Below are 50196 nucleotides of genomic sequence, written 5' to 3'. Positions count from 1 at the left end.
CGGGGGGTGGGGGGGGGGGGGGGGGGGGGGGGGGGGGGGGGGGGGGGGGGGGGGGGGGGGTTGGGGGGGGGGGGGGGGGGGGCGGCGGGGGGGGGGGGGCGGGGGGGGGGCGGGGCCCCCCCCCTCCTCTGCGTCAGCGAGCCCCTAGTTGGGGGTGGTGTCGATGACTTCGATGCGCTCTGCCGGCGTCTTGCCGCGCAGAGCCTTGCGCAGCGCGGAGGCGACGTCCGCCGGCTGGACGGCACGCTTCCCGCTCGCGCCCTCGATCTGCACGCCGTCGAAGGTGCTGCCGTACGCCTCCTCGAGCGCCTTGAGGTTGTACGTCTCCACGAGCTTGCCGTCGACTGCCTTGAAGCCGAGGATCTTGGGCAGTGACACGGGGCCGAAGTCGATCTTGTGTGCCGCGTCGGTCTGGACCGTGGCGAGGGCGGACATCGCCGGCTCGGCGAACTCCTTCATCATCCGGTCGACCTCGGCGTCGGAGACCGTCGGCTGCCGGGTGGTCGTCGGCAGCTGCACCGGCGTGGACGTGCCGGTCTCGACCTGGGTGCGGTAGGCCTCCTCGACGGCGTCGGTGGCCTGGTCGACGGCGATGCCCTTGCCGACCTTGCCGTAGACGGCGACGGCCTTGCCGGACTCGAACTTGATCGTGCCGTCGGTCGCGGTGCCGGCGCCGCCCGCCGCGTCCTCCAGGGACGCCTTCAGCTTCTCCTCGTCGACCGGCATGACCGGTTCGACGACCCGCTCCTGGCCGAAGAGCGAGCCGATCACGGAGACCGGGTTGTAGTCGCTCTTCGCGGCGGCGCCGACCGTGGAGTCGACGTCGAACTGGAGCCCCGACTGATCCGGCCTGAGCGAGACGGTGTCGCCGTCGACGGACAGCTTCAGCGGGTTGTCGATGCGGTCGCCGAGGGCCTCGTCGAGCTTCTTGACGGCGTCGTCGCGGGTGCCGCCGCCGATGTCGACGCCGAGCACGGTGGTGCCCTTGGGCACGTCGGAGTGGTTCATCAGCAGACCGGCACCGTAGGCGACTCCGGCGACGAAGAACACGCCGCCGCCGAGCAGGACCAGCTTGTTGCGGCCCTTCTTTTTCTTGGGCGCGGCGGCGGGCACGTTCTGCTGCACCGGCTCGGGCAGCTTCGGCGGCGTGTGCGGCAGCAGCCCGTCGGTGGGCGCGCCGGGTGCGAAGGGTGTGCCGCGGTCGGCGGACGGGACGACGGGGATGCCGCTGGTGACGGTGTGCCCGGAGACGTTGTCGGGAACGCCGAAGGAGCTGCCGGGGGGCGGTTCGGGGACCTGCTTCTGCGGAGTGAGGATCGCGGTGTCGTCGCTCATACCGCCGCCGGGGCCGCGGCCGGTGTGCGGGGCGGCGCCTGGACCGCCGGAGGTGCCAGGTGCGCCCAGACCGCCGGGTGCGCCGGGACCGCCGGGACCGGTGCCCGGCCTGCCGGGTGCGCCGGGGCCGCGCGTGGGTGGCGGGACGAGCGGGCCGTCGCCGGTGACCGGGCCGCCGGTCGGGCCCGCGGGGCCCTGCGGGCTGCCCTGGCCGCCGGGGCCGCCCGGTCCGCCCAGGCCGCCGTGACCGCTCAGGCCGACGGAGCCGTTCTGACCGTTGGGGCCGCTCAGGCCGTTGGGCGTGGACTGATGCCCGTATCCGCCCTGGCCGTTCTCCGTGAAGTACGGCAGGTCGTCGCGGCGGGGTTCGCCGGGGCCGCCCGGGGCGGCGGGCGAGCCGTTGCCCAGCGGGCCCGCCGAGAGCGCCTCGGTGACGTCGAAGGAGCCGGTACCGCCGCCGTGCCCCGGAGCCACGGGGCCGCCGGTGGCGCCGGGCAGCCCGGCACCGTTCGTACCGCCTCCGCCGGAGCGGGCGGCGTCACCGGGCCGGGAGCCGCCCGGCATGTTCATGGAGCCGACCACGCCACCGGGGCGGCCACTGCCCGGACGCGCCGCAGTGGGGGCGCCGGGAGCGGCGGCGCCCGCAGCGGGGGCGCCGGTGGCCGGGCCGGAACCGCTGGGCTGCCCGGCCCCGTTGGCGGAACCGCCGCCCTGACCGGCCTTGGCCGGCCCGGACTTGCGGGGCGCGAACCAGTCGCTGGTCTTCTCCTCGCCCTGCTGGGGATGCTCGGCCGGAGCCTCGACCGTGCCGGTCGTGGTGGCCGGGTTCTCCGGGGGCGCTTCGGCGACGGTGTCGTCGGCGGCCTCGGTGTCCGCGACGGGCTTGCGCACGACGACCGGCGGGATGGGCCGTGACCCGGGGATGTTGATCCGGATCCGCGTCGTCAGCGTGGTCTCGGTCTTGCGTTCCTCCGGCTGCGCGGCCGAACGGCCCGCTCCAGCACCGCTGTCGGAAGCCGTGGGGGTGCCGTAGGGCGGCGTGCCCGAAGGGTATGCGGCTCCGCCGCGCCCGTTGGGCCCGGAGGACGGACTGTCAGTTTCACGACTCAAGGCAGGTTCTCCCGGTTGGCTCCGCCGCCCGTTACGACCTCACATGCTCGGGCAGCTCGGCGGCTGCACCACCATACTGGCCACCTCCGTCGCGTATCCCGCGACCGCTGGGGAAACCCACACGGGACTCGCACGAGCGTCTGACGGCGAAGTGGTACGTCACTTGCCAAGTCGGACGGCCCGGCCACCTGGTTGCCGCCCCGGACCGAGGGTGGCGCACATCACAGCCACACCCATACCGCCGAGGAGGAAGAGGTACGAGCCGGCTCCCGCGGCGAACAGGAAGTCCCCTTCGGGACGGCTGGCGGTGAGCAGGATGACGGCGAGCAGCCAGCCCGCGGCGGACGAAACCGCTCCGCTTCTTCCTCCGGTGCCCCACGCCCCGCCCAGGAACAGCCCGGCCCCGCCCAGCAGCGCGAGCAGCAGCCCGCCGGGGAACCAGCCGGCCTGCACCAGCGAACCGGCGGCGCCGATCACCAGGCCGAGCACGAACAGTCCCAGGTGGGCGACGATCCGCCCGGCGGAGGGGCGCTGCAGCGGCTGGGCGAGCATCGAGCCCTGGTCCTTCATGACGCCTCCTCGATCCCGGCGAACAGATCCGTCTCCCGCGCCTGGGCGCGCTCACCGCGCACCAACTCGTAGTACTCCGTGGTGAAGACGGGCTGAGCGAGCTCGTTGGAGAGCGCGAAGTACGGTTCGGCGACGTCGATCTGCGTGGCGTGGGCGCGCATCGCGGCGGCCTTGGCGGCGGCGTACGCGGTGCCGTCGATCTCGGTGGTGATGCGCTCGTCGTCCACGACGCCCGGTACGTCGTCGAGGGTGGCGGCCCGGGGGAAGGGGAGGCGGGACAGGTCCTCCTGGAGGCCGGCGAAGGCCTTCTCGGCGACCGTGCGCGGTACGCGGTTCCAGTAGACCTTGGCGATCGGCAGCCCTTCGGCGGCCGCCAGCTCGGCGGCGCGCTGGGCGATGCGGTGGGCCTGGATGTGGTCGGGGTGGCCGTAGCCGCCGTCGGGGTCGTACGTGATCAGAACCTGGGGGCGTACCTCACGGATCACCTCGACGAGGTGGGCGGCGGCCTCGTCGACGTCGGCCTGCCAGAAGCAGGCGGCATCGTCGTTGGCGGCGAGGCCTATCATCCCGGAGTCCCGGTAACGGCCCACGCCGCCGAGCAGACGGAAGTCCTCGACGCCGAGCTCACGCATCGCGGCGGTGAGCTCGCGCAGGCGGTACTCGCCGAGGGCGACGCCGGTCAGATGGGCGAGCTCCGGCGGAATGACCTCACCGAGCTCACCGAGGGTGCAGGTGACCAGGGTCACATGCGCACCCTCGGCCGCGTACTTGGCCATGGTCGCGCCGTTGTTGATCGACTCGTCGTCCGGGTGCGCATGCACCAGCAGCAGACGCCGGGCGGGCAGTTCCGTCATGGGGCCAGCCTACGAGGCGACGGTCCTCCACCGGCCACCTCCCCGACCTGCTGCCACCTGTCGTCGTCGAGCACATCGCGCTGCCGCGGACGGAAACGGGCGGGTGCCAGGCGGCCGTGGGAACGGCGAGCCGGCAGTCGCGGCAGCGGCCGGGGGCGGCTGCGCGGAAGCGCGATCGCAGATCTGGAGCCGGTGCCGGACGGTCGATGGCTGTGCCGGGGCTCGGAACGGGGGTGGTGGCAGCTGCACGGTGAGGCGGTGCTCCAGCGGTCGGCGAGAGCGTCGATGGGGACGAGGCCTCGGCCGGACTCGGCATCGGGGGCGGGGAGTTGCAGTGACGGGAGGCGATCAACCCGGCTGTCGGTGGCCTCGATGCGCAGCGTGCGTCCAACGGCCGCCAGGGCCGACCGGCACGCCACGTCACCGTGCGAGGCCCTTCCGGATCCGCAGTGTGCGCCCGTGGAAGTGGGGCACTTTCCCGGAAAGCGTCACACTCTCACGGCACTACTCGACCTCGCCCTCCGATACGAGGTGGGCGCGGGTCAGCGGGCGCTGCCTTGACAGATCGGCCAGGGGCGGGCTCCGGTCGCTCACGGCGCGGAGCCCGCGCGCAGGCGCCGGTCAGAACTTGATGCTGCTGATCATCCCGGCGATGTTGGTCGTCAGCTCGCTGATCGTCGGCGCGATCGTGGACGAGGCCAGATAGAACCCGAGCAGGACGCAGACGACCGCATGGCCCGCCTTCAGTCCTGACTTTCTGATCAGCAGGAAGACGATGATCGCCAGCAGCACCACCGCCGAAATCGAGAGTGCCACGGCGGCTCACCTCCAAGAACCCGGGATCGTCGGGGAAACAGTGCGGGGGAACTTGTAAATCCATACAGCAGCCAGCAGGTTCATACCCACGCAGCGCTATTGATCATAACTATCCGTGCGTGCGCATCGATCGGCGCACGGCCGCACAAGGGGGCGCATGGCCAATATGGTCGTGGCATGACGACCGAGCCTGTCTCCTTCCCCCGACGGCACGCCCGCACCCAGCGCTTCACGCTCGGAGCGCCGCGTTCGTTCACCGTGGCTCCCGACGGTTCCCGGGTCGCGTTCCTGCGCTCGGGGTCCGGTACGGACCGGGCCAACGCGCTGTGGGTCCTCGACCTCGCGGACGGCGCGGAACGCATGGCGGCCGACCCGCGCACGCTGCTGGGCGGGGCCGCGGAAGACCTCTCGCCCGAGGAGCGGGCGCGCCGTGAACGCAGCCGTGAGGGCGGCGCCGGCATCGTCGGCTACGCCACCGACACCGCCGTGGAGTTGGCGTCTTTCGCCTTGTCAGGGCGGCTTTTCACTGCGGAGCTGCGGGCCGGCACCGCCCGTGAACTCCCCGTCCCCGGACCGGTGATCGACCCGCGCCCCGCCCCCGACGGCCGGCACGTCGCGTACGTCGTCGACGGTGCCCTGCGGGTCGTGGGTGCCGAGGGTGCGGGCGACCGGGCGCTCGCCGAGCCGGAGTCGGAGTCGGTTTCCTATGGATCGGCCGAGTTCATCGCGGCCGAGGAGATGCACCGTGACCGGGGCTTCTGGTGGGCGCCGGAGTCGGACCGGCTGCTTGTGGCGCGGGTGGACGACACGCCGGTGCAGCGGTGGTGGATCTCCGATCCGGCCCATCCGGAGCGTGACCCACAACACGTTCCCTATCCAGCGGCCGGCACCCCGAATGCTGACGTACAGCTGTTCGTGATCGGCCTCGACGGGGTGCGCACTCAGGTCGTCTGGGACCGGGCGCGCTACCCGTATCTGGCGCGAGTGCACTGGTCAGCGGCGGGTGCGCCGCTGGTTCTGGTGCAGGCCCGTGACCAGCGCAGCCAGCTGTACCTGGCGGTGGATCCGGACACGGGGACGACCCGGATGGTGCACGCCGACGAAGATCCGATTTGGCTGGATCTTTCCCCTGGAGTGCCGTGCTGGACCCCCTCCGGGCAGCTGGTGCGGATCGCCGACGAGGGCGGCGCGCGGGTGCTTGCGGTGGGTGAACGTCCGCTGACCGGGCCGCAGTTGCATGTGCGTGCAGTGCTCGACGTGTCGGACGACGACGTGCTGGTCTCGGCCTCGGCGGGCGAGGACGCGACCGCGCCGGAGATCGGCGAGGTGCATGTCTACCGCGTCAACGAACTCGGCCTGGAGCGCGTGTCGCAGGAGCCCGGCGTGCACTCGGCGGTACGCGCCGGGGAGGTGACCGTCCTCGTGTCGGCGACGCTCGACCGGCCGGGGGCCCGGGTGCAGGTGCTGCACGACGGAAAGCCGGCGGCGACCGTCCCCTCGTACGCCGAGGATCCCGGTTTGTCCCCGCGCGTGACCCTCACCGAGGGGGGCGCACGGCGGATTCCATGCGCCGTGCTTATGCCGCGGGACTACCCCGGTGACACTCCCCTGCCGGTCCTCCTGGACCCCTACGGCGGACCGCACGGCCAGCGGGTGGTCGCCGCGCACAACCCGTATCTCACCTCGCAGTGGTTCGCCGACCAGGGGTTCGCGGTCGTCGTCGCCGACGGACGGGGCACCCCGGGCCGCTCCCCCGCCTGGGAGAAGGCGGTCCGGGACGACCTGGCCGCGGTGGTCCTCCAGGACCAGGTGGACGCGCTCCAGGCCCTCGCCGCCGACTTCCCGCTCGACCTCGGCCGGGTCGCGATCCGCGGCTGGTCCTTCGGCGGCTATCTGGCCGGGCTCGCGGTGCTGCGCCGGCCGGACGTCTTCCACGCCGGGATCGTGGGCGCGCCGGTCACGGATCTGCGGCTCTACGACACCCACTACCAGGAGCGCTACCTCGGCCACCCGGACGAGCAGCCGGACGTCTACCGGCGCAACTCGCTGGTCGACGACGCCGGGCTGGTGGACGCCGTCGAGCCGGCCCGGCCGATGATGATCGTCCACGGTTTCGCCGACGACAACGTGGTCGTGGCCCACTCGCTGCGCCTGTCCACCGCCCTCCTGGCCGCCGGCCGCCCCCACGAGGTCCTGCCGCTGTCCGGCGTCACGCACATGACCCCGCAGGAGACGGTCGCGGAGAACCTGCTGCTGCTCCAGCTGGACTTCCTGAAGAGGTCGCTGGGGTTGGCGTAGGCACGGCAACGGGCCGGAGTGACATGGCGGCACTCCGGCCCGTTTACGGCACCCGCACGGCCGTACGCTCTACAGACTGACGCGTCCGTATATCGGAATCGGGTCAGTGGAGTTGCCTCCGTGTTACCGCGTCTCCTCCGGCGGCACCACCTGTTTCTCCTCCGCGAAGTGGCAGGCGGAGTCGTGGGCCGCAGGACCGCCCGCCGGCCTGAACTCCGCGGGGACCGCGAGCGCCGGCACCTCCAGCGTGCAGCGTTCCTGCGCCTTCCAGCAGCGGGTGCGGAAGCGGCAGCCGGAGGGGATGTTCGTCGGGGAGGGCACGTCGCCGAAGAGGATGATGCGCTCGCGCCGTTCACGGGCCTCCGGGTCGGGCACGGGGACCGCGGAGAGCAGCGCCTGGGTGTAGGGGTGGGTGGGATGGTCGTAGATCTCGGCGTCCCGGCCGGTCTCCACGATCCTGCCGAGGTACATGACGCCGACCCGGTCCGAGATGTGCCGGACGATCGACAGGTCGTGCGCGATGAAGATGTACGACAGCTCGAACTCGTTCTGCAGGCGCTCCATCAGGTTGATGACCTGGGCCTGGACGGACACGTCCAGCGCGGACACCGGTTCGTCGGCGACGATGATCTCCGGGCGCAGCGCCAAACCCCGTGCGAGGCCGATGCGTTGGCGCTGGCCGCCGGAGAACTGGTGCGGATAGCGGTTGATGTACTCGGGGTTGAGGCCCACGACGTCCAGCAGCTCCTGGACGCGTCTGCGCCGGTCGGCCTTGGGGGCCACCTCGGGATGGATCTCGTACGGCTCCCCGATGATGTCGCCCACCGTCATACGGGGGTTGAGGGAGGTGTACGGGTCCTGGAACACCATCTGGATGTTGCGCCGTACGGCCTTCAGGGCCTTGCCGGACAGCTGGGTGATGTCCTCGCCCCGGTACCTGATCACTCCGGCTGTCGGCTTCTCCAGGCTGACCAGCATTCTGGCGACCGTGGACTTGCCGCAGCCGGACTCACCGACGATGCCGAGGGTTTCGCCGCGGTCGAGGGTGAAGTCGACACCGTCGACGGCCTTCACCGAGCCGACCTGCTTCTTGAAGAGGACGCCCCGCGTCAGCGGGTAGTGCTTGACGAGCCCGCTGACCTCCAGAATCGGCTCAGCCATGCAGGCACTCCCTCCAGAAGTGGCAGGCACTTCCCCGGGTCCCGTCCGACGGGGTCACCTCGTACAGCGGGGGTACGTCGGTGCGGCACACGTCCCGGGCCATCGGGCAGCGCGGGTGGAACGCGCAGCCCGGCGGGATGTTCATGAGGTTGGGCGGCAGACCCTTGATGGCGTAGAGCTCCTGGCCCTTGTGGTGCAGACGCGGGATGGAGTCGAGCAGGCCCCTGGTGTAGGGGTGGGCCGGCGCCTTGTAGATGTCGTGCACCGGCGCCGACTCCACGATCCGGCCCGCGTACATCACCGCGATCCGGTCGGCGACGTCGGCGACCACGCCGAGGTCGTGGGTGATGAGGATCAGCCCCATGTTCAGTTCGCGCCGGAGCTCCGCCAGCAGGTCCATGACCTGGGCCTGGACGGTGACGTCGAGGGCGGTGGTGGGCTCGTCGGCGATGATCAGGGCCGGTTCGAGGGCGAGCGCCATCGCGATCATGATGCGCTGGCGCATACCGCCGGAGAACTGGTGCGGGTACTGCTTCACCCGCTCCTTGGCGCCCGGGATGCGGACGCGGTCCATCAGCTCCACGGCCCTGGCCCGCGCGTCCTTCTTCGACATGCCCCGGTGGACCACGAACATCTCGCCGAGCTGGTCCCCCACGGGCAGCACGGGGTTGAGTGCCGACAGCGCGTCCTGGAAGATCATCGCCATCTCGGCGCCGCGGATCTTCCGCCGCTCGTCCTCCTTGAGCTTCAGCAGGTCCCGGCCCTGGAAGAGGACCTCCCCGCCGGTGATCCGGCCCGGCGGCATGTCGAGGATGCCCATGACGGCCTGGGCGGTGACGGACTTGCCGGAACCGGACTCACCGAGCACGGCGAGGGTCTCACCGGCGTCCACGCTGCAGGTGACGCCGTTGACGGCCTTGGCGGTCCCGTCCCGGGTCCGGAACTCCACGTGCAGATCGCGCACTTCGAGCAGCATGGCGGCACCTCACCTCAGCTTCGGGTCGAGGGCGTCGCGCACCGCGTCGCCGAGCATGATGAACGCGAGCACGGTGATCGCCAGCGCTCCGGAGGGCCACAGCAGCGCGTGCGGGGCGTTGCGGATGTACGGGGAGGCGGCCGAGATGTCGATCCCCCAGGACACGCTGGGCGGCTTCAGGCCGACACCGAGGTACGACAGGGTCGCCTCCAGCGCGATGTACGTGCCGAGCGCGATGGTCGCCACGACGATCACCGGTGCCACGGCGTTGGGTGCGATGTGCCGCAGCAGCAGCCGGGAGTTGGAGGAGCCGAGGGCGCGGGCGGCCTGTACGTAGTCGTTCTGTTTGACGGTGATGACGGAGCCGCGGGCGATCCGGGAGATCTGCGGCCAGCCGAGCAGCACCATGAACCCGATGACCGGCCAGATGGAGTTGCTGGTCACGACCGACAGCAGGACGAGGCCGCCGAGCACGACGGGGATCGCGAAGAAGATGTCGGTGATCCGCGACAGGACCGAGTCCCACATCCCGCCGAAGAACCCGGCGAGCCCGCCGAGGACGCTCCCCAGGATCGCGACGCCGAGCGTGGCGCAGACGCCGACCACGACGGACGTACGGGCGCCGTAGACCGTGCGCGTGTAGACGTCGCAGCCCTGACCGTCGTAGCCGAAGGGATGGCCGGGCTGCGAGCCCTCCTGGGCCTTGGCGAGGTCGCACTTGAGGGGGTTGCCGGAGGCGATCAGGGACGGCCACAGGGAGATGACGACCAGGAAGCAGATCACCAGGCCCGAGATGATGAAGACCGGGTTGCGGCGCAGGTCGTGCCAGGCGTCGGACCAGAGGGAGCGGGGTTTGCCGGACGTGCCCGCACCGTCGGGGCGGCCGGGACGGTTCTCCAGGGTCTCCGCCTCGCTCGCGGCCAGGTCCATCGCTCCTCCCATGCCGGTGCCGGCGATCGCGCCGCCGGGTTCCTTGGTTTCAGGCATAGCGGATCCTCGGGTCGAGTACGGCGTACAGAAGGTCGACGAGGAGGTTGGCGAGCAGGAAGACGAGGACGAGGACGGTCACGAAGCCGACGACGGTCTGGGTGTTCTGCCGGAGAATCCCCTGGTAGAGCTGGTAGCCGACGCCGTGGATGTTGAAGATCCGCTCGGTGACGATCGCGCCGCCCATCAGCGCGCCGATGTCGGTGCCGATGAAGGTGACCACGGGGATCAGGGAGTTGCGCAGCAGATGCCGGGTGATCACCCGGCGTCGGGGCAGGCCCTTGGCGACGGCCGTACGGACGTAGTCGGAGCGCCGGTTCTCCGCGATGGAGGTGCGGGTCAGACGGGTGACGTAGGCGAGGGAGACGGAGGCGAGCACGAGACCGGGCACGATCAGCTCGTCGAACCGGGCCTCGGGGGACACCGACGGTTTGATCCAGCCCCACTGGACGCCGAGCAGAAGCTGGAGCAGCAGGCCGGTGACGAAGGTGGGCACGGAGATGACGACGAGGGTGATCAGCAGGACCGTGGTGTCGACGGGGTGGCCCCGGCGCAGCCCCGTGACGACGCCCAGCGTGATGCCGATGACGATCTCGAAGAGGATCGCCACGATCGTCAGCCGGATGGTGACCGGGAAGGCGGACGCCATCAGCTCGGTGACCGGCCGGCCGTTGAAGGCGGTGCCGAAGTCGCCGGTGAAGACGTTGCCCATGTAGGTCAGGTATTGCTGCCAGACCGGCTTGTCGAGGCCGAACTCCTTCCTGAGCCGGGCGGTCGTCGCCGGGTCGCACTCCCGCTCACCGCACAGCCCGGCGATGGGGTCGCCCATCACGTTGACCATCAGGAAGATCAGCAGGGTGGCCCCGACGAAGACCGGGAGCATCTGCAGCAGGCGCCGGACGACATACCGTCCCATGGCGCCCCCTCAGCTGACCTTGATCTGGTCGTAGACGGGGACGCTGAACGGGTTGAGTTTCACGTCCGAAAGGCGCTCCGAGTAGCCGGCACTGCCGTTCTGGTACCAGAGCGGGATGGCGGCCATGTTGTCCCGGACGACCTCCTGGGCCTGCTGGAAGGTCCTGATCGCCTTGGCCGGGTCGGACTCGGCGTTGGCCCGGTCGATGAGGTCGTCGAACTTCTCGTCGGACCACTTGCCGTCGTTGGAGGAGGCGTTGGTGTAGTAGAGCGGCTGGAGGAAGTTCTGGATCAGCGGGTAGTCCATCTGCCAGCCGGCGCGGAACGGCCCGGCCATCTTGCGGTCGGTGATCTGGCCGCGGAAGTCGGCGAAGGTGCCGATCGGGTTGCCGACGCAGGCGTGGTCGTTGTCCAGGGCGTTGTTGATGGAGTTGCAGACCGCGTCGACCCACTGCTTGTGGGAGCCGGTGTCCGCGTTGTACGTGATCCTGACCTGGCCTCCGGGCAGTCCGCCGCCCTCGCGGACCAGCTTCTTCGCCTCGACGGCGTCGTACTCGCACCACTGCCCGCACAGCCCGGGCTTGTATCCGCCGTCCTCGCCGAGGACCGGGGAGGTCCAGTCGGTGGCGGGGGTGCGGGTCTTCCGGAAGATGGTCTCGGTGATCTGCTTGCGGTCGATCGCCCGGGACAGGCCCTTGCGGACCTTGTCCATGCCGGGCCGGTTCCAGTTCCTGTCGTAGTAGGGGAAGGCGAGGGTCTGGAGGATGCCGGCGGGGGTGTTGAGGTAACGGTCGCCGAGGTCGCTGCGGACGTTCTTGAGCTGGGAGGCGGGGACGTCGTCGACGAGGTCGAGGTTGCCGGCCATCAGGTCGGTGTAGGCGGTGTTGTTGTCGGTGTAGACCTTGAGGTCGACGCCGCCGTTCCGGGCCTTGTCGGGGCCGGGGTAGGCGTCCCAGGCGCGCAGGGACATCTGGGAGCCCTTGACGTACGAGTCGACGCTGTACGGGCCGTTGCCGACGGGCCTGCTGAGCCAGGCGTCGTGGTCGTCGAAGAACGCCCGGGGCAGCGGGGCGAAGGCGGGGTAGCCGAGGGTGTCGGGGAAGGTGGAGAACTTCTGGCTGAGCCGGACGGTGAAGGTGCGGTCGCCGGTGACCTTCAGGCCGGACAGGGTGTCGGCGCTCTGGTCACTGCCGTCCTCGGGGTGGACCTTGTCGTAGCCCTCGATGTAGCTGAAGAAGTAGGCGTTGCGCTGGTTGTTCTCCAGGCTCGCGCCGTAGTTCCAGGCGTCGACGAAGGACCGGGCGGTGACCGGTTCGCCGTTGCTGAAGGTCCAGCCGTCCTTGATGGTGACGGTGAAGTTCCGTGAGTCGGTCGTCTTGATGCTCTCGGCGAGCATGTCCTCGGCCTTGCCGGTCTCGGGGTTGTACTTCTTCAGGCCCCGGAAGATCATGTCGAGGACCTTGCCGCCCTGCACCTCGTTGGTGTTGGCCGGCTCCAGCGGGTTCTGCGGGTCGCCCCAGGAGGAGCTCAGCACCGCACCGCTGTCGCCGGCACTGCCGCCGCCCCCGCCGCAGGCGGTCGCCACGAGGGCTGCCGCGACCGCATACACGGCCCATGTGGCGTGTGTGGCTCTACGCATGGAGTCCCTCCTCATGCAGTGCCCTACCGCCGTCGCCGGGACGCCGGCCCCATAACGGCCAATATCCGACCAAACGGTGCGCCATGCATAGGCGTGCGGCTCTTTGGGCTAGTGAGGGAGGGGGTGCGGGTGAAATACGGGGCGGCTGGGGGTGATGGGGCTGCGAGCCGTTGCGATGTGTTCGTTCTTCGCGCGTAAATCCCGGATTCGTGTACTGATCCGCCGTACAGCAGGCACACTGCCCGGATGGGTGATCGTTCCTACCGTGACGCCGCTCTCGTCGAACTGTATGAGGCCCTCAACCCATGGGGAGCGGGTGACGACTTCTACCTCGATCTGGTGATGTCCGCCGGTGCCGTGCTCGACGTCGGCTGCGGAACCGGGCGGCTGCTGCGGCAGGCGCGGGAGGCGGGGCACCGGGGGCGGCTCACCGGCCTCGATCCGGCCGCCGCGATGCTCGTACGGGCCCGACGCGCGACCCGGGAGGTCGAGTGGGTGCTCGGGGACCTGGCCTGCACCTGGTGGCACGAGGAGTTCGACCTGGTCGTGATGACCGGGCACGCCTTTCAGGAGCTGCTCGGCGACGAGGAGCTGCGGCGTTCGCTCGCCGCGGTCCGCCGGAGCCTCGCCCCGCACGGCGCGTTCGTGTTCGAGACGCGCAATCCGGCCGCCCGCGCCTGGGAGTCCTGGACCCCGGACCGGATCCACGAGGCCCGCGGCCCGGACGGGGACGTGGTGCGTCTGTGGCACGAGGCGGAGACGCCGGTCCACGGGGACCGGGTGTCGTTCACCGGGACCTTCGACGGTCCGCGCTGGGACGAGCCCCAGGTCAGCCGCAACACGTTGAGGTTCCTCGGTGTGGACGCCCTGGACCGGTTCCTGGACGAGGCCGGGCTCGCCGTACGGCAGCGGTTCGGGGACTGGGGGCGGGGGCCGTTCACCCCCGCCAGCCCCGAGATCATCAACGTCGTACGGCGGGCCTAGCGTCAAGCCAGGGGCTCAGTCCTGGTTCTCCTCCAGCGCCTTCAGCGCCGGGTCGAGGACGACGTCCTCGTCGCGGGCCTCCGTGGTCGGGTCCTCCGGGAAGTGGCAGGCCGTCAGGTGGCCGGACCGGTTGCCGGAGAGCTGGACCAGCGGCGGCTCCTCGGTGGCGCACTTGTCCTGCGCCTTCCAGCAGCGGGTGCGGAAGCGGCAGCCGGACGGCGGGTGGATCGGCGAGGGCACGTCGCCGGCGAGGCGGATCCGCTCCCGGCTCTCGCTCTCGTCGTCGATCCCGACCTCGGGCACCGCGGACAGCAGGGCGTGCGTGTACGGGTGCCGCGGCCGGTTGTAGATCGAGTCCCGGTCGCCGACCTCGACCACCTTGCCGAGGTACATGACGGCGACACGCTGCGAGAAGTGCCGCACGATGGCCAGGTCGTGGGCGATGAACACGAAGGCGATGCCCAGCTCCTGCTGCACCTTCTGCAGCAGGTTCACCACCTGCGCCTGGATCGACACGTCCAGCGCGGAGACCGGCTCGTCGGCGACGATCAGCTTCGGGTTCAGCGCGAGCGCCCGCGCCACGCCGATGCGCTGACGCTGGCCGCCGGAGAACTCGTGCGGGAAGCGGTTGTAGTGCTCGGGGTTGAGGCCGACCAGCTCCAGCAGCTCCCGGACCCGCTTCTCCCGGCCGCCCTCGGGGTTGATCCCGTTGACCTCCATCGGCGACTTGATGATCGTGCCGACGGTTTGCCGAGGGTTCAGCGAGGAGTACGGGTCCTGGAAGATCATCTGGATCTCGGACCGCACCGGCGCGAGCTGCCGACGGGATGCGTGCGTGATGTCCCGCCCGGCGTAGGTGATCTGTCCGGCCGTCGGCGCCAGCAGGCGCGTGATGAGCCGGCCGGTGGTCGACTTGCCGCAGCCGGACTCGCCGACCAGGCCGAGGCTCTCGCCGACGCCGACGGTCAGGTCGACGCCGTCCACGGCCTGGACCGCGCCGACCTTCCGTTTGATCGGGAAGCCGCCGTAGATCGGGAAGTGTTTCGTGAGCCCCTTGACCTCGAGGAGGGTTTCCGGCGGGGTCGGATCGGTGGAGCCCTGCTGTGCGGGGAGGGTGAGGTTCTCGCTCATGATCTCGGTTCTCCCTAGCGCAGCCGGGGCTGGATCTCGTCGATGAAGATGGTCTGCTTCTGCTCGGCCGTGAGGTGGCACGCGGAGTCACGGCCCTCGCCCAGCGGCGGCCGTACGTCCGTGCAGAGCGTGCCCGACACCTTGTCCTTGAAGGCGCAGCGCGGGTGGAAGGGGCAGCCCGACGGCGGGTTGAGCAGGGAGGGCGGGGAGCCCGGGATCGGCGTCAGCTCGGTGTGGATGTCGCCGTCCAGACGCGGCATGGAGCTGAGCAGGCCCCAGGTGTAGGGGTGCTTCGGGGTGCGCAGCACCTCCTTGACGCTGCCGCGCTCCACGGCCCGGCCGGCGTACATCACCAGCAGGTCGTCGGCCATGTTGGAGATGACGCCGAGGTCGTGGGTGATGAAGATGATCGCGGAGCCGAACTCCTGCTGGAGGTCCTTGAGCAGGTCCAGGATCTGCGCCTGCACGGTCACGTCGAGCGCGGTGGTCGGCTCGTCGGCGATCAGCAGATCGGGGTCGCACATCAGCGCCATGGCGATCATCGCGCGCTGGCGCATACCGCCGGAGAACTGGTGCGGGTAGTCGTCGAAGCGCACCTTGGGCTGCGGGATGCCGACCTTCTCCAGCATCTGGATCGCCCGGTCCTTGGCCTCCTTCTTGGAGGCGCCGGTGTGCTTCCGGTACGGCTCGGACAGCTGGCGGCCCACCGTGTAGTACGGGGAGAGGGCGGTCAGCGGGTCCTGGAAGATCATCGCCATCTTGTTGCCGCGGAGCTGCTCCAGCTCCTTCTCGGTGGCGGTGACGAGTTCCTTGCCGTCGAGGACGATCTCGCCGTCGACGGTGGTGGTCCGCGGGTTGTGCAGGCCGAGGATCGTCAGGTTGGTGACGGACTTGCCGGAGCCGGACTCGCCGACGATGCCCAGGGTCTTGCCGCGCTCGACATCGAAGGACAGTCCGTCGACCGCCTTGACGATGCCGTCCTCGGTGGAGAACTGCACCCGCAGGTCACGGACCGAGAGGAAGCTCTCGGGCCCGGTCGGGGCCGGGGCGTCCTCGGTCTTGGTCAGTGTGGTCACGGTGGTTCGTTCTTCCTAGGAGAGCCGGACGCGCGGGTCGATCCAGGCGTACACGATGTCGACGAGGATGTTCAGGAGCAGGATGACGAAGGCTCCGACCAGCATGACGCCCATCGTCAGCGGGAGGTCCTTGTTGACCGCGCCGTCCACCGCGAGGCGTCCGATGCCCTGGAGGGAGAAGGTCAGTTCGGTGACCACACCGCCGCCGAGCAGCGAGCTGAGGTCGATGCCGAGGACGGTGACGATCGGGATGAGCGAACCGCGCCAGGCGTAGCGGAAGAAGACGTACTGCTTCGGCATGCCCTTGGCCCGGGCGGTGCGCACGTGCTCCTCGGCGAGCTGCTCCACGAGGGAGGCGCGCGCCATACGCGTGTACTGGGCGGTGAAGATGGTGGCCATCACGACCATGGGAATCCACAGCCCGGCGAGCCAGCCGAACGGATCGTCCGTGAACGGCACGTACTTGGGGTCCTCCACCCAGCCGGTGCTGTACACGAAGATCAGCAGCACGATGGGGCCGAGGAAGTAGATCTGGAACGAGCTGAGCACCATGGACGTGCCGGTGGCGATCTTGTCGATCGCGGAGCCGCGCCGGTAGGCGGCGAGCATGCCCGCGCCGATGCCGACGGTGAGGAAGACGACCATGGCGCCGATGGTCAGCGAGATGGTCAGCGGGAAGCGGTCCATGATCGTGTCCCAGACCATGTCGCCCGAGTAGAACGACTGGCCGAGGCACGGAGCGGCACAGTGGCCGTCGGGGAAGTCACGGCCGACGACGATGCCCGACATGAAGTCCCAGAACTGCTGGGCCACTGGCAGGTTGAGGCCGAGCGCCTCACGGATGTCCTCCAGTCTCGCGGGCGAGCAGTCCCTGCCACAGGCCAGAGAGGCGTAGTCGGATGGCGCCGCGACGAAGAGGAAGAAGGTTGCGGCGCCGATGAGAAACAGGGTGACGACAGCACCGACAGTGCGCCGGATGATGAACTGAAGCATGGCGGGAAGGCTGCTCTCTGCGGAGACGGTGGGAGGTTTACGCGGAACCGCGGGGGTGCGCTCCGCCTGGTGCGCACCCCCGCGATCAGCCGTAGAGAGTTACGACTTCAGGAACAGTCGGGTGACGTCGATGTAGCTGGACTCGGTGCTGTAGCGGGCACCGCCGATGTTCGAGCCGTAGAGCTGGAGCTGCTTGGTGTACCACAGCGGAGCGGCCGGGTTGACCTCCTCCAGGATGTAGTGGTGCGCCTCGATCCAGGTCTTCGCGGCCTCGGTCGGCTCCTGGGTCAGGGCCTTCTTGATCAGCTCCTGGACCTTCGGGTCGTCGATGTGCGAGTAGTTCGGCGAACCCTCGGCGATCTGGTCACCGTCGTAGACCGGCGTGACGACCGTGGCCGGGGACGGCCAGTCCTGGCCCCAGCCGGAGATGTAGATGTCGTACGGGTTGTCGAGCTTGCCGATCTGCTCGTAGTAGCTGGCGGCGTCGATTTCCTTGGAGACGACGTCGATGCCGACCTTGGTCAGCGCGTCCTCGATGGCGACCTTGCGCTTCTGACCCGCCTCGCTGTTGGCGTAGGCGAAGACGAGCTTCTTCTCGGCGGCCGGGACGTCCGCGAGGAGCTCCTTGGCCTTCTCGATGTTGCCCTGGGGCGTCTTCAGACGGCCGTACGGGTCGTAGGACGCCTCGTAGCCCGGCAGGGTCGGGGCGAACAGGTTCGGGGCCACGTCACCGCCGTAGGCACCACCCTCGCCGGCGATCAGCGACTTGGAGTTCACCGCGTAGGTGATGGCGTCGCGGACCTTCTTGTTCTTGACCTTGTCCAGGTTGAAGTTCAGCACCTGGACGTAGGGCTGGTAGCCCTTGATCGTGCGCTTGTTGACGACGGCGTCGCCGACGACGTCCTGGATCTGGGTGGCCTCGACGCTGCCGGTGAGCTGGATGGCGTTCTTGGCGTCACCCTGGTCGGCGATCAGACGCTTGGTCTGGGTCGACTCGGTGACACCGAAGTCGAAGTTCCAGCCGTCCAGGTACTGGTGGCGCACGGCGTCGGTCTTCGGGTCCCACTGGTCGTTCTTGACGAGCTTGAGGGACTTGCCGATCTTGTACTCGGCGATCTTGTACGGGCCGGTGGCGACCGGGGCCTTGTCGTACTTCTCCTTCGTGTCGGACTCCTCCGGCACGACGGAGTAGCCCGGCATGGCCAGCGTCTGCGGCAGGTCCGGACGCGCGGTGTCGAAGTGGAAGATGACGGTCTTGTCGTCCGGGGTCTCCAGGACCGAGTCCGGCAGGTGCTTCTTGCCGTAGCCGCCGTCCGGCAGCGCCTTGCGGTAGTCCGCACCGCTCAGCCAGGTCTGCAGGTACGTCGGGCCGTCGAAGATGAACTCCGCGTACTGACGCTCGACGGTGTGACGGACGTCGGCGGAGGTGATCTCCTTGCCGTTCTGGTCCTTGATGCCGTCCTTGAGCGTGAACGTCCAGGTCTTGCCGCCGTCGGAGGACTTGCCGGAGTCGGTCGCGAGGTCGCCGACGACCGAGACGCCGCCCTTGCCGTCCTCCTCGAAGTTCGTCAGCCCGCGGAAGAGCAGGTTGGCGACCTGGCCGGCGTCGGAGACGTAGATCTGGCCCGGGTCCAGGTGGGACAGGCCCGCCTCCTGGTAGACCTGGATGGTGCCGCCGCTCTTGGCGCCGGGGACCTCCTCGGCCGGGCCGGTCGAGGCCGCGGCGTCGGCGTAGGTGACGGCCTTCGACTGGGTGGCCGCCTCCTTCTGGTCCTCCTTGGAGTCCTTGTTGGAGTTCGTGCCCGTGTTCTCCGAGCAGCCCGTGAGCGCGAGGGAGCCGGCCGCGATGGCGACGACTATGGCGCGCGCTCTGCGCGAGGTGAACGACTTCATAGCGGTGAATGCACCTACCTGTCGGTTGTTATCCATGAGTACTGCCTGACGCGGCTGGTAGGCCGTCGCGGGGGCGGCAGTCACCCCCCACCAATGGACGATTACCGCCCGGACTTGGGGTCGAAGGCATCCCGTACGGAGTCTCCGAGGAGGTTGAAGCACAGGATGAAGATCACCAGCGCCACCCCGGGGAAGAACATGAACGCCGGGTCCTGCTCGGCGTACTTGGCGCCGGCGGCGAACAGTCGTCCCCAGTCCGGGGTCGGCTCGACGAAACCGACACCGGCGAAGGAGAGGAAGGCGATGGTGAGGATGGTGCTGGGCAGCTGGTACGTGAACTGGATCAGGATCGGCGAGACGATGTTCGGCAGGATCTCCTTGCGGACGATGCGCCCCGGGGACGCGCCGGCGACCTTGGCGGCCTCGACGAACTCCCGCTCACGCAGCGACAGCACGGTGGAGCGGACGATACGCGCCATACCCATCCAGCCCAGCAGCCACAGCACGATCAGGATCGCCAACGCGCGGAAGTACGTGGGGGTCTCCTCCCGCGGGTCCACGAAGAACGCGGTCACGACGGGCATGAAGGCGATGAAGAACAGCTGCTGCGGGAACGAGAGGAAGAAGTCGGTGACCCGGCCGAGCCAGTAGTCGGTCCGCCCACCGAAGTAGCCGCCGACCATGCCGACGATGATGCCGGTCAGCATCAGCAGCGTGGTCACGCCCAGCGCCATGAACAGCGAGGTGCGCATGCCGTACACCAGCATGGCGAACAGATCACGGCCGTACTGCGGCTCCACACCGAACCAGTGGTCCGCCGAGACTCCGCCGAAGTAGCCCAGCGGCAGCCCGAAGTCGTCCAGCACGGGCTGGTCCGCGTACGTGGGGTCCTGACCGTACAGGGTGTACGGGTTGGTGCCGCTGATCGCGGTGAGCAGCGGGGCGCACAGCGCGACGACGAAGTAGAAAATCACTACGCCGGCACAGAACATCCCTGTACGGTCACGCTTGAAGCGCTGCCACATCAACTGCCCGGGGGAACGACCCTCAAGCTTCTTGGCACCCTTGGCGACTTCCGAGGTCGCCGCGAGCTCTGGGTCCAAGGCGACCGCGGACCCCGAGCCCTCGGCCTTGGTTGGACTGGTCATGTGTGTTCTTCCCCCGGGGGGTTGGAGAGTCGAGCGCAGCACAGATACCGGCAGGTTCTGTGGTTTGGGGGAACTTTCGCCAAGTGCATCAACGCGCGTCAAGGGCGGAAGACACAGGGATCTCCCTACCGCCCATTTTTTGAGCAAAAATTGCAAAGATTGACACCTGCGCGCGCTTGACAGGTGAGACGGTAAATCGGCGAATCGGGCATACCGGGAGGGATTTTTGTTTACATGTCCGAAACTTGATCGCCGAGGCACCGATATGCGAACAGCCCTCCAAGGGCATCTGAAAGCCGTCTGAACGCGACGACCCGGCCCTCCTCCTGGGGGGGAGGCCCGGGTCGTCCGACGTGCCGGTGAGGGCGCGTCAGCCGTGCTTGGCGCGGCTCGCGGCGCGGGCCCGCTCGCGGGCGTCCAGGTTCACCTTGCGGATGCGAACGGCCTCCGGGGTCACCTCGACGCACTCGTCGTCGCGGCAGAACTCCAGCGACTGCTCCAGCGACAGCTTGCGCGGCGGGACGATCGACTCGGTCACATCGGCCGTGGAGGAGCGCATGTTGGTGAGCTTCTTCTCCTTGGTGATGTTGACGTCCATGTCGTCGGAGCGGGAGTTCTCGCCGACGATCATGCCCTCGTACACCTCGGTGCCCGGCTCCACGAAGAGCACGCCGCGCTCCTGAAGATTCGTCATCGCGAAGGCGGTGACGGCACCGGAGCGGTCGGCGACGAGCGAGCCGTTGTTACGGGTCTGAAGGGCGCCGAACCACGGCTCGAAGCCCTCGTGGATCGAGTGGGCGATGCCCGTACCGCGGGTCTGGGTGAGGAACTCCGTCCGGAAACCGATCAGACCGCGGGACGGGACCACGAACTCCATACGGACCCAGCCCGAGCCGTGGTTGGACATGTTGTCCATCCGGCCCTTGCGGACACCCATGAGCTGCGTGACGGCGCCCATGTGCTCCTCGGGCACGTCGATCGTCATCCGCTCGACCGGCTCGTACGTCTTGCCGTCGACGTCCTTGGTGACGACCTGGGGCTTGCCGACGGTCAGCTCGTAGCCCTCACGGCGCATGGTCTCGACGAGGATGGCCAGCGCCAGCTCGCCGCGGCCCTGCACCTCCCAGGCGTCCGGCCGCTCGGTGTCGAGGACGCGGAGCGAGACGTTGCCGATCAGCTCGCGGTCCAGGCGGTCCTTGACCTGACGGGCCGTCACCTTGCGGTCCTTCACGGCCGCCTTGTTGTCGGCGCCCTTGCCGGTGGCGCCACGGCCGACCAGCGGGGAGGTGTTGGTGCCGATGACCATCGAGATCGCGGGCTCGTCGACCGTGATCAGCGGCAGCGCGACCGGGTTCTCGGTGTCGGCCAGGGTCTCGCCGATCATGATGTCCGGGATACCGGCGACGGCGCAGATGTCACCGGGGCCGGCCTTCTCCGCCGGGCCGCGGGTGAGCGCCTCGGTCATCAGCAGCTCGGAGATACGGACGTTGTGCACACTGCCGTCGCGCTTCATCCAGGCCACCGTCTGGCCCTTGCGCAGCTCGCCCTGCTGGACGCGCAGCAGCGCGATACGGCCGAGGAAGTTGTCGGCGTCGAGGTTGGTGACGTGGGCCTGGAGCGGGGCGCCCTCGTCGTAGGTCGGGGCCGGGATGTGCTCCAGGATCGTGGAGAAGAACGGCTCCAGGCTGTCACTGTCGGCCGGGACCGTGCCGTCCTGCGGCTTGGTCAGCGAGGCGATGCCGTCGCGGCCGCAGGCGTAGACGATCGGGAACTCGATCTGGTCCTCGTCGGCGTCCAGGTCGAGGAAGAGGTCGTAGGTCTCGTTGACGACCTCGTCGATCCGCGAGTCCGGGCGGTCCGTCTTGTTGATGCAGAGGATGACGGGCAGCCGCTGCTGGAGGGCCTTGCGCAGCACGAAGCGGGTCTGCGGCAGCGGGCCCTCGGAGGCGTCCACCAGCAGGACGACGCCGTCGACCATCGACAGACCGCGCTCGACCTCGCCGCCGAAGTCGGCGTGGCCGGGGGTGTCGATGATGTTGATGGTGATCGGGTCCCCGCCGTCCTTCGGGTGGTACTTCACCGCCGTGTTCTTGGCCAGGATCGTGATGCCCTTCTCACGCTCCAGGTCGTTCGAGTCCATCATGCGGTCGTCGACGGAGTCGAGCTGGTGCGCGGCGAAGGCACCGGCCTGCTTGAGCATCGCGTCGACGATGGTGGTCTTGCCGTGGTCGACGTGGGCGACGATGGCGACGTTGCGGATGTCGTGGCGCGTGGCCATGGTGTGGCGTACTCCCGGAGTGGTGAGGACGGCCTGCGCGTACATCTGTGTTACGCGGGCCCTGCCGGGCTTGACACGCCACGGCCTCACCCCATGGTACGGGGCCGCCGGGGTGGGGGCTGGACGGGTTGTGTCGGTGCAGGTCAGGTGGGCTTGGGGGCGGCGCCGGGGCTGGCGCCGGTGCCGGGGGTCGGGCGCGCAGCCCGGCGCTTACTGGGTGCCGCCCGCGCCCACCCTCCCCCACTCTCGGCTTCGCTCGAGCGGGGGGACCCCCATCGCCCCAGGCGGCACGAATGCCCGCGGACCGACGGGGTGGCTACGACGCCGAGGGGCCCGCTGCCCGCCCCGCGCCCTTCTTCAGGAAGCCCATGTCCTCGTAGACCGGCGTCGCGAAGCCGAAGGCGCCCGTGTTGGCGAGGTTCTTCCGCGCGGCGATCAGCTGGGGGCGCTGGTAGAGGGGGATGGAGCCGGCGGCCGCCCAGATGCGGGCGTCGGCCTTGCGGACCAGGTCGCGGGACTCCTCCTGGTCGAGGGTCGCGACGGCCTGGTCGAAGAGCTGGTCGACCTGGTCGGTGCCGACCCGGGTGTAGTTCTGCTCGACGGTGAGGGAGCCGTCGGCGGCCGGGACCGGCTTGGCGTAGATGGGGCGGGCGTCGGTGGCGGGGAAGGCGGACGCGGGCCAGGAGTACAGGGCGAGGTCGTACTCGCCGGAGGCGATGTGGTCCTTGAAGTAGCTCTCCTCGGGGACCTTCGTCGTCTCGGTGTGGATGCCGAGCCGTTCCAGCATGCGTGAGATGCGGTCGGCGACCGTGTGCAGAGCCCGGGAGCCCGGCCCGGAGGGGAGCACGAAGCGCAGGGTGAGCGGGCGGCCGTCCTTGGCGAGGGGACCGGCCGGTGCGCCCGCGGGGGCGGCGGTGCCCTTGGGGGCGTACGCGCCGGGTGCCCCGCCGCCCTGGTGGTGCTGCTTTCCGTCCTGGGCGAGCTGCCGGCGGTACTCCTCGGCCTCCTCGAGCTCGGCGTCCGTGCGGCCCTTGTTGTCTTCGCCGACGATGTACGTGCCGTCGTCCGTGGAGTTCCCCTCGGCCGGCTCTCCCTCCGGTCCCGCCGCGTTCTCCTTCTTCTGTTTCCTGACCGGGCCGCCCGGTACCCACCCGGCGTCCGCGAGCAGCGCCTGCGCCTCGTCGGTGTCCTGGCCGCCGAGCGCGCCGCTGCTGTCGGCGTAGGCGGCCTGGCCGGACAGGGCGAGGTGGGAGCCGACCGGCTCGGCGGGCAGGCCCAGCGGCTTGAGGACGGCCTTCGCCAGCTCCTTCCGGTCGAGGGCGCGGGCCACGGCCCGGCGCACCCGCTCGTCGGCGAGCGGACCGTCGGCGCCGTTGAGGGCGAGCTGGGTGTAGGCCGGTTCCAGGGACTTGCGGACCTCGAAGCCGCGCAGGGCCCGCGTGGCGTCGGCGGCGGACTGGCTGCCCCCCGCGCGGGCGCCGCCGCTCTCCTCGTCGGAGGCGCTCCCGTCGGCGGTGCTCTCGTCGGCGACGCTCTCGTCGGCGGTGCTTCCGTCGGAGCCGCTCTCGTCGGAGCCGCTCGGGTCGGCCGAAGGGCTCGGCGCCTTGGGGTCGTCGGTGTCCCGGTCGCCGCCCTGGCGGGGCGCGCCGGTGCCGCCCGGCCCGGCGGCGGCGAGGGCGATGCGCCGGGCCGCCGGGGCGTCGATCTCGGCGAGGTCGATCGTGCCGGCGGCCAGCGCGTCGGCGCGCTCCTCGCGCGGTACGGCCCGCAGCACGATCTCGGAGAGCTTGACCGGGTCGCCCCACCAGCGCGGACTGCGGACGAGGGTGACCTCGTCGTCCTTGCGGTCGACCTCCTGCACGGTGAAGGGCCCGGCGGTGACCTTGAGCTTCTTGCGGGCCCCGTCGTTGAAGGAGTCGGGCGTGCCCATGACCTCCTTGGGGTACAGCGGCGAGAACAGCGACTGCCAGTCGGCGTAGGGCCGGGCGAAGGTGACCTTGACCTCGAGGTCGTTGGCGCCGCGCTCGATCCGCTCGATGCGGTCGTACCCGGCGTTGCGGGCGGTCCAGTAGGCGGTGTCCTTGCCGGACAGGGCGCGCCACTGGGCGGCGAAGTCGGCGGCGCCGATCTCGCGGCCGTCGCTCCAGACGGCCTGCTGGTGGAGCTTGTAGAGGACGACCTGCCGGGGCTCGGTGTCAACGACCTCGGCGGATTCGAGGTAGTCGGAGTTGATCTCCGGCCGGCCGCTCGCGTTCAGCCGGTACATCGACGGCAGGACGGCCTGGGCGATACGGCTGGTAGTCGCGTCGGCGTCGGCCTGGAAGGTGTTCAGGGTCTCCGGTACGGCGTCCACGGCCCAGCGCAGGGTGCCGCCGTCGGCGACCTGGGACCGGGCGGCAGGGGCGATGTCCTGGCCGGCCAGGGGCTTGCCGGCCGGGTCCTCGGAGCTGCACCCGCCCAGGGCGGTCACCGCGAGCGCTCCCGCGGTGAGGAAGGCGACCGAGCGCATGACCGCGCCGGGCCCTCTCGTCGCGCGGCAGGCGGGAGATTGACGAGCGGGCCTGGGTCCGACGCCGTCGTGGGACATCTCTGGTTACCTCCGGGAGCCGCGGGGGTTACGATCACTTTTGGCGGTATATGGTGCTGATCAGATGTATTCAGCGGTATGCCGTCACTGAAGAGGAAAGGGTTCGGCAACACAGGGCGACACGGCGGCGACGGCCCGGAAGCTCACCCGTGTGGCGCAATGCACCACGGGATGCACCCACACGCCTCGGCCAATCGGTGCACGTCCCTTCCCAGCAGCCGGTGTGACGCGCAACACTCGCAGGCGCATGACCGTTGCCGCCCACGGCCGCACAGCCGACGGAAGTGAGGTCACGTCATGTCCGTGCACGACGAACTGATGTCAGTCCAGCGGTGTCTCGACGACATGTCCCGGTCGGTGAGCCGCCTGGAACAGCAGCTCGGCAGCGGCGGGCTCGACATACGGCGGGTCCGCACCGACTGCGAGCACCTGCGTGAGAGCGTCGCGCTGCTGCGCGAGGCGACGCACGCCTCGCCCTCGGCCCGGCGCCCCGAGCTCGTCACGATCTCCGACGCCCCCTACGACTACTCCCTGTGGACGGACTCGGACGACGAGGGTCTCGGCGCCCGCGACCGGCACGCACCCTGAGCCGCCTCAGCATCCCGAACCGACCGGAGTCATACGTTGGCCACTGGTACGGAACCCACAACCACAGATCCCCATCCGCCCGGCGGCGGCGTCCACGCCGCCCCGCGCGCCGCGATCGCCGCCCCGCACCTGCGCACCGACCGCTGGTGGCTGGCGCCGGCCGCCACGGCCGCCGGGCTGCTCGCCTTCGTCGTGTACTCGACCTGGCGGGCCTTCGCGAACGCCGACTACTACGCGGCCCCGTACGTCTCGCCCTTCTACTCCCCCTGTCTGGCGGAGAACTGCGAGCCGATGAAGGCGGGCCCCAACTGGGAGCTCTTCGGCAGTTGGTGGGGGATCTCCCCCGCGATCATCATCCTGATCTTCCCGCTCGGCTTCCGCCTGACCTGCTACTACTACCGCAAGGCCTACTACCGGGGCTTCTGGGCGTCCCCGCCGGCCTGCGCGGTGGCCGAGCCGCACAAGAAGTACACCGGCGAGACCCGCTTCCCGCTGATCCTGCAGAACATCCACCGGTACTTCTTCTACGCGGCGATCCCGGTGGCCGGCATCCTGACCTACGACACCGTGCTCGCGTTCCGCGACGAGCACTACGACTGGGGCCACATGGGCCTCGGCACCCTCGTGTTCCTGGTCAACATCGTGCTGATCTGGGCGTACACCCTCTCCTGCCACTCCTGCCGGCACATCGTGGGCGGCAAGCTCAAGCACTTCTCCAAACACCCCGTGCGCTACCGGATGTGGCAGTGGGTCGGGAAGCTGAACGCCCGCCACATGCTGCTCGCCTGGACGTCGTTGGTGAGCGTGGCGCTCGCCGACTTCTACGTCTATCTCGTCGCGTCCGGTGTCTTCGACGATCCGCGCTTCTTCTAGATGGGTGGGGCCTTCTGATGTCCGTGGTGGAGCGACAGGAGTGGGACGTCGTCGTGGTCGGCGCGGGCGGCGCCGGGCTGCGGGCCGCGATCGAGGCGCGCGAGCGGGGCGCCCGTACGGCCGTGATCTGCAAGTCGCTGTTCGGCAAGGCGCACACGGTGATGGCCGAGGGCGGTATCGCCGCCGCGATGGCCAACGCGAACCCGCACGACAACTGGCAGGTGCACTTCCGTGACACCCTGCGCGGCGGCAAGTTCCTCAACCAGTGGCGGATGGCCGAGCTGCATGCGCAGGAGGCCCCGGACCGGGTGTGGGAGCTGGAGACCTGGGGCGCCCTGTTCGACCGTACGAAGGACGGCCGGATCTCGCAGCGCAACTTCGGCGGCCACGAGTACCCGCGGCTGGCCCATGTCGGCGACCGCACGGGGCTCGAGCTGATCCGCACCCTCCAGCAGAAGATCGTCGCGCTCCAGCAGGAGGACTTCAAGGAGACCGGGGACTACGAGTCCCGGCTGAAGGTGTTCCAGGAGTGCACGGTCACCCGCGTCCTGAAGGACGGCGGGAAGGTCTCGGGCGTCTTCGCCTACGAGCGTGAGTCCGGCCGTTTCTTCGTCCTGGAGGCCCCCGCGGTCGTGATCGCCACGGGCGGCATCGGCAAGTCCTTCAAGGTCACGTCGAACTCGTGGGAGTACACCGGCGACGGCCACGCGCTGGCCCTGCTCGCCGGCGCTCCCCTGCTGAACATGGAGTTCGTGCAGTTCCACCCGACGGGGATGGTCTGGCCGCCCTCGGTGAAGGGCATCCTCGTCACCGAGTCGGTGCGCGGCGACGGCGGGGTGCTCAGGAACTCCGACGGCAACCGGTTCATGTTCGACTACATCCCGGACGTCTTCAAGGAGAAGTACGCCGAGACCGAGGACGAGGCCGACCGCTGGTACGAGGACCCGGACAACAACCGGCGTCCCCCGGAGCTGCTCCCCCGCGACGAGGTCGCCCGGGCCATCAACTCCGAGGTCAAGGAGGGCCGCGGCTCCCCGCACGGCGGTGTCTTCCTGGACGTGTCGACACGGATGCCCGCCGAGGTGATCAAACGCCGGCTGCCGTCGATGTACCACCAGTTCAAGGAGCTGGCCGACGTCGACATCACGGCCGAGGCGATGGAGGTCGGGCCCACCTGCCACTACGTGATGGGCGGTATCGCCGTCGACTCCGACACCGCGGCGGCACGCGGGGTGCCGGGGCTGTACGCGGCCGGTGAGGTGGCCGGCGGGATGCACGGCTCCAACCGGCTCGGCGGCAACTCGCTGTCCGACCTGCTGGTGTTCGGCCGCCGGGCGGGACTGCACGCCGCCGAGTACGCGACGGGGGCGGCGGATCGTCCGCGGGTGGACGACGTCCAGGTGGACGCCGCGGCCGCGGAGGCGCTGCGCCCGTTCTCGGCCGAGGCGGAGGCGGAGGAGCCGGCCGGCGGGCCGCCGGAGAACCCGTACACCCTCCACCAGGAACTCCAGCAGACGATGAACGACCTGGTCGGCATCATCCGCCGTGACGCGGAGATGAAGCAGGCCCTGGAGAAGCTGGCCGAGCTGCGGGTACGGGCCCGGCGGGCGGGCGTCGAGGGCCACCGCCAGTTCAACCCGGGCTGGCACCTCGCCCTGGACCTGCGGAACATGCTGCTGGTCAGCGAGTGCGTGGCGCGGGCCGCGCTGGAGCGCACGGAGTCGCGCGGCGGGCACACCCGCGAGGACCACCCGACGATGGACCGCAGGTGGCGCCGTATCAACCTGCTCTGCCGACTCACCGACCCCACGGGCGGGCTGGCTGCCACGGACCCCGTCCGCGGCCAGATCGCCCTCACCCGCGAGACCACCGAACCCATCCGTCCCGACCTGCTCGCCCTCTTCGACAAGGAGGAGCTGGTCAAGTACCTCGCCGAAGAGGAGCTCTACGAATGAGCAGCTACGAGGCGCGCTTCAAGGTGTGGCGCGGGGACGCCGACGGGGGCGGCCTGGAGGACTTCAAGGTCGAGGTGAACGACGGAGAGGTGGTCCTGGACATCATCCACCGCCTCCAGGCCACCCAGGCCCCCGACCTGGCCGTGCGCTGGAACTGCAAGGCGGGCAAGTGCGGTTCGTGCTCGGCGGAGATCAACGGGCGGCCCCGGCTGCTGTGCATGACCCGGATGTCGGTGTTCGACCGCGAGGAGACGATCACCGTCACTCCGCTGCGGGCCTTCCCGGTCGTACGGGATCTCGTCACCGACGTCGGCTTCAACTACACCAAGGCGCGTGAGGTCCCGGCGTTCGTGCCGCCCGCCGGGCTCGGGCCGGGCGAGTACCGCATGATGCAGGAGGACGTGGACCGGTCACAGGAGTTCCGTAAGTGCATCGAGTGCTTCCTGTGCCAGGACACCTGCCATGTGGTCCGTGACCACGAGGAGAACAAGCAGGCGTTCGCCGGGCCGCGTTTCCTGATGCGGGTCGCCGAACTGGACATGCACCCCCTGGACGCGGCGGCGGACACGGGGCTCGACCGCAAGCGCACCGCCCAGGACGAACACGGCCTCGGCTACTGCAACATCACCAAGTGCTGTACGGAGGTCTGCCCCGAGGGCATCAGGATCACGGACAATGCGCTGATCCCGCTGAAGGAACGGGCCGTGGACCGCAAGTACGCCCCGCTCGTGTGGCTCGGCGACAAGATCCGTCGCCGGTCCTAGGTGCCGCGGCAGGCGACGTTCCGCCCCTCGCGACGGGGCGAACGTCGCCTGCCGCGGCACTGGTCAGCGTGAGGCCCGCAGATACCCCGAGTGGGCCACCTGGCCGAGGAACTCCAGACGGGTGTCGGTGGTCATGTGCTTCTCGAAGGCCTCCTTGATGCCGGGCCACTTGGGGTGCCCGAAGTCGTCCAGGACGACGATGCCGCCGGGCGCGACGATCTGCTCGGCCCACTCCAGGTCCTTGGCGACGCCTTCGGCGGAGTGGTCGCCGTCGACGATGATCACGCCGTAGGAGCGGTCGGAGACCAGGGCACGCACCTCGGGGTCCTCGGAGAAACCCTGCTGTATCCGGGCCCCGGCACCCGGTGCGCCCACCAGCGCCAGATTGGTGCGCACCGCGGCCTCGCGCACCGGGGTGCCCGAGGCGTCCTTGCCCATGGTGGCGCCGGGCTGGAGCTGGGTCCCGGCGAGCGGGTCGACGATCGTGAGGCGCGGGTCGCGTCCCGCGCGCTCCATCATCCGGATCAGGGCCGCGCCGAACATCCCGTAGAGAGTGCCGATTTCCAGGATGTCGTCGTTCGGCGGGTCCAGCAGCGGTACGGCGGAGAGCTTGCCGCAGATGTTCATGGTGCCGCCGGCGATCCGGCCGACCCCGAGCGCCTCCATCGCGATGAGCAGCCGGAACGCCTGGGCGACGTTCCGCTCCGCGCCGTCCGCGTCCCCGGTCACGTCGGTCAGCTCTTTGATGGTGCGGTTGAGATGGGGGGCGGACGGCAGCCGCGACGCACCCCGGCCGGTCCCGTCGAAGAACAGCTCCAGCGGGCGCTGGCGGGCGCGCAGCCGCTTCAGCTCCTGCTGCGAGGCGTCCTGGGAGGCCTGCCCGACGGCCCGGCGGACCTGCCGTTCGATGCGCTGGTCTATGAGGTCGGCGATCGGACGCAGGGCACGCCGGGCCGCCTTGCTGGTGAGTAACGCTCGCATGGATGTCTGACCCTCACAGGAATAGGAGAAGTGGACCCTAGGCCTCCCACAGGTGGTCCACAACAAACTAGGACACCTGAAGAGGGAAAGCCCGTGTGACATCCGAACAACGAGTCGGTGACCGCATCGGACGCACTCCGGTCGCGGGCCCGCATTCCCGGTCATACGCTCCGAAACGTGACGTCATCCCGGTTCCGGGGCCGGCCGCGGCAGGCCGGACCCCCCACAGGGGCGCGCCTGGCGCAGGCGGCGCTCGGTGGTGCGATCGCGGTGATGTGGCTGTGTCTGCTGGTGCCGGCGACGGACACCGGCGCCAGGGGCGGGCCCGGGCCGGGCGCGGTCGCGCAGGAGGGGGACGGGACGTACACCGCCGACCTGGTGCTGCCGCTGATCGCGGCGGTCACGGCGGTCGCGCTCGCCGCGTACGGGTACGTACGGCGCACCCGGCGCACCCGCACCCGGACGACCCCCGGCGGCGCCCTCCCCGGCCCGCCGCCGCAGCCGACGCTCGACCGGTTCGACCGGCAGTCCCGGGCGGCGCTGGTCGAGGCGGACGACTGCGTACGCACCAGCCGGGAGGAACTCGCCTTCGCCGGGACCCGGTTCGACGTCTCGGACGCCGAACCCTTCGGGCGGGCCCTGCGGGAGGCCGAGGCCGAGCTGTCGGCCGCCTTCCGGATGCGGCAGCGCTACGACGACGGAGTGCCGGGCGAGGAGTCGGCCCGTCGGCAGGTGCTCGCCGGGATCGTCGGGCGGTGCGCGGAGGCGGGGCGACGGCTGGACACGGAGGCCGCCGGGTTCGATGTGCTGCGCGGCCTGGAGCTGGGCATCGGTGCGGCGCTGGAGGTCGCGGAGGCGCGCTTCCGGCAGCTGGCGGGGCGTACGGGGACGACGGAGGCCACCCTCGGCGACCTCGCCGAGCGGTACCCGCCCGGCGCCACCGCCTCGGTCGTCGGGTACGTCGAACAGGCCAAGGACCGCCTGGTGTTCGCCACGGTCCGTCTCAACCAGTCCCGCCAGCAGGCCGACCTGGGCAATGCCGACCTGGCCGCCGCCCACCTGCGCGCCGCCGAGGGCGCGATCACGCAGGCCGCTGTCTTCGTGGACGGCGTCGACCGGCTCGCGCAGGAGCTGACGACGGCTGCGGGCCTGGTGCCGGGGGCGCTCACGGGGGCGGAGGCGGAGCTCGCGGGCGTGCGGGAGTGGCTCAGGGGGGAGAGGGGAGCGGGCGGCGGGCCGGATGTTCCCGTGGGTGAGGTGCGCGCCCGTCTCGCGCGCGCCGACATCGTCCTGGCCACCGTACGGGAGGAGCTGACCTCCGGGTCCTACGACCCGCTCGACGCCCTGCGTCGGATCGCGGAGGCCGTCACGCCGCTCGCGGCCGGGCGGGCCGGGGTGATTCCGGCCGCCGCCCTGCTGGTCGCGCGCAGCAGCACCGGCGCCGCGGCCGACTTCGTCAGCACGCACCGGGGGGCGGTGGGCGCCACGGCCCGGACCCGGCTGGCGACAGCCGAGGCGCTGCTCGCGGACGACGACCACCTGGCGGCCGACGCCCGCGCCGGGGAGGCCCGGCACCTCGCCGAGCAGGACGTACGCGCCCACGGCACGCCGTACGCCGGTTCAGGCGCGCACGCGATCGGCGTCGGCGGGGCGGTCCTCGGCGGGATCCTCCTGGGCGGCGACCCGGACGGCGGCCCGCCCGCGAGCTTCGGGGGACCGCGCACCCGGGCACGCAGGCGGCCGAGTCCCCCGTAGGCCTGCCCCCCGTCAAGCCGCGGGCATTCGTGCCTCCCCCAGTGCCTTAAGGGCCTGGGAGGTGCCCCCAGGGCGATGGGGGTCCCCCCGCTCGAGCGAAGCCGAGAGTGGGGGAGGGTGGGCGCGGGCGGCACCCCGTAATCGCCGGGCTGCGCGACCCACCTCCCGCTCAGCCGCAACGCCGTTCCGGCGCTCAGAACAGGCTCAGCAGGGCCTCCGCCGGATCCGCCACGCCGTTCTCGCCGTCCGGCAGCGGGAGTTCGAACCACACCGTCTTGCCGCGATGTGTGCGGCGGGAGCCCCACGCGGCCGAGAGCAGGCCGACGAGCTGGAGGCCGCGGCCGCCCTCGTCGGTGTCGCGGGCGCGGCGGCGACGGGGCTGGACGAGGCCGGAGTCCCAGACCTCGCAGACCAGGGTGCGGTCCAGCAGGAGTCTCAGCCGGATCTCGCCCTCGCCGTACCGCAGGGCGTTCGTCACCAGCTCGCTGACCAGCAGCTCCGTTGTGTCGACCAGCGGCTCCAGGTCCCAGCTGAGCAGCTGGCCGCGCGCGTACTCGCGGGCGCGGCCCACGCTGCGCGGCTCGCGCGGCAGCGTCCAGTCACCGACGGACTCGGCGGGCAGGCCCTGGACGCGGGCCATGAGCAGGGCGATGTCGTCCTCGCCGTGGTGGCTGTCGAGGGTGTTGAGGACGTGGTCGCAGACGTCCTCCAGCGGGCGGGACGGGTCGGTCAGCGCGCCGACGAAGGCCTGCAGGCCCTCGTCGAGGGGGTGGTCGCGGGATTCGACCAGTCCATCCGTGTAGAGCGCCAACAGTGCACCTTCGGGCAGTTCGACCTCGACCTCCTCGAAGGGTTCCCCGCCGACACCGAGCGGCATGCCGGGCGGTACGTCCAGCATCAGGGCCGGCTCGCCGGGTTCGACCAGGACCGGCGGCAGATGGCCCGCGTTGGCGAAGGTGCAGCGCCGGGTGACGGAGTCGTAGACCGCGTACACGCAGGTCGCGAGATACACCTCGGACAGGTCCGCCTCGCGGGGGCGGCGGGCGGCGCGGGTGGCCTGCTGGATGCCTCCGGGGGTGCCGAGGCCGCGGGCGATCTCGTCCAACTGGGAGAGGACTTCGGCCGGTTCGAGGTCGAGCTGGGCCAGCGTCCGTACCGCCGTGCGGAGTTCGCCCATCGCGACGGCGGCGCGCAGACCGCGGCCCATGACGTCGCCGACGACCAACGCCGTGCGGTGGCCGGGCAGTTCGATGACGTCGAACCAGTCGCCGCCGACCTCGCTGGGGCGGCCGGTGGAGGCGTTCCCGGGAAGGTAACGGCAGGCGATGTCCAGGCCGGAGGCGACCGGGTCGCCGGGCGGGAGCAGGGACCGTTGCAGTATCAACGCGCGTTCGTGCTCGCGCCGGTAGAGGCGGGCGTTGTCGATACAGACGGCGGCCCGCGCGGCCAGCTCGACCGCGAGGGCCCGGTCCCGGTCGCCGAACGGCTCGCTGCCCTTCGTACGGGAGAACTGGGCGAGCCCGACGACGGTGTCGTGGGCGACCATCGGCACCGCGAGGGTGGACTGGACGAGGCCGCCCTCCTCGGCGGGGACGGTCTGCGGGCGGGCGGTGCGCAGGGCGTCCGCGCAGGGCGAGTTGAAGGGGTAGTGGTGGACCGCGCCGACCTTGACCGGCGTGCCGGTGCCCGCGAAGGGGATGTCGGAGACGGCGCTGGCGAAGGCGACGCGGCGCAGTTCGGCGCTGCCGTCGGCGAGGCCGGGCGGGGTCTCGTCGCCGGCCAGGAGGCCCTGGTAGAGGTCGACGGTGGCCAGGTCGCAGAAGCCGGGGACGACGACGTCGAGGAGTTCGCGGGCGGTGGTCTCCAGGTCGAGGGAGTTGCCGATGCGGGCGCCGGCCTCGTTCAGGAGGGCGAGATTGCGCCGGGCGGCGGCTGCTTCGCGGGCGGCGGCGCGGCGGGCGGTGATGTCGGTTCCGAGCCAGGCGATCCCGACGGGGCGCCCGCTTCCGCTGTGCACGCGGTAGAGGTTGACCGACCAGTGACGGCGGTCCTCGGAACCGGGCACGAAGCCCGTGACGTGCATGTCCGTGATGCTGTTGCCGGTCTCCAGGACCCGGCGCAGCGTCGCGGCGACCCGCTCGGCCTCGCCGCGCGGCAGATAGTCGTGGACGCCCTTGCCGCGGTGGTCGTCGGGTGTGCCGCCGAAGACCGAGGCGAACCGCTGGTTGGCGCGCCGCACCCGCAGTTCGGAGTCGATCAGCAGGAAGCCGAACGGTGATTGACCGAAAATGGACTGCGAGGCGGCGAGATCCGTCTCGATGCGCCGCAGCACCCGGACGTCGACGACTATGCAGACGGCCGCCTTCTCGCCGTCCTCGGTGCGCGTCGGCATCACATAGACCTCGGCGAGACCCTCGCCCCCGCCGCCGTCCGCCGTCTCCGGCAGCCGGAAGGGGACCACGCCGGTCCACTCCCGCCCGTCGAGGATCTCGGCCATCTTCCGGTGGCCCTGCTCCAGCAGATCGGGGTCGATGAAGGCCGCGATGGGGTCCATGCCTACGGCCCGCTCCGCCGGGATGCCGAAGAGGTTCTCGGCGCGCAGGCTCCACTGGTCGACGAGCCCGTCGGGGCCGATGGAGAAGGACGCGACCTTGATGTAGTCGTACATCGAGCCGGGCGGACTGCTCTGCCACATGGGGTCGCCGGGCCGCACCTCACCGGAGGCACCCGCGGCCTCCGTCCTCGCGCCGTCCGACGGGTCCTCGGACTCCGTGGCCTTCGCTGGTATCTCGCTCACGCGAACCGTCCCCTCCAGCTCACCGCGCCCGGCACCGGTCACCGGGGGCGGCTGCCCGCAGTATCCAGCACTACGGTGCCGCACAACACGGTGTTCACGATCACAGAACGGTCCAGTTGGTTTTCGGACCGTCCTGCGAGAACACTTCCACTCTTCTAACCAGGGGACACGCCCTCGAATCACGCCTTCCGGCAAGTCCGGTCCGGATTCAGGTCGGTACGGCGAGCTCGAACCACACCGTCTTGCCGGATTCGCCGGGCCGGGTGCCCCAGCGGCGCGCGGAGGAGGCCACCAGTTGCAGGCCGCGCCCGTGCTCGTCCTCGGGCCGGGCGACCCGTTCGCGGGGCGGGTCGGGCAACGGGTCGGAGACCTCCACCAGCAGCACGTCGGGCAGGTCCGGGGGGCGTACCAGGCGGACGCCGATGGGGCCGGTGGCGTGCCGCAGGGCGTTGGTCACGAGTTCGCTGACCAGCAGGGCCGTGAGGTCACCGACGCTGTCGAGACCCCAGCCGTGCAACTGGCGGCGGACGTTGTGCCGTGCGGTGCGCACGGCACCCGGGTCGGCGGGAAAGGTCCACTCGGCGCGGCCACCTTCGGTGTCGATCACGCCGATCACTTCCCGGGCCAGAGAACCCACCCATGCCTGGTTTTGTGGGGTTAATTGGCACATACCCGATATGCGGGACCCAGTACCGCCGGGGAGCGCGCACTGTGGCACGAACGGCGTACGGGCACGGCACTGCACGCGGGGTGGCACAGGCCGGCGTCAAGGAGTCAGCCACTCAGGCGGGCGGCCACCTCACGTACGGCCGGAACGTCCTGGTCCAGCCAGTCGACGTCCCAGAGTTCGCCGGGCGCGAGCCAGCGCAGTTCGTCGTGGTCCTCGAGCGGCTTGGGGTCGGGAGAACCGGGGCGCAGTCGGGCGGTCCACACATGCAGAACATACGGTGGCTTCAGGTCCCACTCCCCCGGCACCCGCTCAACAGCCTCGGCCTCGACGCCGAGTTCCTCCCGCAGCTCACGCACCAGCGCGGCATCCGGCGCTTCGCCCGGCTCGACCTTGCCGCCGGGCAACTCGTAACGCCCGGCCAGTTCAGGGGGTGCACTGCGGCGCGCGGCGAGCAGTCGGCCACCGTCGAACAGGGCGGCCCCCACCACCACGATCCGTTCCTTCATGCGCCGGAGCCTACGTCAGGGCCCGAGGGCGGCGTCGCGGCTCAGGTGCCGTCGTCGGTGTCCTGGCTGATGCGCTCGACCCAATAGAGCTGCTTGTGCCCGCGGTTGTCGAGGCTGTCGGCGATCTTCTGGGCCTCGGCCCGGGTCGCGTACCGGCCCACGCGGTAGCGATTGCCGCCGTCGTCCTGCCGTATGACGAGCCAGGGCAGAGTCACCGTGCTGTCGTTCATCGCGCCCCTCCGCTTCCCGCCCTCGGCCCGCGCGCCCCGCCCGCTAAGGAAACCGCAATCCGCATATGCCCGAGCCTACGCCTAACCTTCACGCAGCGAATACGGCTTTTCACAAAGAGGTACGCAACAAGCCAGGCGCGAGGGGGCGCACGGCGTCGAACGCGCCGTGCGTACGCATCCGCGCATCCGGTCGGCGGCATGGCGGGCACGCCCGGGGTCACCTGCGAAAACGTCCGGAATCGAACGGCGCGCGCACCGGCTCCCGGCGCGCGCATGCCGGGAGCAACTGCCGCAGGGGCGTGCGCCGCCGGGCAGGGGTCGGAAAGATGTGCGCTATCTCACCGGGAGGTGGTACGAGACCCGGTAGCGGTCTGCCGGGATCACCACGTCGGCCGTCTCGACGGGGCGGCCGGAGGCGTAGAAGGTGCGCTGGACGACGAGGACGACATGCCCGGGGACTCCGCCCAGGGCGAGGAGTTCCTCGGCGAGTCCGGGGCGGGCGCCGACCTCCTCGGTGACGTTGTCGACGATCACGTCGATGGCCGCCATGCGCTCGACGACACCCATGCCGCCGAGGGGGCCCTCCTCGGGCAGCATCACGGGCGTGCGGCCGGTGACGGCGATCGGCTCCCAGGAGGTGGAGAGCATCAACGGCTCGCCGCTCTCCCGGAACAGGTACTTGGTGCACATCACGCGGTCGCCGGGCCGGATGCCGAGCCGCTCGGCGATCGCGCCGCTCGCCGCGGTCTGCTCGCTGCTGGACTCCCAGGTGCCGCGCGCGGCGGCGTCCGCCTGCTCCTGCCGGAAGGGGGTGGCACCGCCGTCCGGGCGGAATCCGGAGCGGGCGACGGACCGGGGCACGGGCCGCTCCCGCACGTACGTCCCGGAACCGGAGCGGCCCTCGACCAGCCCCTCGGCCATCAGGACCTTGCGCGCCTCGAGCGCGACCGTGTCCGAGACGCCGTACTCCTCGCGGATTCTGGCCTGTGACGGCAGGCGGGTGTGGGGTGGCAGCAGACCGTCGACGATCTTCTTGCGGAGATCACCCGCGACACGCAGGTACGCCGGCTGCTCACCGAATGTCACTGGCCGCTCCCATCAGGTTGTACAGACAGCAACAGCGTGGCAACCCTGGGTTCCACCAGGCAAGCAAAGGCCAGAGAATCACTCGATGTGATGACTTGCGCGCGGGGAGGGCTGTGCCCAGGCGCTTTCTCCCCGTGTTCTCCCCGCTTTCTCCCCGCTGTGGGGGCGATCACACGTCGGCGTCGGAGTCACCCGGGTCAGTGGCGTACTCGGGCGGGCTGGTGTCCAGGCCCAGAGCCTTGCGCGCGGTGATGGTGGCCTGCCCGTCGTAGAACGCGTACCCCTCGTCGTAGTGCACGTAGAAGGTGTCCGCGTCACCGGCGGCGGCCGCCTTCGCCCACTGACCGCGCGCGGAGTCGAGCTCCTTCACCAGGTCGGCGAGGGGCTGTTCGGCCCGGGCGGGCCAGCTGTGCTCACCCAGCGTGCCGCTCTGCTCGGCGAGCACGTCACCGACCTCGCCCGCCCAGGTGCGGTTCGCCGCCAGGTCCTCCTCGGGGTACTCCTCGGGCTCCTTCTCCATCACGGCGTCGATGGCGCGGGCCGTCTCCAGGAAGGCGAGCTGGTCGGCGTCGAGGGTGGCCGCGTCGGTGCGCAGCGAGCCGGTCAGGGTGCCCTTCTCGTCGGTGTTGCCGAAGATGCAGGTGATCTCGCGGTCGCCGAGCCCCCAGCTCTGACGGGTCGGGGTCAGGTAGTAGACGTCGACGTTGTCCGGCAGCGCCCAGGTGTCCATGGCGTAGTCGCCGCGCAGGGCATAGCACTTGTCGTCGGCGACGCTCGTGATGTGGTCGTCGCCGGGGAAACTGCCGCCCGGCAGCCGGACGGTGGCGAACACCTCGCCGTCGTGCCTGCCCGCGCAGGGCACCACGTCGACGTCGTAGGTCATGCCCTCCAGGGAGCCGCTGGGCACGTCGAAGCACTCGCCCTTGTCCGGCGAGACGGTCGCACTCTCCCGCGCGCTCTCCTTGAAGCCCTCCCAGAAGTCGGACACGAAGCCCGTCGAGAGCGACAGGACCCACAGCGCGAGCCCGACGGACGACAGCACGGACCCGACGACCGCCATGCCCTTCCCGCGCTCGCCCCTGCGTCTGATCTGACGCAGCGCGATCAGGCCCAGCACCAGCCCGACGGCGGGGAGGAAGCACAGGATGCCGAGGACGAGGGCGGCGATGGCGACGCCGTTGACCGGCGCCTGCGGCGGGTACGGACCCCAGGCGCCGTACGGCGGCGGCGCGTAGGGGCCCTGCGGGTGGGGAGCCGGGTACTGGCCCTGGGGGCCCTGGGGTTGATGGGGCCCGGGGGGCGGAGGGATGGACACGGGTACCGGGCTCCTGGTTCGGCCGAGGATGCAGAACAGTCGTACGACTTGGCGCATGGTAAGCGCTGGGCCGGCGCCGTGGCGGGGCTCCCCTGCACGCTCGGACGCCGAGCACGATCTGCTCGCACACCTGGCGGACGAACCTCGTCCTCGCGGCGGGCCGGGTCACCGACCCGAAGCCCCTCCGCGAGGACGAAGATGACGGTACGTCAGGAAGGTCAGAACTGGAGCGCCCAGGCGTCGATCCGCCCGGTGTCGAGGTTAGCGTTGTCGCTGACCCTCAGCTTCCACGTGCCGTTCGCGGTCTCCGAGGAGGCGTTGACGGAGTACGTGGTGTCGATGTTGTCCGCACTGCCGCCGGTGCCGTACCCCTTGAGCGTGTACGCGGTGCCGTCGGGGGCGATCAGCTGGACCTGGAGGTCGCCGATGTACGTGTGGACGATGTGGACCTCGACGGCGAGCGCGGAGGGCGCGTTGCCGGAGACGCCGGAGACGGTCACCGGGGACTCGACCGTGGAGTTGTCGCTGATCGCGAAGTCACCGGTGTTCTCGAAGCGCGGGCCGGGCGGGGTCGGGGTGCCGCCGCCGACGTACAGGAGCCGGTTGGGTGAGCCGGTGCCGGGGCTGGTGACGACGTTGGGGGTGGCCGCGGAGGTCAGCGCGGTGGACACCTGGGCGGGCGTGGCCGTGGGGTTGCCGGCCAGGTACAGCGCCGCCGCTCCGGCGACGTGCGGGGTCGCCATCGACGTACCGGAGATGGTGTTGGTGGCCGAGTCGCTGGTGTGCCAGGACGAGGTGATGGACGAGCCCGGCGCGAACAGGTCCAGGACCGTGCCGTAGTTGGAGTAGCTCGCCTTGGCGTCGCCGGACGTGGTGGCGCCGACCGTGATGGCCTCGGTGACGCGGGCGGGGGACCGGGTGGAGGCGTTGGTGGTCTCGTTGCCGGCCGCGACGGCGAAGGTGACGCCGGAGGCGATGGCATTGCGTACGGCGGTGTCGAGGGCGGTGTCGGCGCCGCCGCCGAGGGACATGTTGGCGACGGCCGGCTTGACCGCGTTCTGGGCCACCCAGTCGATGCCGGCGACGACCTGGGCGGTGGTGCCGGAGCCGGAGTTGTTCAGCACGCGGACGCCGACGATCCGCGCCTTCTTGGCGACGCCGTAGGCGTTTCCGGCGACCGTGCCGGCGACGTGGGTGCCGTGGCCGTTGCCGTCCTGGGCGGTGTTGTCGTTGTCGACGGCGTCGTAGCCGTAGGAGGCACGGCCGCCGAAGTCGCTGTGGGTGATGCGGACGCCGGTGTCGATGACGTACGCCGTGACGCCCTGGCCGGCGGTGTCCGGGTAGGTGTACGAGCTGTTCAGCGGGAGGTTGCGCTGGTCGATGCGGTCCAGGCCCCAGGAGGGCGGGCTGGGCTGGGTCGCGGCGACGGTGAAGGTGCGGTTCTGGACCACGGAGGCGACGGCCGGATCGGCGGCGAGACGTTTCGCCTCGGTCTCGGAGGCCTCGATCGCGTAGCCGTTCAGGGCCTTCTTGTAGGTGCGCTCGATGACGGCGCCGTACTTCTTCGCCAGGGCGCGTCCCTCGGCGGAGCCCGAGCGGGCCCGGTCCGCCTTGAGGGTCACGATGTAGCTGTCGGCGACGGCGTTCGCCGCGCCTTCGTACTGGATACGGCCTTCGGCTGCCGGGGCCGCACCGGCGGGGAGGGCGGCGACCAGGCTCGCGGCGAGTGCCGCGGTGGTCGCGAGGGCTGTGGCCGCCAGTCTTCGCCGGGTATGACGCATCACTGCCATCTGAGGGGTCCTCCTCAATCGGTGGTGCGCTGGTGTGGGGTGGCGCCCAGATGAGCAGGAACATGTCAATTCTTGGTGGCTCACCCGTGCGTCAGCCGAAAGATTGAGGCTTCCACAGGAATTGCACAAGGGCCCTGCACAGATGTAACCGGCAGGCCATACGGCCGACATGACGAACCGTCAAGACCCTCCTGAAGACGAAGCAGCCACCAGGAGGGCCCGCACCGGATCACTCGTCGAACGCGGTGCTCCGGGTGCTCTTCTCCCAGGCGGTGACCTCGGCCCGCACCTGCTCGAGGTGGTCGAGGACGGCGGTGACCGCGTCGTCGCCGAGCGGCAGGCGCAGCGGCGTCTCCTCCGCGTCCAGGGCGGCCAGGATGACCGCCGCCGCCTTCGCCGGGTCGCCGGCCTGGGTGCCGTCGCCGCCGGAGACGTACGCACGCGTCTGCGCCACCTTGGGGTACACGCCGCTGTCGGCGCTGAAACCGGCCCGGCCGCCCTCGAACAGCGAGGTGCGGAAGGCGCCCGGCTCGACGATCAGCACCTTGATGCCGAACTCCCGCACCTCGTCCGCGAGCGCCTCCGACATGCCCTCCAGGGCGAACTTCGTTCCGCTGTACGCCGAGAAGCCCGCGAACGACAGCTGCCCGCCCACGCTGCTCATCTGCACGATCGCGCCCGAACGCCGCTCGCGCAGATGCGGCAGCACCGCCCGCACCAGCGCCGCCGGGCCGAGGACGTGCACGTCGAACAGGGCGCGCAGCTCGTCGTCCGTCGTCTCCTCGAAGGCGCCGACATGGGTGCGGCCGGCGTTGTTGACCAGGACGTCGATCCGCCCGTGCCGGTCCACGACGTCGCGTACCGCGGCGTCGATCGCGGCGATGTCGGTGACGTCGAGCCGCAGCGGGTCCACGCGGCCGGGGTGGGCGGCCACCAGGTCGTCCAGCGCTTCGGGGCGCCGCACTGCGCCGACGACGGTGTCGCCGGCGGAGAGCGCCGCCTCGGCGAGGGCGCGGCCGAACCCGCTGCTCGCGCCCGTGATCAGCCAGATCCTGCTCATACAGCTCCCTTTGCCTTCTTCGGTCCTGGCCGCACGGTGTCACACGCCGGTGTGCACGGCTCGGCATTCGTCCAGGAAGTCCACGATGTGTCCGAACACGTCCAGGGCCGCGTTGCGCCCGATGAACGTGTCGAGGTGGCCGTAGCCCGGCACCTCGACGTAGCGGACGTCCATGTCGGGGTAGCGGCTCGACAGGACCTCGTGGCACAGCTTGTTGGAGTCGTACCAGAAGCGGTTGTCGCTGCCGGACAACAGCAGAAGAGGTGCCTCGATCTTGCCCGCGTTGTCGAGCGCGTTCTTCGGCAGCGCGTCGTAGCGGCCGTCGCCGTCGTTGAACCGCATCATCGTGTGGGCCAGTTCGATGCTCCGCAGGTGCGGCAGGATCCACATCGGCACCGTGCCGTACAGCTCGGCGAGGCGGTCGTGGGTGCGCACGTCGAGGTTGTCGTGCTCGAACAGCGAACCGCCCACGCCCCACGAGTCGTTGTGCAGGATCTGGCAGGTGGGGTCCTTGCACTCGGCGCCGAGCGAGACCTCCGCGTACAGCAGCGAGTACTTCGACCACAGCCCGACCTTCTTGAAGTCGGTCGGGATGTTGACCAGCCGGGACCGCAGCAGCTCGCCGCCGAAGTGCAGCCGCACCCGGGTCTTCCAGGACATCTTCGGTGTGAGGAACACCCCCTGCGCGACGACGCCGGCCAGCCCCGGCACCAGGCCCGCCGCCATGCTCAGCGACAGGCACATGGCGCCGATGCAGTGCGCGACGACCAGCAGCGGGCGGCCGTCGATCCGCTCGCGGATCAGGGACACCGCCTCGGGGATGTCGTAGAGCGCCACGTCGTCGAAGGTGTAGCGGACCCGGCCCTCGTTGTAGGGCAGCCGGCAGCTGCCCCGCCAGTCGAGGAGCCACGGCTCGTAGCCGGCGTCGAGCAGGACGTCGACCAGGTTGCGGGTCTCCGGCAGCAGGAACATGTCCGCCGACGCGGTCAGGCCGTGCAGGACGAGCACGGCCGGGCGTTCGGAGTCGTCGCCCTCCGCCGCGACCCGGCACAGGCCGAGCTCCGTGCCGTCGGAGGCGGTGAAGGGGATCTGCTCGATCGCGGCGCCGAGATCGGTGTGCAGGGGCCTCGGCGTCATCGGATCTGCTCCCTCTGGATCATCAGCTTCCTGATCTTGTGCTGCAGTTTGTCCTTCTCCCGGTCGATCGCGTCCCGGCGCAGATCGAGCAGTTCGGCGCCGGCCCGCAGGGACGGTTCCGCCAGCCCCATGCCCACCTGCACGAAGAACCAGGACAGCCACGCCAGCTTGGCCAGCCGCTGCTCCTGCGAGGACAGCCGGGGGTCGACCTGGATGCCGTCGATCTGGTCCGGGACATAGCTCTTGCCGGGCACGCGGACCACACCGGCGAGGACGGCCGGCCCGCCCTCGCGGCCGATGGTGATCTCCAGCGTGCGGGTCTGCTTCCAGAAGTCGCGACGCGCGCGGGCCGTCTTCCAGCCCTCCAGCCACCACCGGCCGCCGTCCTGGTCCTGCAGCAGCAGGCGGTAGCGCAGCAGCGGATGATCGCTGCCGTGCATGCGCGGGACACCCTCGTCGGGGCGGACCCAGATCTCGCCGTCCACCACCGTCAGCGGCTGCGGGTGCAGCCGCTCGCAGGTCACCTGGCCGCGGACGTCGACCTTCCGGTGCCGTACGACCTGGTACATGCTCGCGATGGACAGCGTGAACGCCATCCGGCACCGGGTGTCGGGCGCCTCGCCGACCGGGCCGACGTGTCCCTTCATCCGCTCGCGGAACGACAGGTACGGCGGGTCCTCACGGCTGGGCAGCCGGGCCACGCCGTCCTCGGCCATCCGCTCGAAGGCCTTCAACTGGGCCTGCGAACCGTAGCGTTCGGGCGCGGGCAGGCGATGCCGGGCCAGGAACGCCTCGGTGCGGTCGGCGCCGGCCGCGGGGCCGAACATCAGCGCCTCGAAGAGTTTCACCGCGGTGGGGCTGCGCAGGATGCGGACCAGGAAGTCGAGTTCGGGCACCGGGTCCGTCTCCTGGCGGCGCAGCAGGTCGTCCCGCCAGTCCCGCCAGTTCGCGACCCGGACGTTCATCCCGGCCAGCTTCATGTCCTTGACCAGCTCCGGCAGGGTCTCCGCACGGCCCGTCAGGTTGTAGTTCTGACCCCATGCCTTCGGGTCGAACACCACAGCGGCGGCGACCCGGCTGATCCAGTCCACCGGCGCCAGGTTCATGAACTTGAACGCCGGCACGGTACGGAAGCGGGAGAACGCGCCGATCAGACCCGTGCTGAGGTCGCGCGGGTTGTACACGCCGGTACGGGTGTGCCCGCCGATCGCGCCGGGGCGCAGGAACGTCACCGTCAGGCCGTGCTCGCGGGCCCGTCGCAGCGCGGCCTCCGCGGCCCACTTCGACTTGTCGTAGCCCGCGAACAGGCGGTCCACATGCGCGACCGGGTCGTCCTCGCCCATCTTCTCGATGCCGACCTCGTTGAACACGGCCACGGACGAGATGTGGTGCAGGGGCTTCGGGCGGCCGGTCATCGCCAGCTGCGCCAGGTGCAGCGGGCCGAGGACGTTGGTCTGGCGCAGCGAGGGATAGCCGCGCAGGAAGTCGACCGCGGCGGCGACGTTGACGATCGAGTCGGCCTCGCGGGCGAGGCTGTCCCAGCGGTCTTCGGTCAGTCCGAGCCTCGGCTGCCGGAGGTCCGCCGCCAGCACCGTGACCCTCCGGCGGACCTCCGCGGACCACGGCTGGTCGAAGCTCGCCAGCGCCTCGCCCAACCGCCGTTCGGCTGCCTCGTCGTCGGCCGCGCGCACCAGGCACACCACATGGGCGTCGCCCTGGCGCAGGAGGTCGAGGAGCAGATGGCTGCCGAGGAAGCCGGTGGCGCCGGTGAGCAGGATCCGGCGCGGCGGCACCGGGTCCGCCTGACGGCTCCACGGCAGCCGGTCGGCCAGCGCGAGGTCGGCGAGGATCATGTCGAGGTCCTCGTGGACGACGTCGGCCGCTGCGTCCCGTACGGCCAGGGCGGCGCCGGTGGGTGCGCTCGGCTGCGTCGGCAGTCCGGCGGCTGTGGCCCAGCGCTGGGCGAGGCGTCGGGGGCGGGCGTCCGCGAAGACGTCGTCCAGGCTGACGCGGACGTCCAGCTCCCGCGCCATCAGCGCGACGAGTTCCACCGCGTCCACGGAGGACAGACCGGCGTCGAAGAGGTCCGTCTCCGGGTCGGCAGAGGTGCCCGGGAGGAAGCGGGCGGCCCGGGTGGCTATGGCGGCGGCCACCTGGTCGACGGTGGGGGCGGTGCCGGGGGCGGCGGCCGGGGGGTGCGGGCCGTCGGTCGCGGTGCGCCCGTCGTCCGTGACCTCGCCGGCAGGTGCCGGAGGTTCGGCCGGGCGGCGGAAGCGGGACAGCAGGTCGGCCGCCTGGGCCCGGCCAGGGCCGCGGCGTTCGATCACCTCCTCCTCGGGCCGACGGCTGACACTGCGGTTGCGGCTGGTGCCGCTTCCCGCCTCAGACATTGCTGACCTCCGCTGCGGTGTTCGGTCCGAGGTCCCAGGAACGGAACTCCCGGAGTTGCGCCGGCGTCATCGCCGTCTCCAGCCGCGCCGCGTCGACGTCGCCGCCGCCGAGGCGGGAGACCAGACGCCGGGCCGGAATGTTGCGTGGGGTGTGCTCGGCGACGAGGCGCACCGCCTGGCACCCGAGGGCCTCGGCGCGGTCGGCCAGCCACTGCAGCAGCCGGTCCTCCACCCCGCGGCCGAGCACCCGGCAGCTCATCATCCAGGCGACCACCTCGAGCACGTCTCCGTCCTGCCGTACGGCCAGCACGCCGATCTGCCCGTACGCGCCGAACCGGTCGCTCGCGGTCGCCGTCCACACCTCGCCGTCCTCCTGGAGCCGGGCCAGCGCGGCCGGATCCAGGGCGAGCGGCCGCAGGTTGAACTGGTTGGTACGGCGGCTCAGTTGGACGGTGCGTTCGGCGGTCTCGGCGGAGACCGGCCGGATGTCCAGTTCCAGCCGCAGGTTCGCCAGGAAGTCGGCGAAGCTCATCTGCGCGCGGGCCTCGTCGCGTACCTGCTCCTGGCGGTAGAACTCGGCCCGCGCGGCGTCCTCGGCCGTCGCCGCCCGGGGCACCATCGGCCACAGCCGGGTGACGAAGCCGTCCAGTTCGTCGGCGCTCGGGCAGGTCACACAGAGCACCTCGGGCAACTGGGCGCGGACACCGGCGATTTCGACCGGGTTGTCGTCGAGGAACAGGAAGCTGTCCAGCCCGAGCCGCAGCTCCTCGGCGATCTTCAGGATCCGCGTCCACTTCGGCTCCCACGCGGCCGAGATCGCCGCGAAGTGCTCCCGGTGCAGCAGGCTGTCCGGCCGGTCCAGGATGCTGAGCACGGTCTCCTCGTCGTTGTTGGAGACCATCGCCAGCAGCACGCCCGCCTCACGCCAGCGCAGCAGCCGCCGGGCGAGCAGTGCCCGGGCGCCGGTCAGGTCGACGTTCTCCGGCCCGACCTCGCCGGCCACGCCGCTCCACAGCGTCTCGTCGCCGTCGACGACGATGACCTTGGGTGCCCGGCGGCGGATCCTCCAGACGACGTCGGCGAGCCGTAGCGCCACGTTCGCCTGGAACTCCTCGTGGAACGGCAGGTGGGCGATCGCGTCGGTCGTCTCGTTGAACATCTCGTCCGGCGGGTAGTCGTCGCCCCACGAGTCCGAGGTGAGGACGGCGATGCCCGGCTGGTCCTGAAGCCGTGCCACCACCTGCCGTTCCCACGCCCGCAGCCGCTCGTCGGACCGCTCCGGCAGGAAGCCCACGACGAGCGGCTTCTTCGTGCGTTCGGCGAGGGCGCGCAGCGCGGCGGGGTATTCGTCGGCGAGTTCGGCCAGCAGGTCGCCGGTCGTCGGGCCGAAGCGGGTGAGGTCACCGGGGCGCAGCAGCACCAGGCCGGCGACGGTCGAGGGCTGGGCGAGGACGCTGCCCGGGTCGTGCAGGCCGGCGAGTACCTGGTGGTAGGGGGCTTCCACGACGTCGAAGGGCCCGCCTTCGACGTCGGCGTCCTCGAGGGCGACCCCCAGCATGGCCGGGAGGTTGCCGAGGGCGAACGTGGCGGCCAGGGCTATCTGACCCGGAGGTTCGGGGGTGGGCGCGGGGAGGGGTGCCGTGTCCTCGGGTGGCGCGACCAGGGTGGCCGGGTCCTCGGCGATCTGCGCGGCCAGCGCGAGGTAGTCCCGGCCGAGGGCGGCGCAGCTCGCCTCGTCGAGGACGTCGACGTTGTACTCGAGGCCCACCTTGCCGAGCCCGGGCATGACCGTGATCATCAGGTCGAGGTCGGAGTGGCCGGTGCCGGCCGGCAGGACCGTCATGCCCTGTGCCGTTCCGACCTGCGGCGGCATGTAGTTGAAGTACAGCTCGACCAGAGGCGCGTTACGGCGGTGGAGCCCTTCCTCCACGAGCGCGGACATGACGTCGAAGAACGTGACGCCGCGTTCGAGCACCCGGCTGAGGCGGCTGTCGGTGCGCCGCAGTACGTCGGCGGTGTTCTCCTCCGGCGCCACCTGGGCGGCGAACGGGATGGGCAGCCCGAAGTAGCCGATCGCGTCGAGGGCGCCGACGTGCATCCGGGTGTCCACCGGCACCGCGAGCACGAACCGGTTCCGGTCGCGCAGCCGGGCGAGATGCACGGTCAGTGCGCCGAGCCAGAACGCGGCCGGGGTGATCCCGAGGCGGCCCGCCCGGTCCGCCACCCGGTCCTGCAGGTCCTGCGGCAGATCCACCAGGAGCATGGCGGAGCGGTACGACCGCTGTCCGGGCCTCGGCCGGGCCAGTTCCAGGTCGAGCCGTTCGACGCCGGTGAACTCATCGCGCCACGGCTCCGACGGGCCGCGGTCGTCCGCCGGACGCGCGGCCTGGGCGCGCAGCAGCAGCTCGATGTCGCGGTTGGACACGACGGCGGGCGGCCGGGTGCCGCCGAGTGCGGCGGCCAGTTCGTCGGCCAGCAGCATCAGCGAGGCCAGGTCGGAGACGGCGTGGTGGGCGCCGAACACCAGCACCTGGTCGCCGGACGGGTGGGCGAGCAGTTCGAACCGCCACAGCGGGGACACCGCGAGGTCGAAGGGCGGTTCCATCAGTTCCTGGAGCCGCCGGTCGACGTCGGTGCCCTCGTCCACCGCGGACCAGCGGAGCAGTTCGCCGGCCGGGTGGCGCCGTACCTCCAGCTGCCGTCCGCCGTCGGCGTCCGGGACGATCGCGGTACGCAGGGCCGCATGCCGGGCGGCCAGATCGGCGATCACCTCGGTGAGGCGGTCGCGGGTGGTCGGGGTGGTGAGCCGGACGGCGAGCCCGATGTGGTGGGTGACGCTCGGTGTGCCGTGCTGCTCCGCGCGCAGCAGTCGTACGACGTCCCGCGTGGCCGGGTGCAGGACGACCTCCGGTACGTCCTCGGCCTCTGCCGTGCCGGCGCCTTCGGCTTCCGGTGCGGTGCCGGCCTGTGCGTCGTCCGCGCCGGCGACGAGATGGTCGGCGATGTTCTCGATGCTTGCGCCGTTGAACATCTGCGCGATCGGCAGGGTCCGGCCGAAGTCGGACTCGATCAGGCTGCGGGTCTGCATGGCCATCACGGAGTCCAGGCCCTGGCCGACGAGTGGCACGGTGACGTCGAGTTCCGTCGTGTCGAAGCCCATCGTGCTCGCGAACCGGTACCGCAGCCGCTCCACCACGTCGGCCCGGGAGTCCAGTGCCACGCGCCCGGCGCCGCCGTTCTGCCGCCCGCTGCGGGCCACGGAGACCCGGCGGCGCGGCGGGAACAGTCCGGCCAGCAGCGGCGGGAGCAGGTTCGGCTCGCTGGTGCGCAGGACGGGCAGGTCGAGGGCGACCGCGACGAGCACGGCGTCGGCCGCGTCCCGGCTCAGTGCGGCGTCGAGGAGGGTCAGGCCCTGTCCGGTGCCGAGAACGGTGATGCCGCCGCGGTTGATCCGCTCGACGTCGGCCTCGGCCAGGTGCCCGGTCATGCCGGTGGTCTCCGCCCACAGGCCCCAGGCCAGCGAGAGTCCGGGACGCCCGCCGCGTCGGCGCTGCTGCATGAGGGCGTCGAGGAAGACGTTGGCGGCGGCGTAGCTGCCCTGCCCGGCTCCGCCGAGGATCCCGGAGACGGAGGAGAACACCACGAAGGCGGCGAGTTCCGTGCCGGCGGTCAGCTCGTGCAGATGCCAGGCGGCGTCGATCTTCGGCCGCAGCACGGCGTCGAGCCCCTCGGCGTCGATGGACTCGATCACGCCGTCGTGGAGCACGCCGGCCGAGTGGATGACGGCGGTCAGCGGATGCTCGGCGGGTATGTCCCGCAGCGCCTGCGCCAGTTGGGCGCGGTCGGCCACGTCACAGGCGCGGATGCTGACCTGCGTCCCGGCGGCGGCGAGTTCCGCGCGCAGCGCCTCGGCCCCGTCGGCGTCCGGGCCACGGCGGGACAGCAGCAGCAGATGCCGGGCGCCGAGACCGGCGACATGCCGGGCGACCTGTGCGCCCAGCCCGCTCGTCCCGCCGGTGATCAGCACGGTGCCGGTGCCCAGCGCGGCGGCTGCGCCGTCGGTACGGTCCGTCGCCTGGCGGCGCAGTACGGGCATGTACGTCCGGCCCCGGCGGATCGCCAGTTCGGGCATGTCACCGGTGATTCCCAGGTCGGTGACGTCCGTCAGCCCGTCCCAGGTGCCGGAGTCGACGTCGACGAGGACGATCCGGCCGGGGTTCTCCGTCCGGGCGGCCCGGACCAGGCCCCACACGGGCGCGTGCACGAGGTTGACCTCAGCGCCCTCGTCCTCGGCGCCGGTCAGCACGGCCCCGCGGGTGAGCACGACGAGGCGGGCGGAGGCGGGCCGGTCCTGGGCCAGCCACGCCTGCAGCCCGTCGAGCGTCTCGTGCAGCACGGCCCGCGCCCGGGTCACGACGTCCCCGGCATCCGGCCCCGGGTCGGCGGCCTGCAGCAGCGTCAGCTCCGGCGCGGTCCCGTCGCTCCCGGCGTCCGCGGTGCCGTCGTACGCGGACCACTCGACGGACAGCAGCGTCTCCGTGCTGCTCTCCGGGGTGGTGAGGTCGCCGGCCGTCACGGGGCGCACCAGCAGCGAGTCGATACGGGCGACCGGCGTGCCGGCCGGGTCGGCCAGTTCCACGGTGAAGGTGTCGCGTCCGGCGGGCGCGACCCGGACGCGCACCTCGGTGGCGCCGGGCGTGTGCAGGGTGACGGTGCCGAAGGAGAAGGGCAGCGGCGTCCGGCCGTCCAGCCCGTCCACGGCGGCCGCCTGCAGTGCCGCGTCGAGCAGGGCGGGGTGCAGCCCGAACGTCGCCGCCTCCTCCGCCTGCCGGCCGGGCAGCGTGACCCGGGCGAGGATCTCGTCGCCGAGCCGCCACACGTCGGACAGGCCCTGGAACGCCGGCCCGTACTCCAGGCCGGCGGCGGCCATCGTGTCGTAGTGCGCGGCGGCGTCCAGCCGCTCGGCGCCGGCGGGCGGCCACGCGGTGCCGTGCAGCGGCCCGGTGGCCTCCGTGGGTGCGCTGCCCTCCTCGGTGAGGACGGCGCTTGCGTGATGGGTCCACTCCCCGGTGCCGTCGGGCCGGCGCGGGCGGGAGTGGACGTCCACCGGCCGACTGCCGTCCTGCCCGGCGCCGACCTGCACCTGCACGTCGACCTCCGCGTGCTCGGGAAGGGACAGCGGTGCGTGCACGGCGAGTTCACGCACGTACGGGCAGCCGACCTCCTCACCGGCGCGCAGGGTCATCTCGACGAAGGCGGTTCCGGGCAGCAGGACGGTGCCGAAGACGGCGTGGTCCTCCAGCCAGGGGTGGGTCGCGCGGGACACGCGTCCGGTGAGCACGACGTCATCGCTGCCGGCCAGCCGGACCGCCGCGCCGAGCAGCGGGTGCCGTACGGTACCCAGTCCGGCGGCACCGACATCGACGGTCGTGGCGGCGGCGGGCCGCCAGTAGCGCCGCCGCTGGAAGGCGTACGTCGGCAGATCCACCAGCCGACCACCCTGCACCCACGGCGACCAGTCGACCTCGACACCGGCGACGAACACCTC

At 70.9% G+C, this 50196-nt stretch carries 35 protein-coding genes; 7 read left to right on the top strand and 28 right to left on the bottom strand.

The window, feature by feature from the left end:
• Window positions 1-144: 144 nt before the first annotated feature.
• The 4 genes from ACFV7R_RS19645 to ACFV7R_RS19630 form a co-directional block, all read right to left on the bottom strand.
• Window positions 145-2445 carry a hypothetical protein gene (locus ACFV7R_RS19645; protein ID WP_385264883.1) on the bottom strand — a complete coding sequence of 767 codons (2301 nt, stop codon included), beginning with the start codon at window positions 2443-2445 and terminating at the stop codon, window positions 145-147.
• Between the two features lie 159 nt (window positions 2446-2604).
• Window positions 2605-3015, bottom strand: a complete 411-nt coding sequence (locus ACFV7R_RS19640) for a DUF6113 family protein (protein ID WP_385264880.1) — start codon at window positions 3013-3015, stop codon at window positions 2605-2607.
• Entirely contained in the window at window positions 3012-3869 is an 858-nt protein-coding gene (mshB, locus tag ACFV7R_RS19635; protein ID WP_385264878.1) for an N-acetyl-1-D-myo-inositol-2-amino-2-deoxy-alpha-D-glucopyranoside deacetylase, read from the bottom strand. The genes ACFV7R_RS19640 and mshB overlap by 4 nt, the downstream gene beginning before the upstream one ends.
• 621 nt (window positions 3870-4490) lie before the next feature.
• A complete protein-coding gene (locus tag ACFV7R_RS19630) occupies window positions 4491-4685 on the bottom strand; it encodes a hypothetical protein (protein ID WP_385264876.1) in 195 nt (64 codons plus the stop codon).
• A gap of 177 nt (window positions 4686-4862) precedes the next feature.
• Here ACFV7R_RS19630 and ACFV7R_RS19625 point away from each other — a divergent pair, with 177 nt between their 5' ends.
• On the top strand, window positions 4863-6983 hold the full coding sequence (locus ACFV7R_RS19625) for a prolyl oligopeptidase family serine peptidase (RefSeq protein WP_385264874.1): 2121 nt from the start codon (window positions 4863-4865) through the stop codon (window positions 6981-6983).
• A gap of 123 nt (window positions 6984-7106) precedes the next feature.
• Here ACFV7R_RS19625 and ACFV7R_RS19620 read toward each other — a convergent pair whose 3' ends face one another.
• Genes ACFV7R_RS19620 through ACFV7R_RS19600 form a run of 5 tightly spaced genes read right to left on the bottom strand, consistent with a single transcriptional unit; the run spans window position 7107 to window position 12661 of the window.
• Window positions 7107-8144 (bottom strand): ABC transporter ATP-binding protein, encoded by a 1038-nt coding sequence (locus tag ACFV7R_RS19620; protein WP_385264872.1) that lies wholly within the window; start codon window positions 8142-8144, stop codon window positions 7107-7109.
• Window positions 8137-9120: an ABC transporter ATP-binding protein gene (locus ACFV7R_RS19615; protein ID WP_385264870.1), complete on the bottom strand. Its 984-nt coding sequence runs from the start codon at window positions 9118-9120 to the stop codon at window positions 8137-8139. Before ACFV7R_RS19615 ends, ACFV7R_RS19620 begins: the two co-directional genes overlap by 8 nt.
• Window positions 9121-9129: 9 nt before the next feature.
• On the bottom strand, window positions 9130-10107 hold the full coding sequence (locus tag ACFV7R_RS19610) for an ABC transporter permease (protein WP_385264867.1): 978 nt from the start codon (window positions 10105-10107) through the stop codon (window positions 9130-9132).
• Window positions 10100-11023 (bottom strand): ABC transporter permease, encoded by a 924-nt coding sequence (locus ACFV7R_RS19605; RefSeq protein WP_385264865.1) that lies wholly within the window; start codon window positions 11021-11023, stop codon window positions 10100-10102. The genes ACFV7R_RS19610 and ACFV7R_RS19605 overlap by 8 nt, the downstream gene beginning before the upstream one ends.
• Before the next feature lie 9 nt (window positions 11024-11032).
• Window positions 11033-12661, bottom strand: coding sequence for an ABC transporter substrate-binding protein (locus tag ACFV7R_RS19600; RefSeq protein WP_385264862.1), 1629 nt, complete (start codon window positions 12659-12661; stop codon window positions 11033-11035).
• Between the two features lie 246 nt (window positions 12662-12907).
• Between ACFV7R_RS19600 and ACFV7R_RS19595 the strand changes: the two genes are divergently transcribed.
• Window positions 12908-13645, top strand: a complete 738-nt coding sequence (locus tag ACFV7R_RS19595) for a class I SAM-dependent methyltransferase (protein ID WP_385264860.1) — start codon at window positions 12908-12910, stop codon at window positions 13643-13645.
• 15 nt (window positions 13646-13660) lie between these two features.
• Here ACFV7R_RS19595 and ACFV7R_RS19590 read toward each other — a convergent pair whose 3' ends face one another.
• The 7 genes from ACFV7R_RS19590 to ACFV7R_RS19560 form a co-directional block, all read right to left on the bottom strand.
• A complete protein-coding gene (locus ACFV7R_RS19590; protein WP_385264857.1) occupies window positions 13661-14776 on the bottom strand; it encodes an ABC transporter ATP-binding protein in 1116 nt (371 codons plus the stop codon).
• 14 nt (window positions 14777-14790) lie between these two features.
• Window positions 14791-15852, bottom strand: a complete 1062-nt coding sequence (locus ACFV7R_RS19585) for an ABC transporter ATP-binding protein (protein ID WP_385264854.1) — start codon at window positions 15850-15852, stop codon at window positions 14791-14793.
• A gap of 15 nt (window positions 15853-15867) precedes the next feature.
• The gene (locus tag ACFV7R_RS19580) at window positions 15868-16845 is read right to left on the bottom strand and encodes an ABC transporter permease (RefSeq protein WP_385264852.1); all 978 of its coding nucleotides are present in this window, start codon (window positions 16843-16845) and stop codon (window positions 15868-15870) included.
• Window positions 16846-16944: 99 nt separating this feature from the next.
• The gene (locus tag ACFV7R_RS19575) at window positions 16945-18738 is read right to left on the bottom strand and encodes an ABC transporter substrate-binding protein (RefSeq protein ID WP_385264850.1); all 1794 of its coding nucleotides are present in this window, start codon (window positions 18736-18738) and stop codon (window positions 16945-16947) included.
• Window positions 18739-18839: 101 nt separating this feature from the next.
• Complete coding sequence (locus ACFV7R_RS19570; RefSeq protein WP_385264847.1) at window positions 18840-19886, bottom strand: ABC transporter permease; 1047 nt, start codon at window positions 19884-19886, stop codon at window positions 18840-18842.
• A 370-nt stretch (window positions 19887-20256) separates the two neighbouring features.
• A complete protein-coding gene (typA, locus tag ACFV7R_RS19565) occupies window positions 20257-22164 on the bottom strand; it encodes a translational GTPase TypA (RefSeq protein ID WP_385264845.1) in 1908 nt (635 codons plus the stop codon).
• Between the two features lie 316 nt (window positions 22165-22480).
• Window positions 22481-24751, bottom strand: coding sequence for an ABC transporter family substrate-binding protein (locus ACFV7R_RS19560; protein WP_385264842.1), 2271 nt, complete (start codon window positions 24749-24751; stop codon window positions 22481-22483).
• 297 nt (window positions 24752-25048) lie between these two features.
• Here ACFV7R_RS19560 and ACFV7R_RS19555 point away from each other — a divergent pair, with 297 nt between their 5' ends.
• The 4 genes from ACFV7R_RS19555 to ACFV7R_RS19540 are packed head-to-tail and all read left to right on the top strand — an operon-like array spanning window position 25049 to window position 28931.
• Window positions 25049-25339: a hypothetical protein gene (locus tag ACFV7R_RS19555; RefSeq protein WP_385264840.1), complete on the top strand. Its 291-nt coding sequence runs from the start codon at window positions 25049-25051 to the stop codon at window positions 25337-25339.
• A 36-nt stretch (window positions 25340-25375) separates the two neighbouring features.
• Entirely contained in the window at window positions 25376-26212 is an 837-nt protein-coding gene (locus ACFV7R_RS19550) for a hypothetical protein (RefSeq protein WP_385264837.1), read from the top strand.
• A 17-nt stretch (window positions 26213-26229) separates the two neighbouring features.
• Entirely contained in the window at window positions 26230-28167 is a 1938-nt protein-coding gene (locus tag ACFV7R_RS19545; protein ID WP_385264835.1) for a fumarate reductase/succinate dehydrogenase flavoprotein subunit, read from the top strand.
• Window positions 28164-28931 carry a succinate dehydrogenase/fumarate reductase iron-sulfur subunit gene (locus ACFV7R_RS19540; RefSeq protein ID WP_385264832.1) on the top strand — a complete coding sequence of 256 codons (768 nt, stop codon included), beginning with the start codon at window positions 28164-28166 and terminating at the stop codon, window positions 28929-28931. The genes ACFV7R_RS19545 and ACFV7R_RS19540 overlap by 4 nt, the downstream gene beginning before the upstream one ends.
• A gap of 63 nt (window positions 28932-28994) precedes the next feature.
• Here ACFV7R_RS19540 and ACFV7R_RS19535 read toward each other — a convergent pair whose 3' ends face one another.
• Window positions 28995-29912 (bottom strand): class I SAM-dependent methyltransferase, encoded by a 918-nt coding sequence (locus tag ACFV7R_RS19535; protein WP_385264829.1) that lies wholly within the window; start codon window positions 29910-29912, stop codon window positions 28995-28997.
• Between the two features lie 177 nt (window positions 29913-30089).
• Here ACFV7R_RS19535 and ACFV7R_RS19530 point away from each other — a divergent pair, with 177 nt between their 5' ends.
• Complete coding sequence (locus ACFV7R_RS19530) at window positions 30090-31667, top strand: hypothetical protein (protein WP_385264827.1); 1578 nt, start codon at window positions 30090-30092, stop codon at window positions 31665-31667.
• Window positions 31668-31860: 193 nt separating this feature from the next.
• Here ACFV7R_RS19530 and ACFV7R_RS19525 read toward each other — a convergent pair whose 3' ends face one another.
• The 11 genes from ACFV7R_RS19525 to ACFV7R_RS19475 all read right to left on the bottom strand — a co-directional run.
• On the bottom strand, window positions 31861-34464 hold the full coding sequence (locus ACFV7R_RS19525; protein WP_385264825.1) for a SpoIIE family protein phosphatase: 2604 nt from the start codon (window positions 34462-34464) through the stop codon (window positions 31861-31863).
• Window positions 34465-34672: 208 nt separating this feature from the next.
• Complete coding sequence (locus ACFV7R_RS19520) at window positions 34673-35134, bottom strand: ATP-binding protein (RefSeq protein WP_385264823.1); 462 nt, start codon at window positions 35132-35134, stop codon at window positions 34673-34675.
• A 104-nt stretch (window positions 35135-35238) separates the two neighbouring features.
• Window positions 35239-35640: a (deoxy)nucleoside triphosphate pyrophosphohydrolase gene (locus ACFV7R_RS19515; RefSeq protein WP_385264820.1), complete on the bottom strand. Its 402-nt coding sequence runs from the start codon at window positions 35638-35640 to the stop codon at window positions 35239-35241.
• A gap of 41 nt (window positions 35641-35681) precedes the next feature.
• Window positions 35682-35870, bottom strand: coding sequence for an SPOR domain-containing protein (locus ACFV7R_RS19510; protein ID WP_129801297.1), 189 nt, complete (start codon window positions 35868-35870; stop codon window positions 35682-35684).
• A 333-nt stretch (window positions 35871-36203) separates the two neighbouring features.
• Window positions 36204-36956: a GntR family transcriptional regulator gene (locus ACFV7R_RS19505; RefSeq protein ID WP_385264817.1), complete on the bottom strand. Its 753-nt coding sequence runs from the start codon at window positions 36954-36956 to the stop codon at window positions 36204-36206.
• Between the two features lie 169 nt (window positions 36957-37125).
• The gene (locus ACFV7R_RS19500) at window positions 37126-38271 is read right to left on the bottom strand and encodes a DUF4190 domain-containing protein (RefSeq protein ID WP_385264815.1); all 1146 of its coding nucleotides are present in this window, start codon (window positions 38269-38271) and stop codon (window positions 37126-37128) included.
• A gap of 218 nt (window positions 38272-38489) precedes the next feature.
• Window positions 38490-40061, bottom strand: coding sequence for a S8 family peptidase (locus tag ACFV7R_RS19495; RefSeq protein WP_385264812.1), 1572 nt, complete (start codon window positions 40059-40061; stop codon window positions 38490-38492).
• A 229-nt stretch (window positions 40062-40290) separates the two neighbouring features.
• On the bottom strand, window positions 40291-41121 hold the full coding sequence (locus ACFV7R_RS19490) for an oxidoreductase (protein WP_385264810.1): 831 nt from the start codon (window positions 41119-41121) through the stop codon (window positions 40291-40293).
• 39 nt (window positions 41122-41160) lie between these two features.
• A complete protein-coding gene (locus ACFV7R_RS19485) occupies window positions 41161-42258 on the bottom strand; it encodes an alpha/beta fold hydrolase (RefSeq protein WP_385264807.1) in 1098 nt (365 codons plus the stop codon).
• Window positions 42255-44648: a thioester reductase domain-containing protein gene (locus ACFV7R_RS19480; RefSeq protein ID WP_385264804.1), complete on the bottom strand. Its 2394-nt coding sequence runs from the start codon at window positions 44646-44648 to the stop codon at window positions 42255-42257. The genes ACFV7R_RS19485 and ACFV7R_RS19480 overlap by 4 nt, the downstream gene beginning before the upstream one ends.
• Window positions 44641-50196: HAD-IIIC family phosphatase (locus tag ACFV7R_RS19475; RefSeq protein ID WP_385264802.1), on the bottom strand; the 5556-nt coding region annotated here is incomplete at its 5' end. The genes ACFV7R_RS19480 and ACFV7R_RS19475, both read right to left, overlap by 8 nt.

This window comes from Streptomyces sp. NPDC059866 (assembly GCF_042731325.1).
GTDB lineage: Bacteria > Actinomycetota > Actinomycetes > Streptomycetales > Streptomycetaceae > Streptomyces > Streptomyces flavusporus.
Note: the sequence above shows the minus strand (reverse complement) of the source record. Positions and strands in the feature narration are given on the sequence as shown.

Excerpts from the sequence above, each read along its gene's own strand:
- ACFV7R_RS19640 (WP_385264880.1), bottom strand. The coding sequence starts at position 3,015 with ATGAAGGACCAGGGCTCGATGCTCGCCCAGCCGCTGCAGCGCCCCTCC.
- mshB (WP_385264878.1), bottom strand. The coding sequence starts at position 3,869 with ATGACGGAACTGCCCGCCCGGCGTCTGCTGCTGGTGCATGCGCACCCG.
- ACFV7R_RS19625 (WP_385264874.1), top strand. The coding sequence starts at position 4,863 with ATGACGACCGAGCCTGTCTCCTTCCCCCGACGGCACGCCCGCACCCAG.
- ACFV7R_RS19620 (WP_385264872.1), bottom strand. The coding sequence starts at position 8,144 with ATGGCTGAGCCGATTCTGGAGGTCAGCGGGCTCGTCAAGCACTACCCG.
- ACFV7R_RS19615 (WP_385264870.1), bottom strand. The coding sequence starts at position 9,120 with ATGCTGCTCGAAGTGCGCGATCTGCACGTGGAGTTCCGGACCCGGGAC.
- ACFV7R_RS19610 (WP_385264867.1), bottom strand. The coding sequence starts at position 10,107 with ATGCCTGAAACCAAGGAACCCGGCGGCGCGATCGCCGGCACCGGCATG.
- ACFV7R_RS19605 (WP_385264865.1), bottom strand. The coding sequence starts at position 11,023 with ATGGGACGGTATGTCGTCCGGCGCCTGCTGCAGATGCTCCCGGTCTTC.
- ACFV7R_RS19600 (WP_385264862.1), bottom strand. The coding sequence starts at position 12,661 with ATGCGTAGAGCCACACACGCCACATGGGCCGTGTATGCGGTCGCGGCA.
- ACFV7R_RS19595 (WP_385264860.1), top strand. The coding sequence starts at position 12,908 with ATGGGTGATCGTTCCTACCGTGACGCCGCTCTCGTCGAACTGTATGAG.
- ACFV7R_RS19590 (WP_385264857.1), bottom strand. The coding sequence starts at position 14,776 with ATGAGCGAGAACCTCACCCTCCCCGCACAGCAGGGCTCCACCGATCCG.
- ACFV7R_RS19580 (WP_385264852.1), bottom strand. The coding sequence starts at position 16,845 with ATGCTTCAGTTCATCATCCGGCGCACTGTCGGTGCTGTCGTCACCCTG.
- ACFV7R_RS19575 (WP_385264850.1), bottom strand. The coding sequence starts at position 18,738 with ATGAAGTCGTTCACCTCGCGCAGAGCGCGCGCCATAGTCGTCGCCATC.
- ACFV7R_RS19570 (WP_385264847.1), bottom strand. The coding sequence starts at position 19,886 with ATGACCAGTCCAACCAAGGCCGAGGGCTCGGGGTCCGCGGTCGCCTTG.
- typA (WP_385264845.1), bottom strand. The coding sequence starts at position 22,164 with ATGGCCACGCGCCACGACATCCGCAACGTCGCCATCGTCGCCCACGTC.
- ACFV7R_RS19560 (WP_385264842.1), bottom strand. The coding sequence starts at position 24,751 with ATGTCCCACGACGGCGTCGGACCCAGGCCCGCTCGTCAATCTCCCGCC.
- ACFV7R_RS19555 (WP_385264840.1), top strand. The coding sequence starts at position 25,049 with ATGTCCGTGCACGACGAACTGATGTCAGTCCAGCGGTGTCTCGACGAC.
- ACFV7R_RS19545 (WP_385264835.1), top strand. The coding sequence starts at position 26,230 with ATGTCCGTGGTGGAGCGACAGGAGTGGGACGTCGTCGTGGTCGGCGCG.
- ACFV7R_RS19540 (WP_385264832.1), top strand. The coding sequence starts at position 28,164 with ATGAGCAGCTACGAGGCGCGCTTCAAGGTGTGGCGCGGGGACGCCGAC.
- ACFV7R_RS19535 (WP_385264829.1), bottom strand. The coding sequence starts at position 29,912 with ATGCGAGCGTTACTCACCAGCAAGGCGGCCCGGCGTGCCCTGCGTCCG.
- ACFV7R_RS19520 (WP_385264823.1), bottom strand. The coding sequence starts at position 35,134 with ATGTGCCAATTAACCCCACAAAACCAGGCATGGGTGGGTTCTCTGGCC.
- ACFV7R_RS19515 (WP_385264820.1), bottom strand. The coding sequence starts at position 35,640 with ATGAAGGAACGGATCGTGGTGGTGGGGGCCGCCCTGTTCGACGGTGGC.
- ACFV7R_RS19510 (WP_129801297.1), bottom strand. The coding sequence starts at position 35,870 with ATGAACGACAGCACGGTGACTCTGCCCTGGCTCGTCATACGGCAGGAC.
- ACFV7R_RS19495 (WP_385264812.1), bottom strand. The coding sequence starts at position 40,061 with ATGGCAGTGATGCGTCATACCCGGCGAAGACTGGCGGCCACAGCCCTC.
- ACFV7R_RS19490 (WP_385264810.1), bottom strand. The coding sequence starts at position 41,121 with ATGAGCAGGATCTGGCTGATCACGGGCGCGAGCAGCGGGTTCGGCCGC.
- ACFV7R_RS19485 (WP_385264807.1), bottom strand. The coding sequence starts at position 42,258 with ATGACGCCGAGGCCCCTGCACACCGATCTCGGCGCCGCGATCGAGCAG.
- ACFV7R_RS19480 (WP_385264804.1), bottom strand. The coding sequence starts at position 44,648 with ATGTCTGAGGCGGGAAGCGGCACCAGCCGCAACCGCAGTGTCAGCCGT.